Annotated in this window: 49 protein-coding genes (1 of these 49 running past the window's edge); 22 read left to right on the forward strand and 27 right to left on the reverse strand. The window is 61.8% G+C overall.

Annotation, left to right across the window (positions count from 1 at the left end; translation table 11 throughout):
* The first annotated feature begins 519 nt into the window (after positions 1-519).
* The 3 genes from E3N85_RS09825 to E3N85_RS09835 are packed head-to-tail and all read left to right on the forward strand — an operon-like array spanning position 520 to position 4,768.
* Positions 520-1,101, forward strand: coding sequence for a PadR family transcriptional regulator (locus E3N85_RS09825; RefSeq protein ID WP_134462736.1), 582 nt, complete (start codon positions 520-522; stop codon positions 1,099-1,101).
* Positions 1,098-1,868 carry an ABC transporter ATP-binding protein gene (locus E3N85_RS09830; protein WP_134462738.1) on the forward strand — a complete coding sequence of 257 codons (771 nt, stop codon included), beginning with the start codon at positions 1,098-1,100 and terminating at the stop codon, positions 1,866-1,868. Before E3N85_RS09825 ends, E3N85_RS09830 begins: the two co-directional genes overlap by 4 nt.
* Before the next feature lie 14 nt (positions 1,869-1,882).
* On the forward strand, positions 1,883-4,768 hold the full coding sequence (locus tag E3N85_RS09835) for an FtsX-like permease family protein (protein ID WP_134462740.1): 2,886 nt from the start codon (positions 1,883-1,885) through the stop codon (positions 4,766-4,768).
* A gap of 244 nt (positions 4,769-5,012) precedes the next feature.
* On the opposite strand, the gene E3N85_RS09840 is transcribed toward E3N85_RS09835, so the two are convergent.
* The 4 genes from E3N85_RS09840 to E3N85_RS16340 all read right to left on the reverse strand — a co-directional run bounded on the left by E3N85_RS09840 (position 5,013) and on the right by E3N85_RS16340 (position 8,257).
* Complete coding sequence (locus E3N85_RS09840) at positions 5,013-5,339, reverse strand: hypothetical protein (RefSeq protein WP_134462742.1); 327 nt, start codon at positions 5,337-5,339, stop codon at positions 5,013-5,015.
* 402 nt (positions 5,340-5,741) lie between these two features.
* Positions 5,742-6,458, reverse strand: a complete 717-nt coding sequence (locus E3N85_RS09845) for a hypothetical protein (RefSeq protein ID WP_134462744.1) — start codon at positions 6,456-6,458, stop codon at positions 5,742-5,744.
* Positions 6,459-6,785: 327 nt separating this feature from the next.
* Positions 6,786-8,063 (reverse strand): LCP family protein, encoded by a 1,278-nt coding sequence (locus E3N85_RS09850; RefSeq protein ID WP_241978418.1) that lies wholly within the window; start codon positions 8,061-8,063, stop codon positions 6,786-6,788.
* Between the two features lie 50 nt (positions 8,064-8,113).
* Positions 8,114-8,257, reverse strand: a complete 144-nt coding sequence (locus E3N85_RS16340) for a hypothetical protein (RefSeq protein ID WP_166783924.1) — start codon at positions 8,255-8,257, stop codon at positions 8,114-8,116.
* 690 nt (positions 8,258-8,947) lie between these two features.
* On the opposite strand from E3N85_RS16340, the gene E3N85_RS09855 reads away from it, so the two are divergent.
* Entirely contained in the window at positions 8,948-10,159 is a 1,212-nt protein-coding gene (locus tag E3N85_RS09855) for an LCP family protein (RefSeq protein ID WP_134462746.1), read from the forward strand.
* A 120-nt stretch (positions 10,160-10,279) separates the two neighbouring features.
* Here the strand turns inward: E3N85_RS09855 and E3N85_RS09860 are convergent, their stop codons facing one another.
* Positions 10,280-10,804 (reverse strand): hypothetical protein, encoded by a 525-nt coding sequence (locus tag E3N85_RS09860; RefSeq protein WP_134462748.1) that lies wholly within the window; start codon positions 10,802-10,804, stop codon positions 10,280-10,282.
* A gap of 682 nt (positions 10,805-11,486) precedes the next feature.
* Here E3N85_RS09860 and E3N85_RS09865 point away from each other — a divergent pair.
* Positions 11,487-12,230 carry an NYN domain-containing protein gene (locus E3N85_RS09865; RefSeq protein WP_134462750.1) on the forward strand — a complete coding sequence of 248 codons (744 nt, stop codon included), beginning with the start codon at positions 11,487-11,489 and terminating at the stop codon, positions 12,228-12,230.
* A 95-nt stretch (positions 12,231-12,325) separates the two neighbouring features.
* Here E3N85_RS09865 and E3N85_RS16805 read toward each other — a convergent pair whose 3' ends face one another.
* Complete coding sequence (locus E3N85_RS16805) at positions 12,326-13,465, reverse strand: IS3 family transposase (RefSeq protein ID WP_134462752.1); 1,140 nt, start codon at positions 13,463-13,465, stop codon at positions 12,326-12,328.
* Entirely contained in the window at positions 13,462-14,109 is a 648-nt protein-coding gene (locus tag E3N85_RS09875) for a tetratricopeptide repeat protein (protein ID WP_134462754.1), read from the reverse strand. The genes E3N85_RS16805 and E3N85_RS09875 overlap by 4 nt, the downstream gene beginning before the upstream one ends.
* Before the next feature lie 340 nt (positions 14,110-14,449).
* Here E3N85_RS09875 and E3N85_RS09880 point away from each other — a divergent pair, with 340 nt between their 5' ends.
* The 5 genes from E3N85_RS09880 (at position 14,450) to E3N85_RS09900 (ending at position 17,528) form a co-directional block, all read left to right on the forward strand.
* Complete coding sequence (locus E3N85_RS09880) at positions 14,450-14,707, forward strand: hypothetical protein (protein ID WP_134462756.1); 258 nt, start codon at positions 14,450-14,452, stop codon at positions 14,705-14,707.
* A 290-nt stretch (positions 14,708-14,997) separates the two neighbouring features.
* Positions 14,998-15,216: a hypothetical protein gene (locus E3N85_RS09885; RefSeq protein WP_134462758.1), complete on the forward strand. Its 219-nt coding sequence runs from the start codon at positions 14,998-15,000 to the stop codon at positions 15,214-15,216.
* Positions 15,217-15,769: 553 nt separating this feature from the next.
* Complete coding sequence (locus E3N85_RS09890) at positions 15,770-16,351, forward strand: hypothetical protein (RefSeq protein WP_134462760.1); 582 nt, start codon at positions 15,770-15,772, stop codon at positions 16,349-16,351.
* Positions 16,314-16,886 (forward strand): RNA polymerase sigma factor, encoded by a 573-nt coding sequence (locus tag E3N85_RS17165; RefSeq protein WP_134462762.1) that lies wholly within the window; start codon positions 16,314-16,316, stop codon positions 16,884-16,886. The genes E3N85_RS09890 and E3N85_RS17165 overlap by 38 nt, the downstream gene beginning before the upstream one ends.
* Positions 16,887-17,018: 132 nt before the next feature.
* Positions 17,019-17,528 (forward strand): tetratricopeptide repeat protein, encoded by a 510-nt coding sequence (locus E3N85_RS09900; RefSeq protein ID WP_134462764.1) that lies wholly within the window; start codon positions 17,019-17,021, stop codon positions 17,526-17,528.
* Positions 17,529-17,563: 35 nt separating this feature from the next.
* On the opposite strand, the gene E3N85_RS09905 is transcribed toward E3N85_RS09900, so the two are convergent.
* From E3N85_RS09905 to E3N85_RS16810, 4 genes are all read right to left on the reverse strand, one after another.
* A complete protein-coding gene (locus E3N85_RS09905; protein WP_134462766.1) occupies positions 17,564-18,082 on the reverse strand; it encodes a GNAT family N-acetyltransferase in 519 nt (172 codons plus the stop codon).
* 67 nt (positions 18,083-18,149) lie between these two features.
* Positions 18,150-18,470 carry a transcriptional regulator gene (locus E3N85_RS09910; RefSeq protein ID WP_134462768.1) on the reverse strand — a complete coding sequence of 107 codons (321 nt, stop codon included), beginning with the start codon at positions 18,468-18,470 and terminating at the stop codon, positions 18,150-18,152.
* Positions 18,467-19,045 (reverse strand): hypothetical protein, encoded by a 579-nt coding sequence (locus tag E3N85_RS09915; protein ID WP_134462770.1) that lies wholly within the window; start codon positions 19,043-19,045, stop codon positions 18,467-18,469. Before E3N85_RS09915 ends, E3N85_RS09910 begins: the two co-directional genes overlap by 4 nt.
* 484 nt (positions 19,046-19,529) lie before the next feature.
* Positions 19,530-19,733: a recombinase family protein gene (locus E3N85_RS16810; RefSeq protein WP_370289235.1), complete on the reverse strand. Its 204-nt coding sequence runs from the start codon at positions 19,731-19,733 to the stop codon at positions 19,530-19,532.
* Between E3N85_RS16810 and E3N85_RS16815 the strand changes: the two genes are divergently transcribed.
* The 4 genes from E3N85_RS16815 to E3N85_RS09940 all read left to right on the forward strand — a co-directional run bounded on the left by E3N85_RS16815 (position 19,689) and on the right by E3N85_RS09940 (position 23,142).
* Positions 19,689-20,048 carry a hypothetical protein gene (locus tag E3N85_RS16815; protein ID WP_241978451.1) on the forward strand — a complete coding sequence of 120 codons (360 nt, stop codon included), beginning with the start codon at positions 19,689-19,691 and terminating at the stop codon, positions 20,046-20,048. The two genes, E3N85_RS16810 and E3N85_RS16815, sit on opposite strands and share 45 nt — an antisense overlap.
* Before the next feature lie 768 nt (positions 20,049-20,816).
* On the forward strand, positions 20,817-21,185 hold the full coding sequence (locus E3N85_RS09930) for a hypothetical protein (RefSeq protein WP_134462772.1): 369 nt from the start codon (positions 20,817-20,819) through the stop codon (positions 21,183-21,185).
* 323 nt (positions 21,186-21,508) lie between these two features.
* Positions 21,509-22,123, forward strand: a complete 615-nt coding sequence (locus E3N85_RS09935; RefSeq protein WP_134462774.1) for a GIY-YIG nuclease family protein — start codon at positions 21,509-21,511, stop codon at positions 22,121-22,123.
* Positions 22,124-22,224: 101 nt separating this feature from the next.
* Entirely contained in the window at positions 22,225-23,142 is a 918-nt protein-coding gene (locus E3N85_RS09940) for a hypothetical protein (RefSeq protein ID WP_134462776.1), read from the forward strand.
* 42 nt (positions 23,143-23,184) lie between these two features.
* Here E3N85_RS09940 and E3N85_RS09945 read toward each other — a convergent pair whose 3' ends face one another.
* The 5 genes from E3N85_RS09945 to E3N85_RS09965 all read right to left on the reverse strand — a co-directional run bounded on the left by E3N85_RS09945 (position 23,185) and on the right by E3N85_RS09965 (position 27,047).
* Positions 23,185-24,414: a hypothetical protein gene (locus E3N85_RS09945; RefSeq protein ID WP_134462778.1), complete on the reverse strand. Its 1,230-nt coding sequence runs from the start codon at positions 24,412-24,414 to the stop codon at positions 23,185-23,187.
* Positions 24,415-24,416: 2 nt separating this feature from the next.
* The gene (locus E3N85_RS09950; protein ID WP_134462780.1) at positions 24,417-24,683 is read right to left on the reverse strand and encodes a hypothetical protein; all 267 of its coding nucleotides are present in this window, start codon (positions 24,681-24,683) and stop codon (positions 24,417-24,419) included.
* A 78-nt stretch (positions 24,684-24,761) separates the two neighbouring features.
* Positions 24,762-25,148: a sulfate permease gene (locus tag E3N85_RS09955; RefSeq protein WP_241978419.1), complete on the reverse strand. Its 387-nt coding sequence runs from the start codon at positions 25,146-25,148 to the stop codon at positions 24,762-24,764.
* Positions 25,149-25,343: 195 nt separating this feature from the next.
* A complete protein-coding gene (locus E3N85_RS09960) occupies positions 25,344-25,973 on the reverse strand; it encodes a bifunctional 2-polyprenyl-6-hydroxyphenol methylase/3-demethylubiquinol 3-O-methyltransferase UbiG (RefSeq protein WP_241978420.1) in 630 nt (209 codons plus the stop codon).
* A gap of 297 nt (positions 25,974-26,270) precedes the next feature.
* On the reverse strand, positions 26,271-27,047 hold the full coding sequence (locus E3N85_RS09965) for a hypothetical protein (RefSeq protein WP_134462782.1): 777 nt from the start codon (positions 27,045-27,047) through the stop codon (positions 26,271-26,273).
* A gap of 147 nt (positions 27,048-27,194) precedes the next feature.
* Between E3N85_RS09965 and E3N85_RS16350 the strand changes: the two genes are divergently transcribed.
* Positions 27,195-27,344 carry a hypothetical protein gene (locus E3N85_RS16350; RefSeq protein WP_166783925.1) on the forward strand — a complete coding sequence of 50 codons (150 nt, stop codon included), beginning with the start codon at positions 27,195-27,197 and terminating at the stop codon, positions 27,342-27,344.
* Positions 27,345-27,568: 224 nt separating this feature from the next.
* Here the strand turns inward: E3N85_RS16350 and E3N85_RS09970 are convergent, their stop codons facing one another.
* From E3N85_RS09970 to E3N85_RS09980, 3 genes are all read right to left on the reverse strand, one after another.
* Complete coding sequence (locus E3N85_RS09970; protein ID WP_134462784.1) at positions 27,569-28,207, reverse strand: GTPase domain-containing protein; 639 nt, start codon at positions 28,205-28,207, stop codon at positions 27,569-27,571.
* Positions 28,208-28,585: 378 nt separating this feature from the next.
* On the reverse strand, positions 28,586-32,077 hold the full coding sequence (gene mobF, locus E3N85_RS09975) for a MobF family relaxase (RefSeq protein WP_134463136.1): 3,492 nt from the start codon (positions 32,075-32,077) through the stop codon (positions 28,586-28,588).
* A gap of 421 nt (positions 32,078-32,498) precedes the next feature.
* Positions 32,499-35,183, reverse strand: a complete 2,685-nt coding sequence (locus E3N85_RS09980; protein ID WP_134462786.1) for a hypothetical protein — start codon at positions 35,181-35,183, stop codon at positions 32,499-32,501.
* Positions 35,184-35,671: 488 nt separating this feature from the next.
* On the opposite strand from E3N85_RS09980, the gene E3N85_RS09985 reads away from it, so the two are divergent.
* Positions 35,672-41,194, forward strand: coding sequence for a DUF3320 domain-containing protein (locus E3N85_RS09985; RefSeq protein ID WP_134462788.1), 5,523 nt, complete (start codon positions 35,672-35,674; stop codon positions 41,192-41,194).
* 369 nt (positions 41,195-41,563) lie between these two features.
* Here the strand turns inward: E3N85_RS09985 and E3N85_RS09990 are convergent, their stop codons facing one another.
* The 4 genes from E3N85_RS09990 to E3N85_RS10005 are packed head-to-tail and all read right to left on the reverse strand — an operon-like array spanning position 41,564 to position 49,654.
* Complete coding sequence (locus E3N85_RS09990; RefSeq protein ID WP_134462790.1) at positions 41,564-44,767, reverse strand: type I restriction endonuclease subunit R; 3,204 nt, start codon at positions 44,765-44,767, stop codon at positions 41,564-41,566.
* A gap of 58 nt (positions 44,768-44,825) precedes the next feature.
* Positions 44,826-46,001: a restriction endonuclease subunit S gene (locus E3N85_RS09995; RefSeq protein ID WP_255453885.1), complete on the reverse strand. Its 1,176-nt coding sequence runs from the start codon at positions 45,999-46,001 to the stop codon at positions 44,826-44,828.
* Complete coding sequence (locus tag E3N85_RS10000) at positions 46,002-47,579, reverse strand: class I SAM-dependent DNA methyltransferase (RefSeq protein ID WP_134463138.1); 1,578 nt, start codon at positions 47,577-47,579, stop codon at positions 46,002-46,004.
* 38 nt (positions 47,580-47,617) lie between these two features.
* Positions 47,618-49,654 carry a hypothetical protein gene (locus E3N85_RS10005; RefSeq protein WP_134462794.1) on the reverse strand — a complete coding sequence of 679 codons (2,037 nt, stop codon included), beginning with the start codon at positions 49,652-49,654 and terminating at the stop codon, positions 47,618-47,620.
* A gap of 238 nt (positions 49,655-49,892) precedes the next feature.
* Between E3N85_RS10005 and E3N85_RS10010 the strand changes: the two genes are divergently transcribed.
* The 3 genes from E3N85_RS10010 to E3N85_RS10020 all read left to right on the forward strand — a co-directional run bounded on the left by E3N85_RS10010 (position 49,893) and on the right by E3N85_RS10020 (position 52,253).
* Positions 49,893-50,378 (forward strand): hypothetical protein, encoded by a 486-nt coding sequence (locus E3N85_RS10010; protein ID WP_134462796.1) that lies wholly within the window; start codon positions 49,893-49,895, stop codon positions 50,376-50,378.
* A 50-nt stretch (positions 50,379-50,428) separates the two neighbouring features.
* Positions 50,429-51,505, forward strand: a complete 1,077-nt coding sequence (locus E3N85_RS10015) for a TM2 domain-containing protein (protein ID WP_134462798.1) — start codon at positions 50,429-50,431, stop codon at positions 51,503-51,505.
* A gap of 91 nt (positions 51,506-51,596) precedes the next feature.
* The gene (locus E3N85_RS10020) at positions 51,597-52,253 is read left to right on the forward strand and encodes a hypothetical protein (protein ID WP_134462800.1); all 657 of its coding nucleotides are present in this window, start codon (positions 51,597-51,599) and stop codon (positions 52,251-52,253) included.
* Positions 52,254-52,351: 98 nt separating this feature from the next.
* On the opposite strand, the gene E3N85_RS10025 is transcribed toward E3N85_RS10020, so the two are convergent.
* Genes E3N85_RS10025 through E3N85_RS10040 form a run of 4 tightly spaced genes read right to left on the reverse strand, consistent with a single transcriptional unit; the run spans position 52,352 to position 55,530 of the window.
* Positions 52,352-53,548 (reverse strand): S9 family peptidase, encoded by a 1,197-nt coding sequence (locus E3N85_RS10025; RefSeq protein ID WP_134462802.1) that lies wholly within the window; start codon positions 53,546-53,548, stop codon positions 52,352-52,354.
* Positions 53,549-53,550: 2 nt separating this feature from the next.
* Positions 53,551-54,558: a DUF6545 domain-containing protein gene (locus tag E3N85_RS10030; RefSeq protein WP_134462804.1), complete on the reverse strand. Its 1,008-nt coding sequence runs from the start codon at positions 54,556-54,558 to the stop codon at positions 53,551-53,553.
* Entirely contained in the window at positions 54,555-55,019 is a 465-nt protein-coding gene (locus tag E3N85_RS10035) for a hypothetical protein (RefSeq protein ID WP_134462806.1), read from the reverse strand. Before E3N85_RS10035 ends, E3N85_RS10030 begins: the two co-directional genes overlap by 4 nt.
* 7 nt (positions 55,020-55,026) lie before the next feature.
* Complete coding sequence (locus E3N85_RS10040) at positions 55,027-55,530, reverse strand: hypothetical protein (RefSeq protein ID WP_241978421.1); 504 nt, start codon at positions 55,528-55,530, stop codon at positions 55,027-55,029.
* 222 nt (positions 55,531-55,752) lie between these two features.
* Here E3N85_RS10040 and E3N85_RS10045 point away from each other — a divergent pair, with 222 nt between their 5' ends.
* The 3 genes in view from E3N85_RS10045 to E3N85_RS10055 are tightly spaced (at most 56 nt apart) and all read left to right on the forward strand, a layout consistent with a single transcriptional unit that may run on beyond the window.
* Positions 55,753-56,634, forward strand: a complete 882-nt coding sequence (locus E3N85_RS10045; protein ID WP_134462808.1) for a bifunctional DNA primase/polymerase — start codon at positions 55,753-55,755, stop codon at positions 56,632-56,634.
* A 51-nt stretch (positions 56,635-56,685) separates the two neighbouring features.
* Positions 56,686-57,078 (forward strand): hypothetical protein, encoded by a 393-nt coding sequence (locus E3N85_RS10050; protein WP_134462810.1) that lies wholly within the window; start codon positions 56,686-56,688, stop codon positions 57,076-57,078.
* A 56-nt stretch (positions 57,079-57,134) separates the two neighbouring features.
* A protein-coding gene (locus E3N85_RS10055) for a hypothetical protein (RefSeq protein WP_134462812.1) crosses the window boundary here: on the forward strand, positions 57,135-57,671 show its 5' portion. 264 nt of this gene lie beyond the right edge of the window; the window shows 537 of its 801 coding nt (coding positions 1-537); its start codon is at positions 57,135-57,137; the stop codon falls past the right edge of the window.

A 57,671-nucleotide genomic window follows, 5' to 3' on the forward strand; every position in this document is an offset into this window, starting at 1 on the left:
GGGCTGAACGACCTTCTCGAGGTCGGACCACCAGCTCGGGGCCCGGGACTACTCATAGGACTATCGTCGCGCACGGCAATCAAAGACGGGCTGGACATGGTGATGATTCCTGATTCTCGCCCTACGTCACACGGCGGACTTGCTGTTAGCTACTGGCCTCACCCAACCCTGGCACGTAGGGAGGCGGCAGTTTCCGATAAATGGCTTCGTTGGACCCAGACCTCGTAGTGTCGCCCAAGGGAGAACCTCATGGCAGCGTACTGTGTCGAGAAATCGTGCACCGTCACGCTCGTGGAATTGCCCGTCGGGCAAATGTTCCGCAGCTTGCACGACATTCGTTGAAATTCCTTAAAGCCGCAAGCGGAACCCTCTACGGGACGCTCGAACTTCGCGCCTATAAAGCTGGTGCCACCCGCTCGTCGAGTGCGGCTCGGTCCTTAGCCGATTCGCCGCTCGATCTGGGCCAATGGTTACTTGGTAACATGTATAGTTACCGAGTAACTATCTGATTGGGGTTTCATGTCGGTGAAGCATGCATTGTTGGCATTGTTGTCGCGGGGGCCTTCCACGACCTACCAGCTCAAGAAAGATTTCGACCACACCACCGGGCAGACGTGGCCGTTGAACATCGGCCAAGTATCGACAACGTTGCAGCGCCTCGCGCGCGACGAGTTCGTGCAGAGAGATGACGTGGGCGATTCAGGTGCGGACCCATGGCAACTCACTGCTACCGGTCGGCTTGAGTTGGAGGATTGGTGGAGCCGCCCGGTGGATCGTGAGCAGCGAGGTCGCGACGAGCTCATCATGAAGCTGGCGTTGGCCGTGGAGACACCCGGGGTGGATGTGACCGTGCTGGTCCAGCGTCAGCGCTCCGCGATGCAGCAAGTACTGCATGATGTGACGCGAGTTCGACGAGCGGTCGCGCAGGAGGATCTTGCCGCGCGACTCGTCCTCGATAGCCACATCTTCACCACCGAGGCGGAATTACGGTGGCTCGACGCAGTGGAGGGTGAGGTGGAGAAGGCCCGCATGCTTCCAGTGCCTTCTTCGTCGGCGACCTCAGCCACGGTAGTTCCCGTACCGGCGAAAAGTATTCGATGAAGCTCCGCCGAAGTAGGACAGCGCCGCAGGCGGTCGGTTCAGACGTGAGACGGCCGGTTCTGCAGTTGATTCGGGTGAACCGGACGCATGGCGCGGGCGCGACAGAAGTCGTGTCTCTCTGCGACGCCGATCTGACAGTCAAGGCAGGTGAGTTCGTCGCGATTATGGGCCCGTCAGGATCGGGCAAGTCCACCCTTCTCAACCTCGCCGGAGGCCTCGACGTGGCCACGGCCGGCGAGGTACTCGTCGAGGGCGCCGATCTTGGGGGGATGAGTGTGTCCGAGCGTGCAGTGTTACGGCGTCGTTCAATCGGCTACGTCTTCCAGGACTTTAATCTTCTTCCTGCCCTCACCGCGGTCGAGAATGTATCGTTCCCTCTTGAACTCGACGGGTGGTCGTTGCGGCGTGCGCACGCCGCCGCCCGCGCGGTGCTCGACGAAGTCGGAGTAGCCGATCTAGCCGATCGTCGCCCGGAAGACATGTCCGGTGGGCAAGCTCAACGGGTGGCGATCGCACGAGCGCTGGTCGGTGCTCGGCGGCTCTTGCTGGCAGATGAACCTACCGGAGCGTTGGATTCCGCGGCCGGGACCGGGATTCTGCACGTGTTGCGCGAACGCGCGGACCGCGGAGCATCGGTGGTGATGGTGACGCATGAAGCGCGGTTTGCCGCTTGGGCGGATCGGACGGTGTTCCTTCGTGACGGGCGCGTCGTCGATTCCACTCGCCCGTCGGATCCGGCGGACCTGCTGGTCGGTCTCGCCCAGTGAGCGGCCTTCGGTTTGTGAGTTCCGTCTGGGGCCGATCGCGTGCAGCCGTGCGTCTGGCCCGCCGCGATGCCGCCCGCCACCGTGCCCGCACCATACTGGCGACCCTTCTGGTGGCTTTGCCCATCGCCGCTTTGATCGCGGGCACGGCGTTGCTGAGTCCTGCGCCGCCAACTCGGGACCAGGCACTGGCTGGAATCCCGGATGGGGTGCAGGCGGTCATCACGGCGACTGCTATCAGCCAAGACAACGCACCGATCCCCCAACTGCCGGAAGGTGCGCCCGGCCCGTGGATCGATGACCTCGAGCAGATTCCGGCAGGCGAAGCCGAACTCACAGGTTCGCTGTCGTCCGGTGCACGCCTCCTGCAGTATTGGAACGCTCCGCGGCTTCTGGTAACGACGGGCATCCCGTTGTCCCCCGGCGAGGAGGCCAAAGCCGGCGTTGGTATCACCGCCGATACAGATCTCGCCGGTATTGCGACGACGGACATGCAGGAAGCCGACAGCGAGGCCCTCACGTTGCTGATGCCGGCCCTGACTGCTGGAACGGCACCGGCCACGAAAGCCGAAGCTGTCATTACGTCGTCGCTCGCCGATCGGCTGGGACTGGGGCTGGGCGACGAGATCGCCGTTGTCGCGCCGCCATCGACTGGGTGGTACAGCTCCGACGGACGTATCGGTGACGTCGTGGCAGACGCCCAACGCGGCTATCGCGTCTCCGGAATCGTGGACGACGAGGCCTCCCATGTTTGGGCCCACAACGGGTGGATCTCGCGCATGGCCACCGACGACAAGGCCGGAGTGGACGGGCACTGGCTGGTCGTCGGTGACGAGCCGGTAACGTGGGCGCAGGCCAGGTCCATGAACCAGCTGCAGGCCTTCGCGGTCTCGCGTCATGTGCTGACCGAATATCCCGCCGATAGCGAGCTCTATCCGGTTCAGGTCGATATGAACGCCGTGCTGCTCCAGATCGCCGGAATCGTGCTGACCGGGGCGCTAGGCACTGCACTCGTACTCATGCTGGTCACTCCAGCCTTTGCAGTGTCCACCGACCAATCGCGGCGCACACTAGGACTCGCCGCAGCCACCGGGGCAACCCCGGCGGACCTGCGCCGCATCGTCAACGCCCAGGGCACGGTCATTGGCGCCGCAGGCGGTCTCCTCGGTGCGGCAGTCGGCGTTGCAATCGCATTCCTTATTGATGGGTGGATCCCACCGGGACAAGACTTCGCCCGGTCCTTTCCCTGGTGGATCGTTCCGACCGGGATTGGGATCGCCACCCTCCTAGGACTCATCACGACTCTCATTCCGGCCGCCTCCGCGGCACGACTTCAACCCGTCGACGCGCTCAAGGACCGCCCGACGCCCCGTCGACGTACCAAGCCCGGCCGCGCAAAGTTCTTCGCCATCGCAGGGCCGGTCGCGATCCTCGCCGCGGCTGTCGCTGGCGTATTGAGCCTCGCCGGAGTCACCCCAACACCCGAATACACGACCCCGGGCACCGTTCCGGCGTCTGCAGCGATCTCGGCCGTTCTGCTCGTAACGACCGTGGTTCTCGCTATCGTCGGAATCCTGCTGCTCGTCCGCGCGATGCCGTCCCTGGGCGCACGCGTGGCCAAACGTGCCCCCGTCGCCTCACGCCTGGCACTGCACGACGCCAAAGAGCACCGGTCCCGTTTCGTGCCAGCCGCGACAGCAATACTCGTCACGGTTTGTGCCGCGTCCTATTTCATCGTCGTAACCGGCTCGATGACTGCAAACGATCGGGACCGCGTTGGCGAGGTGGTTCAGGGTGGAAGCCTGGTCCTAGGCACCGACATCCCGATCGGTAACGAGATCGACAGACTCGTGATCACCGACACGATCGACGCGCTTCGTGACGCACTCCCAATCAATGGGCACGAACCCATCTACTCAGCCTCAATCCAGCGAGATGCGTCGCTACGGTTCGGAGCCGTACAGCCGCTGAATCGCGTCTGCCCGGAAGGGCTCTACCCCGATACGGCGTCATCCACCGAAATCGGTGCCCCGTTGGTCTGCACCCCAGACATCTTGGCTTACAGCCCCAGCCTCTCGGTGCCGTGGTGGGGTGGCACCGATGCAGGGATCATGGACAGCGACGCGCTCCTGGCCACCGGCATGGACGGAGCAGCGGCCGCTGCCGCCGTGCTGGAAGACGGCGGCATCGTCGTCAACAATGCTGCGCGACTGTCCGCCGACGGCACCGTGCGCGTCGCTCTGTCCTCGGACCCCCTGCCCACTGAAGAAAACGCGGAACAGTTCGTCGAGCTGCCGGGCGCATTTCTACGCGGCTTCGCATTCGCCGCCACAGTCAGTCCCGATACAGCGACCGAAATTGGCGTCACGGACTGGGAGTACGTCGGAGAGATCGTCACCGCTGACCCGGAGCTCACACCCGCCCAACTCACTGAAGCACGCACGACGATCAAGCAGCACACCTCACTCGTGCGCATGACCGAAGCAAACAGCTATCGCGAATGGGGGCGAGATAGCGCGCTCATTCCTATCGCCCTACTCGCAGCCCTCGCCGTCGCCGCCAGCGCTATCTCCCTACTCCTCGCAAAGACCCAGTCCCGCCGCGACGTGACGACAATGCTTGCCGTAGGCGCGACAAAGCGCTTCCTGCGCCGATTCACCCTCAGCCAGGCTATTGTTCTACTCGCTGCCGGCGTCCCACTGGGCTTTGTCGCCGGCATCGCTCTCGGCACGTACCAAATCGCATGGAACCGCGCCACCGGGATCGGCGGCGCCTGGATCGAAACAGTGCCGCTCTGGGGGCTTCAAGCTGGTCTCGGACTCACCATCATCGGGGCAAGCGTCCTAGCCGTCCTCCTGATCGGACGGCCAACCAACACCCGAATCACCCGAACGATCGACTAACCCGTCACCACCAAACTGACCATCACATCAACGCACACCACACGATCCACCGCCGACTCCGCGGCGATAGTTCACATGAGAACACACCAACCACTTTCCCGTCCCGAAAGGGGAACCCTCAACGGGACGCCAGGAGCTCTGAACCCGTCTGTTCGCGCGCGAGCTGAGTCAACATGAAAGAAGGGTGACCGGGTTGCGAAAGCTCGGGGTCAGAAACCCCGACCGGGGAGCATTACGGCCTGGCTCAATCCGTCTTCTGCGGAATCCACTGCGCGAGGTGGTCACTGCTTACGTAGTACAGCAGTCCGTCCCTGAAAACGTAGCCACCGCGCGAAACGTTGATATCTACTTCGGGTTCCTGGAGATATCCGCTCATGGAGGCGTTGGCTTCGGATGCTCCGAGATTGATTAGGTCGGACTTCTTGGCTTCCCATTCTTCAGCTGTCATCTCAAGTGCGGCGAAAACGGCGACCTCGCCGCTGTTGGGCACACCCTGTTCGCAAACGAGGCCGTCGTTGTCGGCCATGAAATGCATGTTGTCGTTCCAGGTGCTGAATACGATCGGCTGCATTCCCCGGGCCGTAAAGTCCTCATACGCGGCGGGGAGAAGGAGCGTGTCGCAGTCGATTTCGACGGGAGCGTCAGTCGCTTGCGCCGTCGAGGTCCCTGATGCCGAATCGCCAGTGATTGGAGCCGAGGCTGCGCACCCAGTCAATGCGAAAATGGCTACAAGTACGGTCAAGTTTCTGGCACCGGACAGCCCGTCCCCAAGTTTCCCCATCTCTCCACCGTATCGTCATAGTGACATCGATGTGGCTGCACGAACTTCTGACCCTGGCAGTTGCCTCGCACGGAGGCCCGTTGAGTAGCCCTCTACGGGACGCCGTTCACTGGATAAGTGAACACACTCTGTTGCGCGTGATTCGCGGTCCCATGGACCGAACCGGCCGCTAATCCGGTCGTGTCGACTTAGCTAGTTCGTGGATCGCGTCCAGGGGCTCACGCTCTCCAGCTGGACATTGACGACGCTGGGACCAGCAAGGAGAGTGCCAACAGCGGTGAAGTCTTCCTGAGGGAGGATACTGTCGGTCGGGTCGATGCCGTTGAACTGTCGAACGTTGACCCGCCCCGAGTTTAAGGACGAGAAGATGGCCGGTTGCTCTGCGCCCGCGTACAGATAGGCGTCGTAGCCGCCGGTCTCGGGTAGTGCGGGAAGGGCCGAAATCGGTGACACGGTAATGGACCAGTCACCCGCGCCGGGCCCGACGGTGATCCAGCCCGCCGGGCCAACGGTGGAGTCCAAGCCATAGGCGACACTGGCGACATCGCCTTGATAGTCAGCCATGCCAGCCTCGTGATACGTACCGTCTTCACCATAAACCTGCGCGCCGGACTGCTCATTGGCATAGTGGCCGGGTGCCCACGTGATTGTGTAAAAGCCAGATTTAGCGTCGTCGGGAAAGACAATTTTATCAGCGCCGCTGCCTGTGACGGTGAAGGCCTCGAACGTCCCGAAGGTCTCGTCCGCCCACGCCTGAGCAGAATCCTGCGCAGTAGGGTCATCCGTCTGGGTGGGAGTCGATGAGGCTGACGATGATGAATTAGGTGCGACGGTTTGCTCCGCTTGACAGCCTGACAAGATAACAGCCGCTACGGTCGCTGCGGCCAAAACAAATGTCACACGTTTCATAGAATCCCCTTGGTATTTATCGTCTTCTCCGCCTTGAGATGACGTCGTTGGGCTGCGCCTTGGCGACCCACTGTTTCAGATTGAGTTTCGCACTGCCTAAGTTCGTTACACAATTCGACAGTTGTGGTCGTGTGTGCGAGGTCTAAGCGTGGGCTGTGGCCCTGATGCAGGCTCTTCAACTTGCGCCGTGACCTTAGACGCTGTCCGGACGAACAGAGAGTCCCGCAAAGGGAAAACCCTCTTGCGGGAATCTGATGAAAGCCACCACTGCATCTCGAGAAGCGACACCCGGTCGCGGTGCCTTAGCTCTGGCAACACAATTCGAATTTATCTAAGGGCGGTGGCGATCAGGCTGCGGATAGAGTCGTAGTCCGGGTTCTGCGGGTCGACGCCATTGTCCGGAACCAGCTCGACGGTACCCACCGGTAGGTTTCTGGTCTTGCCTGCCAAGTGGGTGAAGTAGCCGAGCATTCCCTGCGGTACGTCGGTCTTGACGACCTGCTGGCCGGCCTGGGCTACACCCTGAAATTTTGTGAGCACGTTCGCCGGGTTGAACTGTTGGAGGAGCGCGTCCTGCAGGATGCGCTGGCGGGCCATGCGGTCGTAGTCGCTCGTTCCGTGCCTGGAGCGGGCGTACCAGGTGGCGTGGTAGCCGTCCATATGCTGCTTGCCCGGCTCAAACCACTCGGCAACACCGTTCAGTGCCTCATCGCCTCCGAGCGGAACACGGTCGGTGACAGTGATGTCCACGCCGCCGAGGGAGTCGATCAGGTCGGAGAAGCCTTGCATGTCAATCAGCACGTAGTACTGAATAGTGAGGCCGGTGATTCCACTGGCGGCGTCGCGCATGCCTTCAATGCCTGGTGCGCTGTTGTCGGCCAAGGCGTTCAGGTACATATCCGGGCTCTTCAGGGCGACCTCGGTATAGATCGAGTTGAGCATGCAGACATCCACGGCGCAGCGATTCCCGTAGCCGTCCGGGTAGACCGCATTCAATGGCGAGTCTGCCGGGAACGGTACTTCTTCGAGGTCCCGCGGCAGGCCAATGATGTCCGCCTGTCCAGTTGCAGCATCAATGCTGACGACCGACATGCTGTCTGGCCGCATGCCTTTCCGATCGGCACCCGCGTCGCCGCCGAGGAGCAGGATGTTGTAGCGGCCGTCCACGGCCGGCTCCGACGGTCCAGCCGCGAAAACCGAGGACAGGAAATCACTGGCCGTGGTAGCCGCCGAGGCACCATACCCGGCAACGCCCACCACGGCCGCCAGTACAACACTCGCTAGACCCGCGATAAACGGGCGCGCCCGGGGTCGGGCCTTGACCAAACGCACTAGCCGGATCGTGTCGACAGTTAAGACAACCCACACCGCGGCATAGAACACCATCACGGCGGCGATGATCCACAAACCAATGGAGTTACTAGCAACGGTGAGCAGCATCTCCGGATTCATCGCATATGCGGCGCCGGTCACTACAACAAGGGCGAGGAAACATAGGGTGGCACGGAGGCCAAACCGGCCAAGGGCCCGACTACCGGCGAGCACTTGAGCGGAGCCGGGGATGAAGATATTGAGGACGACGAGCCACCAGGCCCGCCGGGTCATGAACGTTCGGGATCCCAAGTTCGGGTACCGGATCGGGCTCCTCGCGCTGATCATCGTTTCGCCCGCAGTGACGTGTACTGCAGTTCCATATGACGGGCGAGGAAGGCGACCTCACCTCGTTCGACGACAAGGCTCGTCCAATCCACGGCGAATTGCACGTTGTCATTCCAGATGCTGACTACTACGGGCCGCATTCCCACCGCTCCAAAGTCGTCATACGCGGCAGGGAAGAGGAGTATGTCAGGGTCGCTTTCTCCGTGAGACGCAGCTACTGGAGGGAAAGAAGTTCCCCAGGCCCAATCACCGGTGTCTGAAGCCGAGGCTGTGCACCCAGTCAGCACGAGATCGTGGCAAGTACGGCCAAGTTTCTGGCACGGAACAGTGCACCCCCAAATTTTCCCCATGCTTGCACCGTATCGCTACAGCGAAAGCAACATCGACTTCGGGGCAACCGCACCGAACTTCTAGCGCTGCCGGGAGCAACCAAATCACTGTTCGTGGACAGAACCTTCACAATCTGTCTCGGATCCTCCTCCGGTGACATTCAGGTTGGACCGGTTGATTCGGAACCACGCACAGCGTCCAAAGGGTATTAGGAAGCGAGTCTCAGCATCTGCGACCTCAAGAAAGACCCACTGACGGATTGAGTTCCAGGCCAGCCTGAGGAGGATTCCCCTGGCCAGCATCGCGCACAGCAACTCCAGTCTCGGTAACGAGGGCCCCGTCCGTGCGCCACAGCCATCGCCGTGGAAAGCGGTAACCTCGGGAGGGCCCAGCGCCACGTCGAGGGGCATGATCGGTCTAACGCAAAGAGATGGTTCGGTCACAGACCGGGCGCAAGGGGACGGGGCTTTGTGGTTGACGCGAGCAGACGATGCAAACGGATGATCGGGATCGCACGTCATGGGCGATTAAAACGCTCGAATCCGTACGCCACCGCCCTCAAACTGGTGGCGGCCGTGCTGACCGTTGCCGTGGTCAGCACCTCAGCCGTGGCTGCTGTTGCGGTGTGGAGCTTCAGCAAGACGGTCGACGACAACGCCATCGACATCACCGGTGGCGACACGGCAGCGCCCGTGCCACAGCTCGAAAGCTACGAAAACGGCTTCAACATTCTCATGGTGGGCGTCGACAACGATGCAACTCAGAGCGCGGCGTACGGCGACCGCGACGGCACCCTCAACGATGTGAACATTCTCGTGCACGTGTCCGCAGACCACAGCAACGCTGTCGTCGTGAGCATCCCACGCGACCTCATCGTGGCGCACCCCGAGTGCACCGACGTCACGACCGGAGCCGAGTTTTCGGCGATGGCCGCCCGCCCCGTCAATGAGGCCATGTCGCGTGGCGGGCTACCGTGTGTAGTCAAGACCGTGTCCAAGTTGACGGGACTCACCATCCCGTATGCCGGACTCATCTCGTTCAACGGGGTCGTGCGGATGAGCGACGCCGTCGGTGGAGTGCCGATCTGTTTGGATGCACCCATCAACGACGACTTTGCAGGCCTGTATCTGCCCGCGGGCACGAGCGTCGTCGCCGGAGACACCGCACTGGCGTTCCTGCGGAGCCGGAAAGGCGTCGGCGACCAAAGCGACCTGGCACGGATTTCCTCCCAACAGATCTACATGGCCTCACTCATGCGCACGGTGCAGGGCAACGGAACACTCACGAGCATTCCGACCCTGATCAACCTCGCCAACGCGGCGGCCACCAATATTAAACTGTCGACGTCCCTCGCCAATATTGACACCATGGTATCGATGGCCCTAGCCCTCCAAGACATCGACCTGGATCGGTTGCTGTTCGTGCAGTATCCCGGCACGACCGGAGACTCCCGCTTCCCCGGCAAGGTCGTTCCCACGGAAGCGGTGGCTGCCGACATGTTCACCAAACTCGCCACCGATGAACCCTTCACCCTCCCCAGGACAACGCCAACACCGGCACCAACACCGGATGCACCGGTGCCGGTCGAAACGTCAACGCCGGCTCCGAGCGAAAGCGTCGTCCCCACCCCACAGCCGACCGTTCAAGCGTTGAACGGACTCACCGGCCAAACAGCGCAGGATGACTCGTGCGCCCAAGCCGCCACCGGGTAACAGAGATCACACCGCGCAATAAAACGGACGAAATAGACGTAGGTGTTTCCAACCCGCCACGAACAATACCTTGTCCTTCACCTGTGGCGTCCCGCAAGCCGAACCTCCTGAGGTGCGTCGTCAGACTCTGCAGTACGCCTGCTGGAACCCGAATACCTCTATGTCGCGGAGAAGCTTCAGCTGAGCCTGAGTCTGCGCATCCGGTGCGCCCCACACGGCGTCGTACGCGTTGACGACACGCTCCGACCACTGCTTCACGCTGTTGGTCGGGGACTCCCCCGCCATCGCGCTCATCAGCTTCTTCGCCTCGGTCTGATCTTCTTCATCCGCGGAGTAGGTGGGTGCGGAGAAGTCCACAGCGATATTGCACACCTTCTGGAACGCCTCGTCCTGTTGCTGGTTCGCATACACCGCATTCACCTCGGCCGTGCGGGCGTCAGCGACCACCGCAATCTTCAGACCTTCGTCCACGGTACTGCTCACCTTCGCTTTCGCGGCAGCGACGTCGAGGTCTTTGAACTCGTCGACATGCGCGCCGAAAAACTTCACGATCGTCTGCCCGGCGGTCTTAGTCGTTTGCCCGGAAATAGGGCAGCCCGTAAGGAGCAGGGATACGGCGGTCGCGACCGCGAACGCGCCAAGCATCTTCGGAGATTTAAAAGCAGACATCGGGAGTACCGCCTCACGCGCCGCCGTTGGCGCGACATTCAGGATACTCGCGTCAGGTGCTGCTGTCACCCCGTTACCTTGTTCGTAACCTCGGATGGTGTGAATATCTGAGGGAGTTGGCCTGTCGGGTCCGGCATGATTGTTGCCCCCAGTCGTTAATAATCCGGGGGGTGTTGTCACCGGACTCGATTGGCGTCGGGTGATCGCTAATAGGGGCTCGACTAGGCGCAAAGCCGAGGTCGTTCGTAACGTGGATGCCGAGACTTGACGCCGTAGACCAGGCCACGAATTCATCCTCGCCGGCGTCGTCGAGCAAGCCACCGAAGTACCCCGATACAAAGCCGCGCTACAGAGTCGCGGCCTGCTTATGTGCCGATTGGAAGCCGACGCCTCCACTCTGATGAGAAGACTCAGCTTGCGCCACGCCGACAGCCCGACCGAGCTTGATTGGCACTTGCGGCGCGCGGGAGAGCTCGCAGCCGTCCTCCAGTCCGCGGCCATCGATCACTTCGTCATGGACACTTCCGGAGGCGCACCAATGGTGACGGCAACGAAGGTCAAGGAGAAGGCGGGTTGGTGAGGGTACGTTCGAACTGTTCCCAAGGGAACCCCGAGCGGGCGGGGCCAATTATTGGGCGCGGACTGCCATGCTTGTCACATGGTGCAGCCGAACGATCTCCTCGCCGTCCTTGTCGACGCTGACAACGTGCCGCCTGCAAAGATCGGTGCCGTTCTCGCCGAGGTTGCACGTTTCGGCACTGCGTCGGTCAAGCGGGTTTACGGCGATTGGACCAAGGCGAACTTGAGCAGTTGGAAGCCTGTCGCGAGCGAGCACGTGATTCAGCCGATGCAGCAATTTGCCAACACGGTCGGCAAGAATGCGACCGATAGTGCACTGATCATCGACGCCATGGACCTGCTATATATGCGTCGATTCCGCGGGTTCTGCATCGTGTCATCCGACAGCGACTTCACCCGTCTCGCGTCCCGTATCCGCGAAGAAGGCGTCATCGTCTATGGGTTCGGAGAGCGGAAGACGCCCGAAGCGTTCCGCAACGCGTGCGATCGATTCACATACCTCGATGTGCTCGAAGTGCTCGATGAGGCCGCAGTGGAGAGCGCCGCTGCGGCGCTCACGCGCATTCTGCCCCCGAAACTGCGCGGCGACACGAAGCTTATCTCCGGGCTACGGATAAGCGTCACCACCGCATCGGGAGAGGACGGATGGGCGAACCTTGCCACGGTGGGCCAACTAATGCGGAAGCAACAGCCCGACTTCGACTCACGAAACTGGGGCTACACAAAACTTTCCGACCTAGTTCGAGCGACGGAACTCTTCCTCATCGAGACTTGGCCCGCCGGCGGACTGCAAGTGCAAAACAAAAAGAAGAACGGTGACTGAACCGGTAGCGACCGGGGCGAGAGCACGAGCGCTGCAGTCGGTACTCATTCAGGCCGATCCCATGAGCTCCCAACGCTGCCCGAACGGGGAACCCTCTACGAGACGAGGGGCGTCACCCTTGGGGAGGAGTCCGATTCTGTACTGGGCAGTTCGCCCGCATACCCGCGCAAGGACCTTTGGTAACTCTCCAGGGTTGGCACGAGAGCGAGTAACGCGGTCCGGAGGGCGTCTCCGTAGCGCCCCTCGTCGTACAACGCCAGCGCCAGAAATGCCTGGCGCGCAGGTTCATCAACGGCTGACATCGGCGCCGCTTCAAGCATCGATACCGCTTCTGCAGTGGCCTTGCCCCCGGTTAGTGGACACGGGTTAAGCGGCGAGTTGAACTTCCGCGGTCTTTGAGGAGTATTGCAGTTCGAAGTCGACTGGGCTGACTTGCCCGATTGAGGAGTGTCGGCGCCGGCGTTGTAGCGGTCCTCGATCCAGGTTCCGACTTCGCGGGTGGCTCGGTCGCGGGTGGGCCACACTCGGCGGTAGTAGAACTCCGTTTTCAGCGTCGCGAAGAAGCTCTCGGCCATCGCGTTGTCCCAGCAAATACCGGTCAATCCCATCGAGCGAGTGATGCCATTCTTGATCGCGAACGCGGTGATCTGGGCCGAGGCATATTGAGTGCCGCGGTCGCTGTGGAAGATGACGTGCGCCGGCCTCTCTCCGCGCAGTGTCATGGCCATCATCAGGGCGTCTTCGATCCTCATATGAGCGGCGATGGCCCAGCCGATCACCCGGCGGCTGTGGGCGTCGATCACGGTCGCCAAGTAGACCCATCCCTCCCAAGTCCGCAGATAGGTGATGTCACCGACCCAGACCTGGTTCAGCGCCCCGGTATCCCATTCCCGTTTGACCGCATCGACAGGGTAAGCGTCGGCGTGGTCAATGATCGTGGTGGTCTTCCACTTCTTCGGGCAGATGCCCACCAATCCGAGGCGTTGCATGGTTTTAGCGACGGTCTTGCGTGAGATGGTTTCCCCGTCAGCACGGAGGTCCGCGAGGATCCTCGGCGAACCGTAAACCTCGTCGGAGACACCGTGGAACCACGCCACTTTCTGCTCGATGCCCTCTCTCCGAATCATGCGGCCCGACGGCTTCCGGTCGACCCAGACGTAGTATCCCGATCGGGACACCTCGAGCAGGCGGACCATGCGGGTGATGGTGAAATTGGTCTTCTCCGCCAGAATCAATTCGAACGCTTTACGCTCGTATCCGACGCTTCCTGGGCGAAGAAGATGGACGCTTTTTTTAGAAACGCCCGATCAAGTTTCAGGTCCGCGTTCTCTTTCCGCAACCGGAGCAACTCAGCCCGTTCCGACTCCGTGACAGCGGTCTCGCCGGTATCGTTCCGGGCCTTGAAAGCGCTGACCCACCGGCCCAGCGAGGCCTCGTTGATGCCGAGCTCGCGCGCCACAGTCGCGACCGCCCTGCCGGTGTTAATCACGAGCTTCACGGCCTCGTCTTTGTACTCAGGAGTGAACTCCCTGCGTGTCTTTCCCATGTGAACATTCTCTCTTGTGAGGTGTCCACTCAACGGGGGCAAGGCCACAGATTCCCCCACGTTGCGCAGCGTGCTCGCCAATTGAATGAAGACTCGCGTCGCCCGTTCCCCTTCGAGCCCTGCCTCGAGCGCAGCTCGATACAACGGGATCGCTTCAAGCTCCAACCCCAGAGAATCGTATGCGCCACCCATCTCGAACATGGCAGCAGCATCACCGGCCGGGCGATCCGCTACGAGTGATCGCATCCTTGATATTGCGTTCTCCGGATCTGACTCGTCGAAATCATGCTCGTAGAAGTCGTCGATCCTCTGGTCCCAAGCCGCATCAATCATAGGTTCAGCCTCCCATAGGATCGATTGAATTCCTCTAACTGCTGCCGCTCGTACCGTCCGCCGTGCCCATATGCGGAACGCCTTACCGGAACGCGCCGTGTGCCAGCGCACGATGAGGGCGTCGACGTTTCTGATTGCGGTCAGCAGTGGGGTTGTGTTCCTGATTGCACCTGCCCCTAACGGGGCCTATGCGTGAACGGCAGACGGGCATATCGTTTTGTCTCGGCCCGGTATACCGTGAGGCGCCGTCGCGTGTCGGCCACTGGCTCGCACGGTGCCTGCGTTGGGCCGTGGGGGTAGTTTCGTGTCCGCGTTGAACACCATCGAAGCAGGTCACTCCATGATCAAGAAATCCGAACGAACTTATGTCGGCATCGTGCGTCGCCTGACTGGCGTCCTCGTCGTCTTCAGCGCGGTATTGCTCGGTCTAACTGCTTCCCTCGTCTATGTGCAACAAAACCCTAACGTTGACGCAGCTCTCTTCTACTCTGTCTTTGGAGGGCTGGGGATCTGCGCGGTGATATTGATGGCGTTCCAATTCATACTGATACACCAGTTGAGGGCCTTGAAGACTCGTCCGGAGCCACCTGGTAAATAGCTCAACTGCCTCAAGACGCAGAGAGTTGTACTTGTCCCCGTCCCCCTGCTCCGCGTCAAAAGCAAACTCGCCGTCAGCTACAGGCCCCACCAATAGGGGAACCCTCTGCGGGACGTGCGCGACTTAAGGCACCGCTCGGCACGACCAACGTCCTGCACTGCGCCCCGTTGATTAAGACGCAGTAACTTGGTGGAGGTTGTCACACGCACAGAGCTCCGAGGTGACTACTCTGGAGCGGTGGCACGTCGGTATTGAGGATTCCACGGACCCACTTCGAAGAGGAGTTTCCTATGGAAGATGTGTCTGGTAGAGACGCTGAGACGTCGGGCATGCGGCCCGCGAAGTTGAGCTTCCTTATCACGCTGGCCATGCTGGGACTTGCTGCCATCCTTGTGGGACTGGTCATCGGCTTGAACGAAGCCCCCTGGGGATTTGTGATTGCTGGCGTGGGGTTGGTCCTCGGAATAGCAAGCACAATCGCTCTGGTGATGTTTCATCATGCTCACTAGCAGGCTCTTATTTCGGGCGAATGTTGCGGCGGGCAACGACAGGGTTGCCGGCCAAGCCATTGGCACCGCCTAGCATTGCGACGGTCCGTCGCAAGTCGAACGACAACAACCGTCTGCCGGAAATATTCATAATTAGTGGTCTGGTCACCTTTGTGACCTTTGGGGCGCTCCTTGTTCTCGGGATTCCTTAAGGAGGCTCTGCGGTGCCACCACTCATGATGGGGATCGGACTGATCAATTCCATCGGCAGCGTGGTCGTCCCGGTCGTGCGCCGACGACATACGCGACATGACCTATCCGGCGATGTGCCGCCACCAAATAGCCTGGGCATCACAGATCGATCGCTCGTGCTCCGTTCCGTATGCCGAACGCCGAGTGGGACCGGCGACACGACTTTCCGCATCGCCCGCAGCAGGGTGTGCGATGGGTGATGAGCTGCGGTAGCTTGCAGACTTCTGTGAAGATCGGGCGTTCGGGTTGGTGTTCAGCAGTGCAACGATTCGCCGCATGCCGGGAATGTAATAGGTAATGACTCGCCCGGAAAGGAAAGACGATGAACGATACCGAACTCGATGACCTGTTCTCGGCCTCGATTGCACCGCTACCAGCCTCCCTTACACGGGAGGCGATTTCACTTGCAGTGGAGACGAAGCCGCCCCGTTCTCATCGCGGACGGATGCCGCGCCGTCGCTGGATGATTCCAGTGATCGTTGTCGGTTCGCTGACCGCTGGCATGACCCTCTCTACGTACCAGTTGTCCGTCTGGCCATGGGTGGCGATGCCCGAAGGGAACACCCGAACGATCCCTATCCCCGTTGACTTTACGACGGAAAGCGGCCATTTCGAGAGCTGCCGTGCCTACGTTGAATTGCGCAACTGGAGCGACTCGAACCTCGCCGCGCTGAACGACGCAGTCAGAACAACCGACTGGACCGGATTCGGTCAGCAACTCTACGACGAGAGCGCCACCGTCGACGACGGTCCCGACGGCGAAAGACGCGTGGGCCAAGCGTTGACGCCGGCACTCTTCGAGTTCACGAAAGCAGTTATCCCCGGCGTCGTGGTGTTCAACGAACCGGGAAAGGGCGTCGGCATCGATGCGGTCGGTATGTCGTGCCGGTTGGATAACCCGTGAGCGCTCGTACGGAGGACAAACGCTCCCGGATAAGCCGTGCCGTCCCCGAGCACGCGCCGGCGCTTCTGGCGTATTTCGCACGTCGAATCGACCCCCCCCTTACGATGCCGCGGATCTGCTCGCTGAGACCTTACTGATTCTATGGAAACGCGCGAATAGGCTCCCCGCCGACGATGACGAGATTCGCCCTTGGATGTTCGGTATCGCCCGTCACGTCCTTCTTCATCATCAGCGCAGCACCGCCAGGCGTAAGGCACTTGCCGACCGACTCCGAAGCCAAATGTCGTTAGTGGAGAGACCAGGCTTCTCCGACTCCTCGACGTTCGACGATCTCCATGATGCGATACGAAAGCTTGACCAGACGGATCGAGACATCATCGGCCTGCACCACTGGGACGGATTATCACTTGTAGAGGTCAGTCGAGTGCTTCGAATGAACGAGGGGACCGTGCGAAGCCGCTATCACCGGGCTCGTGAACGGCTTCGACACGAACTAGCCGCGACGACAACGATTGTGACGCTCGCCAATCCCTGATTCATGAGCAGCCTCTCAATAGCGACGCTCAGCGGGACCAAATCGCGTGAAGCCAACCATGTCGACGTCTGCGCTGAGATGCCCGTAAGCCGAACCCCCAGTGGACAACCGTCGTGAGGGCACAATGGACGGATGACACTTGATGAGGAGCTCGACCGGATCTTCACTGTTCGCGATCGAAATAACATGCAGCCCACAATCGATGCGCTGCTGCCAATTTTGGCGGAACACCCGGCTGACGCTCGCGTGCTGTACGAAGTGGGTGGCGCTTACGACACTGCCGGCGAGGAGCAGACCGCGCGATCGTTCTACGAGCAAGCCCTTCGGGCTGGTCTCTCGGGTGATCTGCTGCGCCGATGCTACGTCCAGTACGGATCTACGCTGCGGAATCTCGGCGAGTTCGCTAGGTCGGTGGAAGTCTTCGAGCGTGCCCGACAAGACTTCCCGGATTCGCCATCGCTAAGGGTGTTCCAAGCGATCTCCCTTCATGCTTCCAGCCGCTTCGATGAGGCTGTCGCTGCGTTGCTCGAAGTGGTTGCTGAGGGTGTCGAGTCGCCAGATATTGAACGGTATAAGCCATCCATCCGGGGTAACGCCGCCTACATCCGGTCCCTCACGACCTCCACGCTGCCAGCGAAGTAGCACAACGCCCGTTAGCGGAACGTTCAACGGGCGCTCTAGGGTTGCTGGGATTCCCAGCGAGTTTCGCCATCCTTCTTCGACGAGGTCGGGTGGAGGGCTTGATTTTGCGCCACCTTCATGGAGGCCTGATGGTCGGGATGAATGTGCGCTGTGAGGAAGCGGACTCCGTGTGATCGCAACCAGGCGACCATCGCTTGAGCGGCCTCAGACGCGATTCCTTGCCCTTGCCAGTTTGGTGAAATGACCCAAGCGATGTCAGCCACGAGATTCGACCCGTCGTCTTCGACGGTTGCTTGTACGAACCCCACCGGTTTTGCTAAGTCTCGCTCAATGACAACCCAGTTCAGCCACCACTGCGAACCATCTTCAGAGTGCCCGACGCTTTGTGTGGCATAGCGTTTTTCCAGCAGCTTCAGTGAGGGTATTTCTCCGCCGGTGTAGTCATAGAGCGAAGTATCGGCCAGAACCTCGATCATCGCAGCCGCGTGCTCCACCGACAGCGGTTCCAACAAAAGTCGTGCAGTAATAATGGGTTCAGTTGTGGGCCAGTCCATTCTTTGACAATGGCAGGGTCCTAGGGTCTTCGTAAGCCGAACGCTAAGCGGGCTGGCTGGTAGCGGGTCAGCTGGTGGCGTCTGCGCGATCAATGATGGCCCGGAGGGAGTCGATCTCGAGTTGCAGGGCCGTGGACCCCTGCGGTGTGATGCGAACCCAGGTGCGGCTGCGTCGTCCGTCATAGCCTCGACGGGTAGACACGTAACCGGCCGTGGCGAGGACTTCGAGGTGCCGGCCGAGATTGCCGTCGGTCAAGTCGAGGTTGTCCTTGAGGAACGCGAAGTCTGCTTCGCCGGCTTCACGTAGCACCGTCATGATGGCCAGCCGCGATCGTTGATGGATGGTCTCGTTGAGGTCGAAGGGATTGACGCCATCCGATGGGTTCATTCCGAACGCCGCCGTATCGCTTCGTCTTCGCGTCGGAACTGGGCAATCCCTGCCAGCAGCAGGACCACTCCAATGGCAGCCAGAATCACACCGTCCGCTGTCATATCCGTGAACCAATACCATCCCGTTAGAGCGCGCTCGAGGACATAGATCTGGTTCTGAATGAACGAATAGCTCAGCAGTGGTGAGGCAATGGCTAGGACCAGCCCGCTAACCCACTGTCGCCGATCCTCTGCCCGCCATCCAGCCGCTAGCAGCAGGACACCGAGGAGAAAAGCCGGGCCGAGCAAGATCGATACGAGCGGGCTCAGCGAGACGACGACGACGATCACTGCGATCAGTCCATAGCGTTCGCGTCCCATTCCCAAGCCAGCTCGCGTCGCGGTCACCTTCATGACGCCCCAGAATGCGAGGGCGGCTAGCGGTGCGACCACGAAACCTACGACGCGTCCGACATCACCGAACAGCGGACTGACTGCAGCGACGACTGTGGCGATGCCAATGACCACCAACGGCAACGACGACACCCGACGGGTCGCGCGGACCTTCGTTTCCAATAATTCGATATTCGTCACTGAGAGCCTCCATTGATCGTTTACTCTGCGTTGTAGAGCAAGTTACTCTGCAGTACAGAGCAAGTCAATATCGTCTGTGTAATGGCACTTTTTCCAATGCCAACGACGGCAGCCGCGTGGCCCCCAAAATGGCTGCAAAATCCTGAGACACGGCCACCCTGACGTGCGCCCGCAAGGGGGACGCCCACCGGGAAACCAGTGTGGGAGAGCCGAATCTTGCGGTTCTGAGCGGTACCAGGAGGCCACAGTCCCGCAAGACCCGCCCGAGAAAATGCCCTTTGAAGGGGGGACAACCGGGGCACAAAATCATCGCTCCGGAGACGACTCTCAACGCGTCGTCACCCGAGGACTTCATCACGCAAATTTCGACTGGTTCACCCGCGAATGTACTTGAGCTTCACGCGCCGCGTTCGGAAAATCTTCGATATAGCGGGGCACGCGACAAGCTCAGATCTCGCGCTACCTACGTCTCCCCCGCCCAGGTTCAACGCGCGAAGCGCGGCCCCGCGGGTGCGTAGCGCTCCCGCGAGATCGTCGACCGGCTCAAGCTGCCAAGCGTCGTGACAACGAGAGTGTCACCCGTCTCCAATGCGTCCAGTGCAGCATCGAATTCCGGCCGCCGCGCCCGAACGCCACTGACTCCGTGACCGACATAGACGTCGTCGCGGCGACCGACATCGAGCACCACATCCTCGACATCCTCGAGCCAGGCCTGCGCAAGCGCCGGGAAAGACGAATTCGCATTCAGCGAGTCGCCGATGCCGCCGGCAGGCAAGCGCGCGGCAGATCGACCTTGAGCGCTGCCTGCGTCGCATTGCGCCTGGAACCGACCGCGGTGCCTGCCGTGCTCGGCCGTCGCGAGTCGGAAACCAAAGCCGAGCCCGAGGAGGTATTCAGTACCCATAACCCGCGGGCGATCGAAGTCGCTCTAAGTCACTCGAACCGGGTCGAGCACCTTTTTCATAAGTGCCTACAAAAGGCAAGTTTTTGGAATAAACGCTGAATAAACGTCAACGGCATCAGGTCTCGCGTCTGCCATGCGGACAGGAAATCCCTGGTCAAACGGAATTCCAATATGGTAGCTACGACTCGAACCCAGGGCTGATATGAAATTCGACGAATTTGTCGCGTTCGGCGGCAAACAAAAAGCCAGATCAGGAGTTGTTTTATAGAGCCTCCCGGGATTCGAACCCGGGACCGATGTACAAATCATCAAGTCTCGATGATTTTCGCTAGACAAAATCCCTGATCAATTCGATATTTAAGTAGGGCGGCCGGGACTTGAACCCGGGACCGACGGATTACACCAAGTGCTCGTGAGTCGCTCGCTCGGTGATAATGAAACATCGATTGATCTCGACGGACTTCGGTCGGACCAGGTTTTCATCGTTGCAGATGCGCTGAAAGGTAAGGGTAAGCCTAGACCGAGTTCGTGCTATCTCGATGGAATAAACGGATAATAAAGATCCGCGCATCAAGTCTTGCTCGACGCAACTAGACCCAACCGAAACATGATGCTTCTCGTACACGCTCGGCGACGCACCGTCTCATGACTAGAATTTTCTCGTTGGGGAACAGTGTTCGACGACGACAACACAGCCGGGCCCGTCACCGAGCGCATCGTCCGCCACTGCCGCCTCCTTTCTGCCACGGTAAGTACCGGCTGCGGATGTGTAAAGGCCGCACGCTCAGCACAGACGCCACGGATCGACTCAACATGGCCAGTTGCGCTGCGGTAGCGGCGTGCGGAGCCTTGTGAATTCGTTCGACTTTGCAGATTTCGACACTCATCTTCCTCGCCAGGCGCCGGAGCAGGCAGGAGGACGAGCTGCTTCGTGAGCAAGTTGCCAAATCCGAAGCCACCATTGACGCCACTCAGGAGGACTTCGACGCACTCGCTGACGCCCTGCCGCGCACGACTGAACTACTTGAATACATCGGCACCCATGGGGCCCATGCACTCGATAAGTGGCAGCAGGGTATCGGCGCCGCCCTCGTCCATTGGGCTGACCTGACAGACAACCAGAAACAGACACACCAGGACTTTGTGGCCGTTGCCTCGTGCCAGCTGTCAGTAGACGGCATCGACGCCAGCAGATTCATGACGACCGAGGGTGAGGCCCCAGAGAGCTCTTCATAGAAGCAGTGGATAAAACGATCCTCGACGCCGATCGAACGGTCCGCGACTTGGTCTGAGAGGTAGGAAGGCGATCGGTTGCGGCATCAGCCGTCCCTGCTCCGCAGCGTGTGCGCGGTCAGGTGCGACACAGAGGATCTCTATTGGTCGGAGGCCTCGACTGGTTCGCAGTTGCCGGCCCCGCATCCCTTAGGGCGTCATTTGACCGTCCCACCCCATAGCTGGCGCCTTAATGTGTTTGGTATCAGCCGGACCGATCGTCCTCGAAGTGCCCGCAGGAGATTATGGGTGAGACATCCCAAGAGCAGAAAGACCAAGCTGATCGTATGGCTCCAGACACAATATTCGACGCGGCAATCGCCAGCTTGTCTCGCAACAAGCTCCGTATAGCCGACGCTCCAACCCTTGTCCCGCCGAAACCCGGCCTCTATGCGATCTACGGCGATGGCACTGTTTGGACGACACTCGGTGTTACATCCACCGTGGACGGCGGGCCCCTCTACGTGGGCAAGTCCGAAGACGATCTTCTCGCGCGCGAGGTGTTCGCCCATTTCAACGCAAGTGCCGCCCGGAAACCCGCCACCGGATCGTCGACCGTGCGTCGCTCTTTTGCTGCCCTCCTGCGCACCGAACTGCACCTGCAATCGCAGGCGCGGAACCCCCTGAAACCCGCCGACTTCGCCAGCTACGGACTCGTCGGAAATGGAGACCTAGACCTCACGGTCTGGATGGCCGAGAATCTCGAACTCGCCGTCTGGGAAAAGCCCAAGATTCCAGAGTTTGCGCTCAAGGACATTGAGACGCAGGTCATTCATGATTGGGACCCGCCCATCAACATTCACGAGGCGCCGACGAGCCGACGCCAGTTGAAAGCTCTTCGGGAACTACTCGCACGGGAGGCCCGCGTGCGGGCCAACGTTAGCGGGACGTTCAGTGTCTGAGTTTGAGCCGGCAATGCAGGATATTGCACGGTGGCCCAGTCACGGTCTCGGTCCGCGGGTCGGTCCCACTGCACCATCCGTGGCGCCGATACTCTTTCAGCATGACCACCACCACCGAAGCAATCGAGCTGGAAACTTTGCGCGGGCCTCACCACTGTGAGGAACGGATGTACGACCTAGCGCTTAGTTTGGGCCGAGCGACTGGTCGCCAGTACCCATGGATTTGGGATTCACCACAGGAGATCGCCGAAAACGTCTATTCCAGGACGACCCCGTCGATTCTTCAAATCGGTGGCCCCGTACCGACGCGCACCACGTACCGCGTCGTCACTTGGACCGCGTTCCTTCTACTCGTGGCTTCGATCCTCGGCCTGTGGATGTGGCTGTCCGGCATTCCGATGGCTGCTCGACCTGCTCACGTCGGCTGGCTGTACCTGCCGCTCGCTCTGGTAATCGTGTGGGGTCTCACCTATTTCCTAGGCCGAGGGATCTTGGATTCCATCGTGCACAATCGAGTTGCCCGACTCGATTGGCTGTCGGAGGTTGCGTGCCGAACCGCTTTAGGTGGCATCCAGGAACGACAAGCTACGGCTTACGAGTACATACCTGGGGGATCCGGTGAAGCGTTCGACCCAAAGGGACCAGCACCACTCCCGCAGCCGTACGGCGCCTCCGATGAGGGAGCGGCAGAACTTGCCGCCTCATGGATGCGATTCCTCGGGGCCGGTGACGCTCGGAGCACGGACCCGACCACCGGCACGAACGCTCAATCGACGAACTATGTGTCGCGTGTAGACACCGGCGCTGACCTGACAGAGATCCCTAGGGTCCGTGAGCTGGCCGGCGGTGCTGCCGTCGCGAAGCGCCGGGCACTTTTCTTTTCTGCCGTCGGTTTCACCGACGAAGCACGGCAGTTCGCCGACCAGGCCGACATAGCTTTGTTTGTTTTCGACGCGACGGCCGGGACTCTAACCGGTGCTAATTTCCTCGGCGAGGCGGTGTTCCGAACCGGTCTTTGAGGCCCATAAAGCTTGTAGCGGTGGCGGTGGAACGCCGGTGAGCTATCCGAGTGGCCGTCGTTGGATTCGATCATTCACCGGGCCCAGGCCGGGTTCAGATGACATGGCAAGGCGTAGCATCGCTACCCGTGCAGCATTCTGAGCATCCTCGACGGTCAGCCCGTTTGTCGACGTGCGCTCAATGACCTCCTGCATGGCAAACTGCACAACCGTTGACTCGACGGGCACACGCGGTTTCCCCCGATGAGCCCTCGCCTGGTTCTCCATCTCCGTATCGACGACATACCGCGCACGATTGCGGTGGACCTGTGTCACGACGGTCTTCACGAGTCGCTCGAACTGCTCCTGCCGCTCCTCGCGCACAACCTCGGCTTTCGTACTCCGCACTGCCGCGGCGACGTCGCGGCTCGTCAGTAGGTCGACCCTGCGCATCCGCTCTGCGACTATCTCGACGGCACGGGCGTAGACGATGGTTTCCACCGGCACGGTCGGGAGTCCCATGCGAGCCCTGGCTTCCACGTAGGCCTCGGCGAACTCGCGCATCCGGGCGCCGTTCTTGAGTATGTGCTCGGTCAGTGACTCGGCGAACACCGTGAACTGCCGCAGGTGCTCGGGCCGCGACGGATTATTGAAATAGGCGTCAGCCTCGCGCTCATTGGCCCGGCGCTCAGCCGCGGTCGCAACGTGAACGCGCTTCGGCGGGAGGCCCGCCCGACTCAGGCTGCGCTTCAGCCGTCTCGCGGCAGCGTTGGCCTCCAGCTCGGACTGATAAATCTCCGGATCGCTGCGCCGGTTGCGCTGCAACTCAGCCCGACGCTCCTTGTTGCGCCCGGCCCACTGCCGGGTGACCTGCTTCGTGCGCTCGGGGTCCGCATCCCGCCTCGCCGCGGCCCGAGCGTTCACCCCGTCGCGGTGAGCCTCGTAGTAGCGGTTGTAGTACTCGCGCACTTTCTCGCGGTTCTCCGCCACCCACCGCTGCTGATACTCACGCCGACGCTCCAGATGCTCCACCCGCCACCGCTTCGCCCGTTCCCTCCCCCGCGCCCGCACCTGCGCCTCACGATGCCGACGAGCCGCGGCCCGACGCATCGAATCCCGATTCAGCTCCCGGGCCCGGTCGAGATGTTCCGACCGCCAGAGACGATTCAGCTCGCGGATCCGGTCGCGGTTCGCCGCCACATACTGACGCCGCTTCTCCGTCCCTTCATCAATAGACGGATGCTCCGCCAGCGCCTTCCGCGCAGCGGCGCCTTCCTCAGATGGACCGTTCATGACTATTCAGCAGGCGGCGGAGCCAGCTCAATGACCAGGGCAAGGAGTTCCGAGCGATGCGCCGTCGGATTCGTGATCACACGCCCGACCGCGACGCGGAGCCGCGCGGCATTCTCATCCGCGATCCCGGCGACGGGTTCCAGGCAGTACGCGATGTCGTTCTGCAGGTTGGGGACGTCATCGTCGACGGCGACCTCCGGATAGTAGAACAGCGCAGCCAGCGCGGTGCGGCTGAGCAGGTCGTCGAACTGCTCCTGCGGGATCGTCATTGTCGAACCTCCTGTGGGCGGACCTGTGTGTGAGCCAATCATGCCGCTATCAACAGGTACGCCAGCCCAGACGTGCCGTTAGCCGTGCCTCAAAACGAGTATGGGCTCGTCGAAGTGCTCGACGTCGTCGGCAAGCAGCGTCTTGGTCATGCGACGGCGTGCCACGGCTTCGCGAACGCGTACCGCCATCAGCTTCAGCAGGCTGATCGGGCCGATTAGAAGAAGCTTCAGGGTGTTCCAGAGACACAAGATCACGAGCAGGTTCAGCCAACCAGGCCCGCCAGCATCGATCTGCGCTCGGCAATAGATAGCTGCGAGCGCATACGGAACGGCGAGCAGCATTGCCGGTACACCCCATTTCAGCCCGCGCCGCGTGTTGATGGCGTCGATCACGATGGCGGTCGGCATGAACCGCCGCAGGAAGAAGTAGCTGCGGGCAGTGGCGGCCAGAATGAGTTCGAACATGGCACGGCCTTTCAGATGTTCGGCAACAAGAACCTGAAGGACTGAAAGTCATGCCACCGCAACGAGCGACGGCGCGTAATAGAGGTTGCCTACCAACACCGTAGAACCGGATTCCCACAGCCGAAAGTGCCACGCACATTTCAGAGTGGATGCTCCCCCGCGCGTCCCAGACCAGCTCAAAAGAAGACGCCCCACTTATTTCAAAATGAACATTCCATCGGGAGACTCCGGCCGGGGCGATTCGCCGGGTGCGGCGTACACGCTGACGGACCAGGCGGAATCTCGTGAATAGTGGCCAAGATGCCAATCCGAGAATCTACGCATAAGCTCGAGGCCAGTCGCGCCACCGGCGTCATCTTGGTCCTGCGGACCGCCACGACTCTGGCTCGACGTTCCCACCACGAATGTACCGCCGGGTTTCAGTAGAGCGCTCACCTGCACGAAAGCCCGACGCAGTGCGTCGCCTGAGAGAAACGCTGCAACGTTTCCCGCTATCAGGACCATGTCGTAGGTGTCTAGAATTCCCAGCCCAGCGAGTCGTACTGGCGAGAGTTCCTCCACGCCGAGTTCTCGGTACCAGTCTGAGTCGAAGTTATCGAACGCCACGTTCAATACCTCGGGCGTGGGATCGATCCCGAAGGCGGCGTGGCCTCGAGCACGCAGTCCGTTCACGGCCGATCCGTGCCCACAGCCGATGTCGAGGATCGTTGAACCGCGGGGAGCGAGCATATCTACGAACCGGGCATCAACCTCCAGATCCGTCCCATCGATGATGTGCTGTCGCATTTTGGCGGCATACGTCGCGAACTGAAGGTTGAGCTTCACCCTTCGAGCTTTCCATACTCGCGGTATGCCCTGACCCGTCACGGCGAGTAAGAATCATCGGGCGGAGCGACCACACGCCAGGGCTCACGCCTGCTCAGCGACAGGCTTCGCCGCCCTCGGGGCACCGGAACGAGGAGTGAGGCTCAGTCCGCTGGTCCGCCCGAAGCAGTGACGTGATTCCGGAGCGGTCCCGTTGCACCGCGACCGTGCCGGCGTGCTGGCGCCACACAGCGGATGCCGACCCGGGCGGTACTGCGGCGGAGCCGGAGGCGAGCGCCCGGCGTCAGCGAAGATTATCTAGAAGGCGATCTCAATCGTGATCTCGATGCTACTGATTGACTCGGCGGTCTTCGAGAAAGATGCCCCAATGTCGACTGCTTTCACGGGGCCAGCATTAGCGATCTTCAGAGCACTCCGAAGGTTGGCGGCTGACTCGCGCGTGCCACTTAGCGTCACTTTGTAGTGGCTGATCGGATTCGCTCCCGTGCGCATTTCGACCAAATCTCTCAGTTGCTGGTCGTTCGACAAATTCCGCCGACGCAGGTACACCAGCGCATCCTCTGGAGCCGGTTCCGCGCCAGGAAACTTCATATGACCCTCAAGTCGCTCCTCGAGCTTCTTGCTGACCTCTTTGCTAATCTCTGCCTCCGCACCGCCCGCTGGAATCTTCGCCTTGACGCCCGCGCCAGATTTAGCAACAGTGTGGGCAACCTTTGCGTCGACGACGTGGATCTCACGAGCTCCTAGCAGTCGGGCGACGTTCGCGAGCGCGTGGTACTTCGCGCTGGCGAACGATTCAATCGCGTACTCAGCGAACTCATAGCTCGCGGTCTCGTAGGGGTTTCGGATCAGGAGCGCCCCGGAGATTAGCTGCCCGGCCGCGAGCAATACCTCGCGAATCGATGCGCTCTGCTGCTCGTTCACTTCAGCTCTACCCGAATACGGGATGACCATCGCGTCGAGGTCTTCCAGAAGTGTCACAGAATCCGGATTCTGCGAAATCGCCCGATATAGGCGATCATCGGCGACGAGAACCGACCTAGGCAGGGCACTCATTCCTTCAATATTTGCCATGAACTTCTACTCCTAACGAGACCAAGAATGCGCAGAGCCGATGATGTCGTCGGCAGAGGCGCAGCTCCGAGCTACCCAAGCAATTGTCACGACCATCAGCGCGATTGAAACCGCAGACACGACCCGACGCTTTGTGCGGATACTCCTATGCTGGCGCTCGCCAAGGACGAATCCCGCTTCAATGATCCCGACGTCACACTGTCGACCGATCGCAGAGACTGTCTCGCCGGCAAGCCGTGCTGCAGTCCCGCCACCATCGCCCAAGTCAGCAGCATCTACGACGATGACTATTGGTGAGGATCTAAATTGGCCACCATCGGCAACTTTGAGCTCGAGGCGTATGAGCCCTCTCCCGTACCTCACTTCGACCTCGCCCACTTGATGGGGCATGGTTGTGAAGTTCAAGGCGATGGCCCTCTCACGAAGGGCTGTGAAGATGGGCTCATCGGGCGCAACAGCCAGCCCATTTGCTGCCGCGTCGATGCCCTGACGATCGGTCGCTTGCGCGTAAGCGATGATCATCAGAGTCGCGCCCCCAGACTCTTCACCAGTGCGCTGGCGTCCATGTTGGTTATGAGGCCGCCGACGACCAGGCCCGCGTTGTTGAGCTTGACCGAACCAATCTTGATTGGGCTCGCCGAACCCACAATCTGCCTAAACTTTCCAGAGTTTTTCCGGAACCCTGGATCTTTGTCTGCCCAGGTTCCGATCAAAATTATCTTTGGGCACGTCGAATTTTCGGCGTCCATCCAGTCCTTAAACATGTCAAGGTGCCCTTTCACCATATCGATTTCCAAGGAATTACCCTGTGCGATCAGGTCTGAGCGGAATAGGTACCAGACGTAGTCTGCTCCGGAAAAGGCTTCTTTCCAGACGGTAAATCCGAGGCCGTCGTTTCCCGGAAGATCTTTCGGAACAGCGAACTCAACCATTTCACCGCCGACTCCCATCGTAAAACTACCGCCACGAATAGGATCAACAGTCTTCCAAGTCTGGTCCGGAACTTTACCTTCGCGCAGGAAATAAAGAAGGCTCGTCTTTCCAACCTTCTGACTGCCCAAAATAGCGACGCGCTGCCCTGCAACCCTCTTGCCGAACCTGGTTAGGACTGCAGCTATCCCTCCTGCCGCCGCGACTAGAGCAACGATGGCAATTACCACGGGGATAAGCGGAAGCGGCACGCGAACTTCCCTTTCCATCAGTAGCCCTCGCGGATACTAAGGCCGATGGCCTTGAGCGCGGGGTTGGCGAGGCCTACATAGACCGCACGTTTTTCCCAAGCTTAGTGGTGCCGCGCGATGACGATATCCGGCGCCGGCTGGCGAAGTTCCAGCTCCTACTTGATCAGAATTGGTGGCTCATATCGATAGCAAATAGTGCCATGTCAGCATCAGAGCCCGCAGCACTCACGACGATTTGACTGATCGAATCGAACTCCGCCTTGACGTCTGAATCACGACCGGAGATTATGCGCCCATGACCCTCAACACTGCGTGTTTGGCTGAAGATCAATGCATACGGATTCACTATCCGATGAGCTACCTCGTCCATCCGGGGGCGAGACGTGACGGGGATGCCACGGGAGTCGAACTCGCAGCGAAGCGATGCGCTGCCTCAAGAGCGGTGCGAGCGCGCGCGGCGTCGAGCTTCTGAGCCGTCGACTCCGGTACCGCGCCGAGCGGGCGAGCACCAACGATGCCGTAGCGGTCTCGGTAGGCCGCGACGGCGCATCCGTTTTGATGCCACAGGACGGCGGCTGAACCGCGCGGCGCAGCACCGAGGGCTCGAGTCCATGGCTCCCCCGCGAGTATCGCTTGGTCGAGCACGGTGGCCGCCCGCGTCTCGATCAGCCCGGCGCGCTCGGCCAACGCCTGGTGCATGGCAGCATCCATCGGCCCGAGCGCACGCGGGATCAGCCCGGCGACAACCCGCGGAGAACGGCGCGTTCGACCCGCGCCGGTATCCCGCGACACCACTGCCGCCACCCGGGCTCGCAGCACAGCCGCGATGTCCTGGGCATCCTCGAACCCCCGGGCCGCGACCACGCGCGGCAGCAAGGTAGCCACGTCGACGAAGTGGGCCTCGGCTCGCCGCAGCTCCGCGGTCAACGGGCCAAAGGCATCCGACTGGACCACCTCTAAAGCCTGACCATGCGCGAGACCGCTCGCGCGCACCAGCGCCACCCACCGGTCGTGCTGCGCGGCCGCCGCCAGGGTCTCGTACTCCGCCGCGAGTTGCGCCACCGAACCCCAGGCATCCTGCTCGGCCGCCAGAGCCTGGTGCGCCGACAGCTCGGCGCCGACGTGCTGCAAAATGCCACAGAAGGTGCTGCGCGCCGTCACGTCCGCGGTGTCTCCCGGTCGCGACCCCACGTGGGCAACATCGGGCCGGTCGACGGCAACATAAGCGTTGTTTGCCTCGCGACCCCGCGTCATCGCGACGTACAGGTTCTCGCGCGGCATGCTCGGCGCGACCACGACGTGCGCGGTGTCGGTGGTGATTCCCTGCGCCCGATGCGAGGTGACCGCGTAGCCCAGCTCGACATGCTGCGCGACGTACGACGCGGGAAGTAGCACCGTGCTCCCCCACCGCCGCCCCTGCCGCTGCACGTCGACCGAACCGTTGCGCTGCACGCCGATCACGTTCCACCGGTCGCCGTTCCGCACCCAGCCTCGCGACGCATACAGCCGCCGGTCGTTGCGCCGCGTGATGACCGTGTCACCGACGCCGGCGCGGGTCCCGTCGTGCAGGGCGACTTCGTGCAGCGCGTCGACCCGACCCTCCAGAATTAGTTCGGTCCGAGCGCGCACGTTCAGTGTGGCGACGGCCTCGTTCGAGTCGCTGATCAGCACGGTCGACTTGCCCGAGCGGATGTCCGCCCGCCACGCCTCGTAGGCGGCATCCGCCATCGCCTCGGTACTGCCATCACGCAGGCGGTCGTGCGCGGCGTATAGGTCGATCACATGGGCGTTACCCTGGCGCAGTCCAAGGGAGGCTATCTTCTCCCACTCGTGCACGAAGCGGTGCACGTCGATGAGTTCGGGCGCATCCGCTCGATCGTGCACGAGCAGTGAGAACGCGCCGCCCGCGTCGACCGACTGCAGCTGGGCGTAGTCGCCGACCAGCAGCACCTTCGCGCCCGCATCTGAAGCCAGTGCGGTGACCCGATCCAGCGGCATCGTGCCCGCCAACGAGGCCTCGTCGATGATCACAAGCTGACCGGCCCGAAACGACAACCCCTGGTCGATATGGGACTGCCACCACTTCGCCAGGTTCTCCGTCGCAATGCCGAGATCCGTCGCCAGCACCGTTGCGGCGGCGGCCGAGGGAGCAAGCCCAACGACCGAACCGGTTCCATGCTTTACCTCCCACGCTCGCCGGAGCGCATTCATCGCCGTCGTCTTGCCCGCGCCGGCCGGCCCCACCAGAACGTCGATCACGCGGCCCGAACTGGCGACAGACGAGAGCACCGTGAGCTGGTCCTCGGCAAGCCGCCCACCACCCGGCAACCGCGGAAACGCGGCCGAACCGAGCGCGACGCGTGGAGCGGTCAGATCAGCAGCACGCTTGAGCAGCCGAGACTCAGCCTCGAGTAACTCAGTCGAGGTAAACACGTTGGAGTGCCTCGGCCGAAACACCGACGTCCCGTCCTCCCTCTGAAACGACACGGGACTCACGGCGAGCTCTGGCGGCGTGAGGCGCAGGGACGCGCGCTCGGCAGCATCCACTATGAGGCCGACGACGGCTTCCCGATCGGATGCCGACGCGAACCGGTACGGCATCGTTTGGCGCGCGGCCTCGGCGGTGAGATTCCAGTGTCGCCAGGTGGCGCGCTTCTCGCTGACGGCCGTCATCACGCCCCGCCCGAGCGCATCCACAGCCTCGCGCGGCAGATCCTCGGCACGCAGCAATGAAGGAGACGAGCTGGCGACCGTCAATACGTCGTGCCCGAGTACGCGTGCAGCGCGCTCGCGCCATGCCGCCGTGAGATCGGCCAGCGAGTGCGCCTGCTTCGCCGGCCGAGTGGCGAGCGTGGCCTGTGCGCGCAGCTTCATGATCGTCACCGGCCTCGGACGCCGCCCATGACTGGTCACATACTCCTCGATCAGCCGGTCCGTCTCCACATCGATGTGCCGAGACCGCGTCGAGAACTCCGCCACGAGCACCTCAGGCACGCCAATCAATGCCCACGCGGGGTGGCGATCTCGCCCCCGCTCCCGCCTCTGCCATTGCACGCCGAGTGACCGCGTGAGCTCGTCGGCAAACAGGGATTCGTGCAGTTCAGAGAGCGCCACCACGGCCTCGTGCATGGGCCGGCCGTCGAGCGAGCGCCACTTGCCGTCGAGCACGGTCTGCACCTTGTTGCTGATCACGACGTGCGTGTGCAGGTGCGGGTCGCCGGCCCGGCTGTCGAAATGATCGAACGCCGTCGCGATCAGCCCGGTCACATCCACCTGCGCCACGGCACCGCCCTGCGCCGTCGTGCCGGTGCGCGTCGCCGCAACTTCACGCTCCATGTACGCCAGCACCTCGGCCACCGCCGCATGGTGAGCCTGCACGACGCGCATCTGCATGGCCGCGCTGCCAACACCCCAGAGGATGCTCGCCGACTTCGGAATCGAAAACGTAAAGTCGTAGCCGGCGACGGCGCGACGCCGCCTCTCGTCCGGCTGTTCCAAAGCGGATGCCGCGGCCCGCTCGGTTACGCCGCGCCCGTCATCAAATAGCTCGCCTGGGGCTCGATCGCCGGCGGTGCGATACACGGGGTATGCGCGCCCGAGCGCCTCACCGGTGACAGGGTCGCGGCCCAATCCGATGAGCAGTTGCAGCTGGGCCTCCGTGACGACGTCGCCTTGAACGATGCGTCCCTCGCCGAGGCCGCGGAGGCCACCGCCCATCCATCGACCCGGAGGCGTGCCCTCCTCGGTGTAGTACCGAGTCAGCGGGGTCGACAGCAGCCGTTTGCCGTCACCAGCGGCGACCGAGCGCAGCAGGTATTTGTACCCGTCGCCGGCACTCATCACCCGCATCGACACCGTCACCGCGGTCACCTCCGCCTTCGTGACGAAGGTGTGCGCCCTCGACACTGCCATTGGTCTCGAAGATGTCTGCCACGACCGCAGCAAGTGATGCAGCGCCCAACTCCATCCTCGGGCTCATCGGTCAGTTCATGACCGGGCGGAAGCGAACCTGCTGCTTCGCGTGGGTATCGGCAGTGCACTAGCCCGCAGACTACTCCCACCGAGCTCCAAGCGAATTCCGCACTATTTCACCAAGGCATCGTCGCGATGAGCGGCCGGAATCGGTCATCTGGGGAAGCAAACATGTGGGCATAGTCGAATTTGGGTAACGGGGATGACTTCGGAATCGCAGTCCATGCAGCGGTATGCGCGGTTTCGATCGAGGCGCTCCGCGCGCCGGCTCAACCAGCGGGGATGGTCGCCGGTGAATCTACCGAGCCTTGTACAGTCCAGCGATTCCGGTGAGGAAGAGCCCGAGCAGTACCCAGGAAAGGGCCTTCAGCGCCGTGAAAGCAGCGACGAGCCAGAAATCGTTACTCACCCGCCAGGCCGCAGACTGGCCCGTCAGCCCCGATTCCAAGGAGGGGACAACGATATCCACTGCGTAGAGCCCCGCGTAGAACGGAGGGTAAGCGTCGAGTATCGGAGTCGTCGACCCGGTGTGAATATCCTCCGTCGCGGCGCTGATCTCTACTGTGTCCGTGGGATCGACCACCACCTCTGTAATGGCGGCTGATCGATCGGTCGGGGTAAACGAGTCGGGAAAGGTGCCCCCGATGCTGAAAGCGATCACGTACAGCACGAGCAACCACGCCATGGCCAGCGCCGGCCAGTACCCGTGACCGATGGTCACGCGCGTCAGGTTCCGCCAGACGGCCGCGGACATCCCCTTCCGCTGCTTCTTGAGACGCTCCGTGGCGTGAAACCTCAGGTGCCGTCCGGCTGACTCGTGTCCCGCTCGTTCAAACACATCGGCAAGCGTGAGCCAGGGCTGAACCCTAAACTCGCTGCTCGACGCATGATGTTTGGACTCGTCCAGCCAGTCCCTGGCTACGCGCCAGTTGCCGTCAAGAACCCCCTCGACGGTGCCGATCGTGAGTTCCCGGGTGCCCGCGATCGACGGTATTCTCGCTGCTCGAGGCACCCTCCGCCAGTCGCGAGACACGCCGCGCAGGTCCCGCAGCCACCGTCTCCAGATCGAAGCGGAATCCGCTTGGGGCGGCGCCACTTCCAGATGCGTGATGACTGCCCGGCTGAGATTGAGACGGCCGCCAATGGACTCCCTTTCCCCAAGCCGCAATCGGCGCACGCTGGCAGATTCCAGATCCACCGTCACCGGATCGATCTCGGCCGACGGGGCAATCGTCAACCCGGCCAGGTCGCAGGTAGACCTGACTGACGCCTGAACGGCGCTCAGGCGGCCATTGACGGTCAGGTTCACGACCTCGAATGATCCGTCGACGGATATCCCGTCCACGACAATGTCCCCCACCAAAGCCAGAGAAGACTGCGCCCGATCTTCCGGAGCCATGGCCACCGGCACCCGCTCGATGCGCAGCGTTCCGCCGAGGGTCGCTCCGACTAGCGAGACACTGCCAGTGATCTCACGCACGGTGAGGGAGACATCACCGACAACGTTCGACTGGTTGAGAGACAGCGCCCGGGCGGTCCCAACCTTGGCACGGGTCAACGCCTCGGGTGCGGCGTCAAGTTGGAATCCGCTTTGCTTGGTCGTTGCCAGCCCCTGGCCGTGGTGACCGGACCAGTTCATCGCAAAGAGGATGCGTGCTGCCCGCTCCCGCATCGCGGCGAGCAGGTGCTCGTGCCACGTCGTGAGCACGCTTCTGACGGTGAGCCCGTCTGCGCACACCGCGCCGATCACGCTGGCCTCAATGCTGACACGTCCCACGACATAAGCATTACCGAGCAGCAGGTTGCCGCTGATTCGTACCCGGTCAAGGACCACGGCGCCCGAAATCGTCGCGAAGTCCAGCTCCGCGTCGCCGGTGCACGTGCACGACGTGAGGTCGAGGGCCCGACCCTTGGGCGCGACGACGGACACACCCGTCATACACAGTGACCTGAATTCCGCTCCGGCCAGAGTGACACCGCCCTGTACGACAAGTCCCGCCATCTCGAGGCCGCCGTCCGTTACCGAACCGAACAGCTTGAGGAGGGTCTCCGATGGTGCGGCAACTTTCAGCGAGATCGGGCCGCGACGCTCAATGGTCGATCTCATCAGTTCAATGGCACCGGACACACGCGCGTAGCGAGCGGCCACGATGCCGCGCACTGTCGCATTGCGCATGAATAACCCGACGCTGATACGCGCACCATCAAGACTGATGGCTTCGTGCGATTGGGCGCAGTAGAGGTCTGCGCAACAACTGATCATGGTTGCGTCATCGAGATTCAGATTGCCGCCGATGGTGGCGCCGGTCGCGCTAAGACCGCCTTCCAGCGCCGCCCGCTCCAGATTGCAGTTGCCGACGATCTGGGCTTGATTGAAGCTCAGACGGGGGTTCGGTGTCTCATCAGACTCCTCAGTGGCGGGGGCGTCACTCCCTGGTCGCGACACCAAAATGATGTCACTGGCCATCAGGTTCCTCAACGTGGCGAAGTCCAGATCCACCAGACCGTGAAAGTCGCTGCACCGCAGGTCGAGGCGCCGCGTGATCTCGGAGTATTCCAGAAACACCGAGCCGCAGACGATGGAACGATAGAGAGCGAACACCGGAACGTGAAGTCCTGATCCATCAATGTCGCCCTCGAAGTAGCAGCCCTGGAACATGATCGGAAAATCCGTGGCGATGCCGTCAAGATTGAGATTGCCCGTCACCCGTGCGCCGCGGATGCTCAGGCCGGTAGGGTCGGCCTGCAGCCCCGCGGCCAAGATTGCAGCGCGAATGTCTCGTGCACGCACCACGGGCAGGCGCAGAAACTGCTCAGCGCTCAGGTTGTCGTCAACGTCAGCCCAGTTCTTGCCGCTGGGATTGAAGTAGCCGTCCGGGGCCGCGATCGTTGCCCGAATCGACTCGACGACGTCATGATCGGGGAGGTGCTCCGGGCTCGGGCCACGGGGTACGTCCGCTATCGTCGATAAGTCAATTGCCATGATGGCTCCCCCACAAGTTTCCGTTCGGCTCTAACGGTACGTTATAGCCGGGCCGCACCGGGCACGACGGCGACCAAGTCACATGGCACTGGGCACCCTGTTCGGTCGGCACGCTGCAACGGGCACTGCAAGACGGGAACTCACCTGGTTGGAAGAGCGTATCGTGCCAAAAGCAACCTAGAAGCGACCATTCAGGCTTAGTCGCACGGCATCCATGCACAGCCAACGGCCTTTAGTCACTGATCTTTGGCGCTGAGTTGGTCCTGTACCCGACACTTGTCACCGGGCAGAAATCCGTAACCTCCGGCACGGTGCGAGCGTGCGAAGGTGCCTCCACCTCGATCTGCAAGAGGCGTGGGATCATACTCTGACGTTGGAGTCAGGGCTGGTGGTCGGTGCGCTGACAAGCCGGATCAATCGGATAGAGCGTCTTACGAATTTGTCCATGGCGAGTCCTGATGACCGTGCCATTGCATGGGTAGCAATGCGTGCCCTCAGCCATCGCGGTATCGTCATTTAAGTACAAGAAACGCGTGGGGGACTTTGTGGACGACGGACAAGACAAGTTGAAAGTTGCGCTGCGACAATGGCGCGAGTCGTTAGTGAATATGAGCGGGCGAAACCGCTTGCTCAACTACCGACCTACGCGATCGTCGACTCTTGAATTCGCGGGCCAAACGTCCCAGCAGGTATTTGACCTAATTTCAGCAGATGACGGAGCGTTCACGGTGGGTACTAAGCCTCCGGTGAGACCCGTTCCGATCTCAGACCATGAGGATGAGACGCAGCTCGACGAACAGGTGCTCGACACCATAGAGAACTTCGACTACAGCAAGTTTCCGCACCGCCTGTTCGCCGATAAGACTCAGCGCGACGTCGACCGCGCTCTGAAGAATCTTGCCACGGCAGCAAAACGCGAATTCTTGGATAAGGGCCTAAGCATTCTCTATGTTGCTTTCGGCGCATTAGCTTGGATTGATGACTCGGGTGACTCCCGCCGCAGCCCTCTCTTATTCGTTCCGGTTGAACTTCGAAGTGACGGTCCAAAACAACCGCACAGGTTGTTTCCCTCGTCGGAAGACAGAGCGGGAAACCCTGCCCTCGAACTAAAACTTCGGGAATTTGGCATCGAACTCCCGTCCACGGCCGCTATTGACGAAACCATCGACACGTCTGGGCTTGCCGCTGCTCTAGATCTCTACCGCGCTCTTGAACTTCCCGAAGGGTGGAGAATCGAGGAACTCGCATCACTCTCCAACTTCATGTTCGCTAAAGAGGCGATGTTCCGAGACCTGGAATTGAACGAGGAACGCATTCTTGAAAGCCCCGTTCTAAAGGCCATTGCATCGGCTCAATCTGACTCGGTCGAACAATTTGCCTTTGACATGCTTACCGACGAACAGGTCGACGCTTTGGCACCCCCGGAGACAGCACATCTCGTCTTGGACGCTGACTCTAGCCAGCGCGCCGCCATATCGGCGGCGCGGGACGGCAGAAGTTTTGTGCTCGATGGGCCGCCTGGCACCGGAAAAAGCCAAACGATTGCAAATATCATCGCGGCTCTCATCCATGACGGCAAGCGCGTACTCTTCGTTTCGGAGAAGGTCGTTGCCCTCGACGTCGTACGAAATCGGCTAAATGACCGCGGTCTCGGCTCGTTTATTTTGCCGCTGCATAGCCATCGAGCGGTACGAAGCGAAGTAGCAGCGATGATGTCGACAGCTCTCACTCAAAAGCCAGCACCTGCCGGGCGCGCAAAACCACTGACGCGGATCCGCTCAGAAGAACTTCGCGAGTCGCTCAACCAGTACGCCAGAGCCATGAATGAGATCCGTCTGCCCCTTGAGACGACCGTCCACGAGGCCCTCGGCGAGCTGGAAGTAATCGGGGTCACCGGCGAGTCTCCTGCCCCAACATTTCTGGCCAACCTGCTGGATCCGAGCCGACTATCTGAGATTAAGAGGGAAGCCGCAAAAGCGGCTCAGTTCTGGCGCATTATTCGCTCCGGTAAAGACAACTTGTGGTGGGGCATCAAGGAAACAGACTCGCTTCGATATGACGTTGAGGCGGCCCGACTTTCTCTTAATAAGCTGGTACGAGAACTCAACGAGAGGTTTCCCCGCAGGGCCGTGTTCGGATTTGGCCGCAACGCACAGTGGAAGCAGACGCTCGAGCTTGCCGGCGTATGGCATGGACACCATGATCAACTCGGCTTGGATTGGCTCTCAAAGCCAAATCTTCAAGAAATCGCCGTCTCAGTCGAGGATTATGCACGTGCAGTGAGTGCGAAACAGGAGGCGAGCACTACAGCGGAAACGCTCTGTGGAACGGCCTGGAAAGGCATCCCTGTCAGCAGAAATACTAAGAATGGTATCAGCGCCGATCTCCGCACTCTCATGCCCCAGCTTGACGAAGCGTCGAGGAGTCAACTACTTGAGGGCCAAGAGGCCTTTGCTGCCGCCGCAGACACTCTGTCGGGAATCATCTCAGCGACGGAGTCGCTTTCTGTGCTCGTCGGACTGCGCGCCCCGAAACTCGTAGTCGGACTAAACGCATTTCTAGCGGCCATCGATGCTCTCTTATCTGCAGACACTCCTGTCGCCTCGTGGCTGGCCTCCCCCGAGGCACTCGCTGGCGTGACGACACAAGCATTTTCACTCCGATCGGCAAACATTCTTGAATCGGTATCAAAGCTGGCGGCCCTCGAACACTTCACGAGCGATGTAGAACGCCTCGACGTGAAGTCTCTTTCGAACAGACTTCACGTGAACTCCACCCTCACGCGGCGATTCAGCCGCGAGGCTCGGGCTGATCGACACATGCTGACGGACGTTTCGCGCGGAGCGATCAAAGAATCAAAGCAACAACTTCACCTAGCCCGCGCCTGGCAGGACCGCCGAGAACTAGTTTCCTCATTGGAAGAGCACTTGGGTGGAAATCTTGGACGCTACAACACCTCGGATGCAGGTTGGGCTGCAGCCAAAGCCGCGCTGGCCGCCGGCAAGGTCATTCTCGACTCCTCCGAAATATATGACGCGGCGTCACTCCGCCAAAGTTTGCGCGACGAATCGATTCGAGCCCAGTGCAACGTGCAGGCCGCGATTCTCAGAGAGAAACTGGCGATGTGGCGCACCCTGACTGGAGACCACAACTCTTCTCTCACCCCGGAGACGACCCAAGGAAACATAGCTGACGTTCGAATCTTGCTGTTCAAGGCTGCGGCGGAAATAGTTTCTGTAAACAAAGACCTCCGAGAGGTCTTTGCCGCAATCGGGGATGATTCACAACTCGGACAAGCTTGGGCTGCTGTCGCGGTGCTCACCGCAGCACACACCGAAGAAGCCAGCTTTGAGACTGCATTAGATGGATTTCGAGCGGTCATCGGACCGTTAGACGGTGCCACGCCGATGCGCAATATTGCCGCACTGCGAGACAACCTCGAATGGGCACAAAAAGTTCGCCAAGCCACAGCGACGAATTCGACGCAAGCGACTTCACTGGAGCAGGTATCCGCTCTGGCTGAATCAACGGTGTCAGATGAACTCAACCTTGCTGGCTTGGAATGGGAGAGTCGACTCGCGACCCTCCAACAGCACTTCACGACGGACCGAGCAGAACGGCTGCCTGCGGAATTCGACGATCCCGATACTGGCCCGTTACGCCTTCTGGAGTTCGCGAGGGAGACAGACGGTCCCGACCTCTGGATGGCCGGTGACGCAGCGCGGAGCCGGCTGGTTGAACTTGGCCTGGAAGGCGTTCTGCAAGCACTTATCGACACGGATGTGCCGCCCGATGAAATCAGCGCTCGAGTTACGAGTGCTGTACTGAGCCATTGGATCAACTACCACCTCAAAAACGATGAGCGCCTTGCTACTCGAATGGCCGAGGACCGCGACGATCTTGTCACCGAATACAGGCGCATCGACCGGGATCTCATTGTGGACGCCAGCAATGCGATCGTCAGTGCTGCATCATCGCGCTGGCCTACGACCGCGTACGGTCAGTCGGCGCTAATTCGCCGAGAGGGCGAGAAGAAGCGCCGTCATATACCTGTTCGAGATCTGGTCGACCAAGCGCGCGACGTTATCCAGGCCATTCACCCGTGCTTCATGATGAGCCCGCTGGCCGTGTCGCAGTATCTACCCAGCGACATCGAGTTCGACGTAGTTATTTTCGACGAGGCCAGCCAGGTGCCTCCCGGCGACGCAATCAATTGCATCTATCGTGGCAAGGCCCTGATCGCCGCGGGTGATCGACGACAGCTGCCGCCAACATCGTTCTTCGCTGCGGGAGCGGTCGTCGATGAGGATGCGGAAGAAGAGGATCTCGCCAATGATTTTGAGTCAATTCTTGACCTTATGAAATCGAGTGGAGGCTTCAACAGCCTCACGCTTCGGTGGCACTACCGCAGCCGTCACGAGAACCTTATTGCGTACAGTAACCATTCCTTCTACGACGGACGACTGGTCACCTTCCCAGGCGCGATCGATGAGGACGAAAACCTCGGCGTTAAGTTCCATTTCGTGGATGGCGTGTACAGACGATCAACCGGGCAAGACAACCCGAAGGAAGCACTTGCCGTTGCCGCGAGAGTTCTCCACCATTTTGACGCTCGACCCAAGGCGAGCTTAGGAGTTGTTGCATTCTCTGCGGCACAGCGCGACAGCATTGAAAATGCCATCACAGTTGCTCGCGCAAATCGTCCCGATCTCGATCAATATTTCAAGGATGACCGCCTCGATGGGCTCTTCGTCAAGAGCCTTGAAGAGGTCCAAGGAGACGAACGCGACGTCATCATCCTGTCAATTGGCTATGGTCCCGACGAATCGGGAAAGGTCTATCGAAACTTCGGACCAATCAACCGCAAGGGCGGCGAGCGACGTCTCAACGTGGCTATCACCCGCGCTCGGCAACTCGTCGAGGTCGTTTCATCAATGACAGCATCCCAGATTGGAGAGACGGCCAGTGAGGGAAGCCGACACTTGCGTCGATACCTAGACTTCGCAGAAAGAGGGACAAAAGCCTTAACTCTCGAACTGGGCCCCGAGGATCTTGGAACGGATTCCCCTTTTGAAGATTCGGTGATCGCCGCTATTAGCAGTTGGGGATACGACGTTCAGCCTCAAGTCGGCGTTGCCGGATTCCGCATTGATATTGGAGTCAAACACCCCAACGCACCGGGAGTATTCATGCTTGGGATCGAGTGCGACGGTGCCATGTATCACTCCTCCCGCACAGCACGAGATAGAGACAGACTCCGACACGAAGTATTGGAAGGACTGGGGTGGCAGCTTCATCATATTTGGGGCACAGCTTGGTATCGGCACCGTGAACGCGAACTTACCAAGCTGAAAGACCTTTTGGAGGAGAGGAGCAATGCCCCCGTAACTGGACGCCTCACTTCTCGTGAGCTTCTGAAGAAGCCACCTGTCGTTGTGGAACGCTTCGAAGCATCAATTCACGTTAAGTCAGACAACCCCGCGTGGGTGATGCCATACATACCAACAAAGCATGGCAACTTTCCAAGGGGACTTGACCTAACTCAAGCAAGCAGCCACGGCATAGTTCCATTCGTTCAAAGAGTTGTTACAGCCGAGAGCCCCGTGCACTTCGAGGTCTTGTGCGCACGGCTTCGCGAGTATTCCGGTATAGGCCGCGTAGGCCACCGAATTCGTGCCTACTTGGAACAAGCGGTGCACCTGGCCGGAGTGGAACGAGACGGCGACTTTCTCCTTTCGAGAGGCGAAAACGTCAGCGCCATACGGCAGGCATCCGCATACCAATCAAGGCCCGCAGAGCATGTACATACCAGCGAAATGGAATTCGCTGTTCGCAATATCATCAATGATGCTCGTGGAGCCACGAAGGCGGAGGTAATCGAAGGCGTGTCCCGGGCGTTCGGTTGGAATCGAACCTCGACAGCCATCGCCGCAATCATCACGACATCGATCGATCACCTCATCGCTCGCGGCGATCTCAAAGAAACAGGTTCGGGGATCAGCATCGCCTAATTCCGTCGGTCTAGGAGTGGGCGCTGTCGCACCCGTCCAAGAGAACTAAGCAATTCGAGGGGACACAGCGCAACACATGGATAACAACAACATTGAGGAATTCACCTGACCGATCACGAACCTGCTTCGCGGCGTCTACAATCACGCTGAATACGGCAAAGTCGTGCAATGCAGCCGACACATCCTGCGCGCGTCGCCCACCTTCTGCCTTTATTTCCATCGGAAAGCCCGCTGTCGTCAAGCTTGGCACGACTACCTTCAAGAACGACCCGAATTCGCCGGGTTCGCCGACCCTCCGAACCCCCTAGGACTGGGATATCGTAACAGCCCCGATCGGAGTTGTCCTCCACTGTGCCCGAAACGCGCGTGTTATTCCCTGGCCGCTGCAAACCGCAGCGCCATCGACTCCATTTGTTCCATCACCAGTTTGATCGCGCCGGGCTGCTGGTCGGGCGGGTAGCCGTTCAGCACGAGCAGCCGCTTGATCGACGAGCGCAGCTTGGCTCGCACGTCGTCGCGCACGGTCCAGTCGGTGCGCACGTCACGGCGCATCACCTGCACCAGGCCGCGCGCGATGTCGGCCAGTTTGCCCTTGCCTTGCAGATCCACGGCGGACTCGTTCTGCGCCACCGCGTCGTAGAAGGCCAGCTCATCACTGGTCAGCGCCGGCGTGAAGTGCGAGCCACGTTGCGACTCGGCGGCGACCTCGCGCGACATCTCGACGAGCGCGGCAATGACCTCGGCGGAGGTCAGCTGCTGGTTGGTGTACTTGTTCATCAGCTCGGTGATGCGCTGCGAGAACGCGCGCTGCCGCACCATGTTGTTGCGCGTGGATGCCACGGCCTCCTCGGTCAGCAGCTTGCGCAACGCTTCAATGGCCAAATGCGGGTTGCGCGCCTGCTGCGTCTTGGCCACGAACTCCGGCGTCAGGTCACTCAGCGACGGCTTCGGCATGCCGGCCGCTTCGTAGATGTCGAGCACCTCACCCGATGACGTCGCGGACATGATCAGCTCCCCCAAGAGTCGCTGGATCTCCTCGGGGATGGGCTCGTTGCGGGACTGCCGAGCGAGGGCATCCGCTTTGGCCATCCAGACCCGGATCTCCTCGTAGATCTGCACCTCGGGGCGCAGCACAGCCAGGTTCTGCGACCCCGAGCACAAGGCCCAGGCCCGTGAAAGCTGCCCCGAATACCTGCGGTACTTCACCCCGAGGGTCTCTTCACCCTCGGCGATCTGGTTGCCGGGCGTGCCCGGTGCACGCAGATAGTTCACGGCACCGGTCACCGCGTTCAGGTACGCCTTCGGTCCGGCCTTATGCAGCACGGCCTTCCAGTCGTACCCGGCCATAATCCCGCGCAGGGTCTCGACGAGCGTCTCGGTGAGGGCTACCACCTCGGCGATGTTGCGGCCGAGCGGCTTGCCGGTCTGGTCATCCGCTGTGTATTCGGCGAGCGCCTTGGCCAGGTTCTCGGCGAGCGGGGCATAGGCCACGAGCAGCCCGTCTTTCTTGCCGCGAAAGGTGCGGTTCACTCGCGCGAGCGTCTGCATCAGCAGCGCGCCCTTGAGCGGTCGGTCGAGGTAGAGGGTGTGCAGGGGCGGCGAGTCGAAGCCGGTAAGCATCATGTCTTTCACGATCACGAGCTCGAGCGGGTCGTCGACGTTCTTCAGCCGCGCCTTGATGACATCGTTCTGCGAGGTGCGTCGCACGTGGTTTGAAACCGGCGGCTGGTCCGTGGCATCCCCGGAATACACAACCTTGATGACGCCTTGGTCGAGCGCAGCAGAATGCCAGTCCGGCCGCAGCGCAACGATCGCCTCGTACAGCAGCGCGCAGATCTCGCGGGTTCCGCCGACGATCATGGCCTTGCCGGGCGCGTCGATGAACTTGAACATGCGGCTGCGCCGGTTCTCCCAGTGCGCCACGATATCCGCGGCGAGCGCGGTAATGCGTTCGGGAGCACCATATACCGCGTTGACCACGGCCACGCTCTGCTCGATGCGGGCCCGCTCGGTTTCGTCGAGTCCCTGGGTGGCGTCGTCGGCCGCCGCGTCGAGGGTCTCCTCCGTCACATTGGCTGCCAGCGACACCTTGATCAGCCGTGGCTCGAAATACACCGGCACGGTCGCGCCGTCGTCGACCGCGCGACTGAGGTCGTACACGTCGATGTAGTCGCCGAACACGTCCTGCGTGTTGCGGTCGTCGAACGAAATGGGAGTGCCGGTGAACGCGATGAGGGTCGCGTGTGGCAGGGCGTCGCGCAGGTGGCGGGCATACCCGTCCAGGTCGTCGTAGTGACTCCGGTGCGCCTCATCGACGATGACGATGATGTTGCGTCGGTCCGACAGCAGCGGATGCTCCATCCCGGCATCCTTTTCCGCCTTGCTGATTCCAAATTTCTGGAGCGTGGTGAAGAAAATACCGCCGGTGTTGCGCTCGCTCAGCTTCTGCCGCAGGTCGGAGCGTTTGAGGATCTGTTCCGGCTTGCCCGGCAGCAGCAGGCTGCGATCGAACGAGGAGAACAGCTGCCCGTCGAGCTCCTTGCGGTCGGTGATCACCACCACGGTCGGGTTCTTCAACTTGGGGTGCAGCGTCACCAGGTTGGTGTACAACTCCATCTCCATCGACTTGCCCGACCCCTGCGTGTGCCAGACCACCCCCGCCTTGCCGTTGCTCGCGACGGCCTGTACGGTGCTGGCGACAGCCTTGTTCACCGCGAAGAACTGGTGCGGTTTGGCGATGCGCTTGGTGAGGCCGTCGTCGCCCTCATCGAACGCGGTGAAATAGGTGAGCAACTGCAGAAAATGTTCCTGGTCGTACAAGCCGGCCAGAGCGGTGTCGAGCCCTGTGACCGCGTCGCCCATCAGCGTGGTGCTGTCTGGCGGCACCGGAACGCCAATGTCGTCAACGTTCCACGGCGAAAAATGGTTGAGCGGAGTGAACGGCGTTCCATACGCCGCCGACTGCCCGTCGGAGGCGAGCGTGAACACGCAGAACCGAAACGCCATCGGAAATTCGCGCAGGTAGGTCTGCAGCTGGGCGTGCGCGGCGGCCACGGTAGCCCGCTCGCTGCCCGCCTTCTTCAGCTCGATGATGCTCACCGGCATGCCGTTGCAGTACAGCACGAGGTCGAACCGCCGCAGGTAGTCCCCCTGGCGTAGCGTCACCTGGTTAACAGCCAACCAGTCATTTTGCGCCGGGTCAGAACTGATCAAGCGGATGCTGGGACTCACCTCGGTCCCGCTGGCATCGAGGTAGCTGAACGGAAACCCGTGCACGAAGTACTCGTGCATGCGCTGGTTCTCGGTGATCGCGTCCATCGACTTCGGCGCCGTCAGTTCGGCGAGCGCCTGCCGCAGATACTCGACCGGAACGGTCGGGTTTAGGTTGCGCAGCGCCTCGAGCAGACGCGGGCGAATGAGCAGCTCACTCCACGACTCGCGCTCCCCCGTGCCCGGCGCGATCTTCTCCCCGTGCAGCGGAAGCCAGCCGAGCGGCTCTCCCAGCTGATCAAGCGCGAAGTCCTCCCACGCCGCTTCGGACAATCCCTGCGGTGTCAATGTCGTGATCGTCATTGCCTATCCCCTCAATACCTTGACGCTGGTGAAAGCTATTTGAGCAGTGCCTCGGGCATCAGAGCACGCCCGCGAGCGACTTTTCGGTGTCTTTGACGCGCAGCTCGCCCGACATGAGCTTTGGGAGCAGGGCGTCGCGGGTTGCGGCGAGCATTTGGTTCTCGCTTACCGCTAGATCCACAGTTTTCAGGAGCGGGCTGATTCGTGCCTCCATCGCGTCAAATTCTACGCGGGGAACGTCCGGCACGAGCAGGTGCCCAAACGTCTTCATCGTGATTGTGTCGAAGACGGAGCCGTGAGCAAATGCCTTTGCCCGCTCTGTCGCGTTCAGAATCGCAAAATACAAAACACCTGCCGGCAATCGGCCAGGCTCAAAGCCGTAACAAGATTGATTGAAGGATGAGGCAACTCCAAGTCTCGCCACGGCGCCAACTGTTCCGCGCGCGGTTAATATGACGCTCCCAGCAGGAAGAGGTCGCGCCTTCGTTGTAGTGATCGCAGAGTCCGAGATCGTTTCGAGCGTCCGGACAATTACGCCGTGATCGGCGCCAGTCACGTCCCGAGCCGATGCCCAATAATTCGTTCCAGTCCAGAACTGACTCTTGGATCGAGCAGGTGTTCCCCCCAGTATTGGATGAAGGACATCGCTCATGGCGCGTTCTGGTTTCCCGCAAACCGCTCGCCCATAAATAATGTTGGCGAGGGCCGTTGCATTCGCTGCAGTTCTGCTATTGGCAACGATCTTGTCGTCGAACGCGCCCAGCACCTCCGCGATTGCTTGCTGTTCTGAGAGGGACGGCAGTTCAACGGGGAAGTTGCGCACATCGGCCACGCGAAGGTGTGGGGTCGTCGAACCATGGGCCAGCGAAAGCAGCCTTGCCTGAGTTTCTTCTGACGCCAAATAATGCCGCAAGAATGTTCCATCGGTTTTGGTCGGGTCGGGCCGGAGAAGCGTGGTGCGCTGACCCGCAGCGACGTTCCCGCCGCCGGGGACAACAACGATGGGGCCGACTGGTGCTTCTCGAGCCAATAGGAGGTCGCCCCCTTCAGGAAGAAGACGCTCAGTCCAGATTGAAAAAGTTTCGGCGTTGACCCGCCGTGCCTCTTCATAGTTGATGACGTTTCCTCGCATGGCGGGTGTGCCGACCACAAAGTACTCCCCGTCTGAGTCGATGGGAGCGGTCCTGTTCTTACAATCAACAACACGGATACAGACGTCCTCGAGCGTTGTCAACTAAATCACCCGACCAAGCTGCTCGCGGACGACGCCCGCTAGGCGCTCTGACTCATCGAATTGAGCAAAGAGCTCGTCGCTCAGCCGGGCGATCTTCTCGTCGATCGGCTCGGCGTCCTCTTCGGCCTCGGCGGCGCCGACGTAACGACCGGGAGTCAGCGCGTAGTCCGCGGCTTTGATTTCAGCGAGAGACGCGGAGTAGGCGAAGCCGGGCTCGTCTGTGTAGGTGAGGCTGGCATCCGCTGCAGAGGGCGTGCCGCGCCAGGCGTGATAGGTGCCGGTGATCTTGGCGATATCCTCGTCGCTGAGCGCGCGCTCGGCACGGTCGACCATGGTGCCAAGGTTGCGGGCGTCAATGAAGAGCACCTGGCCGGTGCGGTCGATGCTGCCCCTCTCCCCCACGGTCTTGTCTTTGGCGAAGAACCAGGTGCAGACCGGAATTCCGGTGCTGCGGAACAGCTGTGTGGGCAGGGCAATCATGCAGGTGACGAGGTCGGCCTCGACGAGCTGGGCGCGAATCTCGCCCTCGCCGCCGGAATTGGACGACATCGACCCGTTGGCCATGACGACGCCGGCGCTACCGCCGGGGCTGAGCTTGGAGATGATGTGCTGGATCCAGGCGTAGTTGGCATTGCCGGCGGGCGGCACACCGTAACGCCAACGGGGATCCTGCTCGTTGCGCGCCCAGTCCTTGATGTTGAAGGGTGGGTTGGCGAGGATATAGTCGGCCTGCATGTCGGGGTGCTGGTCGCGGGCGAAGGTGTCGCCCCAGCGGGTGGCGAGGTTGCCGTTCAGACCGTGGATGGCGAGGTTCATCTTGGCCATGCGCCAGGTACGCTCGTTGAGTTCCTGCCCGAAGACCGACAGCTCCGAGCCCTCTTTGTGATGGTTTTCGAGAAACTTCTCGGCCTGCACGAACATGCCGCCCGAACCGCAGCACGGGTCGTAGACGCGGCCGCGGGTGGGTTCGAGCATCTCGACCAGCACACGCACAACGCCGGCGGGAGTATAGAACTCGCCGCCGCGCTTGCCCTCGGCCTTGGCGAACTTCTCCAGGAAGTATTCGTAAACCTCGCCGAGCAGGTCGCGGGCCTTGGTCGACCCTTCGCCGGTGAACCGGGCGGAGTTGAACAGGTCGAGCAGTTCGCCGAGCCGGCGCTGGTCCACACCATCGCGGTTGTAGATGCGCGGCAGCGTAGCCGCGAGGGTGGGGTTGGCCACCATGATGAGGTCCATGGCCTCGTCGATGAGCTGCCCCACCTGTTTGTACGGCTCGCCGGCCGCACCCGCGATGCCCTTGGCGTTTTCGGCGATGAACGTCCAGCGGGCAGCGGCCGGCACCCAGAACACGCGGCGGCCGGTGTATTCGTCGACGTCGTCGATGAGCTGGCCGATCTGGTCCTCGTCGAGGCCGTCGGCGGCGAGTTCGGTGCGAATCTGCTCGCGCCGCTCGTCGAAGGAATCACTGACGTACTTGAGAAACACCAGGCCGAGAATGACGTCTTTGTACTGTGAGGCATCCATGGAGCCGCGCAGCTTGTCGGCGGCCTTCCAGAGGGTGTCTTTCAGTTCTTTCATGGTCGACGGCAGGGCGGCGATCTTGGTCTTCGGTGCCACTAGGTGGTTCCTTTCGATGGTGCGTTAGAAACAAGGGTGATAGTGCCGGCGGTGACGCCGGCCATGAGCAAATCGGTGAGCTGATCGAGCTGCCCCAGCCGTTCGCACGCAAGCTTCTGTTCCCACCGTAGCGAGGTGAGAGCGTCGGCAAGCGCCGCGCGTTGTTTCAGGGCGACCTGACGCACCGGCCAGGCCCGCCATCGGCGATGGCCGGGGGGCAACGCCACAATATCGGCGGCGAGTACCGCATCGAGCAGACCATTCGGGTCGGCCTGCTCGATACGCAAAATTCGGGCCGGGAAGAGCACGACCGAGGTGCCCTCCGTATCGACCATTGCGGCCGGCCGGGGTGAGGTGCAGAACACCACGTCGCCGGGCTCGGTCACGCGGCCAGAGGGGTATAAGGCCGCGAACCTCAGCCGGTCGATTCGTCTGTGGCCGAGCTGCGAGGGGTTCGCGACTTCGGCCGGGCCTATCAAGCGGATGCCCGCGGCATCTGCTGCCCTCTCACTCATCTCGTCAGTCACATCGTCGGCGGCGATGCGATTGCCCGGAATGTAGCGCAGGTGCCCGGCCGCCAACAGCTCGTGCACGGTCGAGCTCGAGGCTATTTCGCTCGCGGGTTCGACTACCAGGTCGGCCTCGAGCTTGGCCGCGAGCCGCTCGATGGACACGGCGAGCGCAGCCGCCGGCTGATCGCATGCCGGGATTACGGTGCTCACCCCGGCCACGAGTGAGCGGCGACTGGCGAGCAGGCTGCGGGTGAGCACAAGTCGGGCAAAGCGAAAGGCGTGGGCGCGCACCATGCGCTGGCTGCCGAGCGAGGCGGCGAGGTCGCTCACGAGTGCGTCGATGGCAGCCTCATTGAGAGGCGTGGCAACGAGGTCGGCCACCATGGCGTAGCGGTCGGCGAGGGCGACCGCGGTATGGGCGCCGCCGAGCACCCAGAGCGCCTGCAACTGCTGCGGTTTGCCAGTCAGCAGCCCGGTGGGCAGGCGCACGATGGCGCGCACTCGACCGGAGCGCAACAGAGATGAGCGCAGTTTCTCGGCATCGCGGCTGAGGCCGATGTCGGTGAGCACCGATGCAGGTGCCAGAACCACGGCCAGCTGTTCGTCGGTCATCTGCAGCACGCTCTGCTCGATATCGGAGAGAACCTGCTCAGCCGTCATCGTGGGCCGGAAGGCCGAGGGATACTGCGCCACGTGCACGGCGGCGCCGGTGACGCTGAAGGCGCCGGACGGCAGAACTTGCAGCTCGGTGCGCACGATTCCGTGCACCATCAGGCGGCGGCGCTGCAGCCGGGCTGCGGGGCCGTCGACGTTCGCCGTCATCACCGGAACCTCGCCCTGGTGAATAGCAATGAGCAGGTCGCTCGCGCTGCCCGTCGGGTCGACGAGCACCGAATCGGCGGGCTGGGTGAGGCGCAGCGCGGTGACGGTCTCGGTCATGACGTTCAGGGCCGCGCGGCTGAGCGTGAGGTCGCCCTCGCCGGCGAGGTTGCGCTTGGAGCGGTCGGTGAGCATCCGTTCGAAGGCGGGCGCCGGGCCGAACGCGGCTTCGACCAGGGAATCGACGTAAGCCACCAGGACGGGCAGGGTGTCGCCGAGGGCTTCGATCTCGCGGAGCAGCAGGTCGTCGTCGGGGTCATACTCGTCGGCCAGGTCGACCAGCTCGGCTGCGGTAAGTGCACTGAGAGCGTGATCGCTCGCGGCGTGAAGGACGAGCAGAGCGGTGACGCCGCGAAAGGTCTGCTCGTCGAACTCGTCTGAACCGTGCGAGGCGTCGGGCACGGCGTAGGCGGCCGCATCCGCTGGGGCGTCGCGGTTGTTGCCGCGGCCGGTTCGTTCGAGCCAACTACCCACCTGGTCGGCGTCGAAGAGGTCGACACCGCGCTGGCGACTGACCGGGGCCGGAAAGGGAGTATCGGTGCCGGCCGAGCGGCTTCGCCAGACCGAGACAACGGGACGTTGCACGTGGGCAAGGCCGGCGATGTCGGACATGGTCATCAGCAGACTGGTGTCGGTGGTCGTCATGCTGCGCTCCCCTCGTTGATGACCTCAGGCTACGGCCAACCCGGATTGTTGTGCAACATTGACTGCTGATAACCCCTCTTATCAATGTCAAAGTCGTTGCACTTGTAGCAAACCAATAGTTTGGTGTCGTGCCCGCCGCAGTCGGTCGGTACCGGCGGGTGAGGAACGGTCGTTGTCATTGGGGGGAATGACCGCCCCTCACCCGCTCACACTGCAGACCAGCTAGAGGAGCCACATCATGGAACCAGAATCCGCCGACATCACGGCCGAACAATTCGCACCGCCGCCGCCGCAGGGGCCCTCGTTCAAAAAACGCGACCTGACGATCGGTCTCGTCAGCCTGGCCATTGGCCTCATCGTCGGTGTCGGCGGCACGCTAACCGCTGCGTCGTTGGGTGTAGGGACCGGCTCTTTCTTGGCGTCAACCGCCATCGGTGATTCCACACAGACCTGCGACGTCGTCGACAACGTGTGGATCACCGTGGGTGACGAGGGCCAAAGCATCTCGATGCGGAGCGAAGGCGAAGAGTCTTCCGGTGCTGACTACATCGACGTGCTCTGCGTTCTCGACCAACTCGAGGTACCCGACAGCGTTAACACCCGCATCGGCAGCACGCGCGCACTCGACGGCCGGCAAACGGCGACCTGGGACTATTTCGACGCCTCCTGGGGCTATCACCCGGATAGCGGTCTCGACATCGTCGTCGAACTTTCCCAGCAGTAGCCCTGCATTTCCAGTTCACGCACCCATCACAACAAACAGAGGATAACAAAATGCCCACGACCAACCACAACACGCCCCCGGCCGGAGTGCCGACATCCCAGCAGGAGCAGTTTCTGCAGCCAGCACCCGCCGCCGTACCGGCCACCGACGCGCGACTGATCGGCCCCGCGGTCTCACCGAAGTCCTTTGTGGCCACCTGGCTCTTAGCCTGGCTGCTCGGCATCTTCGGCGTGGACCGCTTCTACCTCGGCAAGGTCGGCTCAGGCGTCGTGAAACTGCTGACGTTCGGCGGCCTGGGAATCTGGTGGCTGGCTGATCTGATCCTCGTTCTCGCCCAGGGCCGCGACAAGCAGGGACTCCGGCTTGCCGGGTATGACCAGTACAAGAAGATCGCCTGGATCGTCACGGGCGCGGTTAGCGTGCTGTCAATGATCGTCTCCGGAGTCAACGCGAGCAACGCGCCGAGTGCTATTCCGGCGGCCGTGGCTCCGGTCGCCGATTCGGCGGCCGAACCGGCCGCAGACGACCCCGCCGTTGAAGAGGCGGTCGTTGAAGCGGCGCCGGTCGACACCGTGCAGACTTGGGCCGACGACGCCTTCGGCACCTTCGCGGTCATCACCCAGACCGGCGCCGGCGACAACCTCATCACGCTGCCGGCCGGCGCCACTGCCGGAATCGTCACCGCGACCCACGACGGTACGAGAAACTTCTCAATTTCCGTACTCGACGCGAGCAACGCATCCACAGGGCAACTGCTCGTCAACACAATCGGCGCCTACAGCGGCACAACCCAGTACGGCTTCAACTCATTCGGTGAAGACACGACCCTGCAAATCACGGCCGACGGAAACTGGAGCCTGACCATCGCACCCATCTCTGCGGCTGCCGCGCTCGTCGCATCCGGTGTCGGCGACGGCGTGTATCTCTTCGACGGCTCCGCCGGCAAGCTCACGGCGACACACGACGGCTCGAGGAACTTCTCGATCGTTGAGGAGACCGACGAGGCCTTCAGCATGGGGCTGCTCGTGAACGAAATCGGCGCCTACTCGGGAACGGTGCCGCTCAGCTCAGGCCCTTCGGCAATCGTCGTGAGCGCCGACGGCAACTGGACGCTGCTCGCCGAATAGCCTGCCCGAAAAGGGGGTAGGTGGGGCCGGGCTAGGGCAGTCCGGCCCCCCCTACCGCGCAGACGCGCAAATCAACAGAGGGGGAACCGTCATGAACGACAGCACCGAACCGAGTCCAACGCCGCCTCGCCTTCGCTTACACGGCGCGGCCCTTGCCACCCGCTTGTCCATTCTTTTCAAGCGGATGCCCGACTTGCGAACCAAGCGCACCCCACTACTCGTCCTAGTCGCCACCAGCGCCGTCGCAGCAATCGCCATCGCGACCTTGGGGGTCATGCTCTCGAGCCAGGTAGAAGCAACGATTGACGTTCAGGCGGAGTTCACAACGACGAGTGACAACTACGATTCGCTCCGAAGCGACTGGAGCAAACAAAACGATACGATCAGCGGACTGCGGTCGAAGGTGGGTGCGGCGGAGCTTCGGAAGGAAGAGCTCACTGCGGCAGAGGCCGCGCTGACCGCGCGGTCATCGGGCTTGGATACACGCGAGGGAGTGGTCAAGAGCGCCGAAGACGTCATCGCCGCCAACACCTTCGCTGGCGACGGAACATTTCGGGTTGGCACCGATATTCAGCCGGGTACATATTCATCGGACGGCGGATCTAAATGCTATTGGGCGCGTCTGAACGCCACCGGCGACGACATCATTGACAACAACCTCAGCTCCGGTCCGGCCGTGATATCGGTACAAGCCTCGGACGGCCTCATCAAGACAACCCGCTGCGCTCCGTTCACGAAGTCCGGCTAGGGCACCGTCTCCCATGTCGACGCTCTTTGAAAAGTAGTCCGTGGGTGCTGAGAGTTTAAAGCGGTCAATGCAATTACGGCGGCAAGGAAGACCTCATGTCACTTTAACGGGTGACGTAGATGACTGCGACGCAGGTTCAAATCCCCCTGATCGTTTGGTAGGGCTGTCATCCACGCGGTGAGGACTGCTCTCCAGCGGGCGCGATCCGAGTTCCAGCTCATCGTGTGGTCTGCATCAAATGCTTCGAAGTCGACGAGGCCGCGTCGATGCGCACTAAGACGAGTCGAGACGCCAGGCGGCGATGACGCGTCGAGGGTGCCGTGAAGGATGAGCGTCGGTACCGTCACCTCGTCAGCACGCTCGATCCAGTCGAAACTCCGCAGATTGATTGGATTGGCGAGACCGATTAGTCGAGCGAGCGGCTGGCAGTTGAGCCATGGCACGGCGAGCGCGCCCGTCCACGCGGGCAGGCCAGACCGTGCGCAGTTCGCTTTGATCGTCGCGACCCAGTCGAGGATGGGCGACTCCAGCACGAGCCGGAGGACGATACCGCGAAGGTTGGGATCGGCGGCGAGCTGCAGGGCAATGGCACCACCCATTGACCATCCGAACAAGATGACGCTACGTGCGCCGTTCTCACGGGCGTAGTTCACTGCCGCGCGAACGTCATCGCCCTCGGCGGCGCCGAGTTCAGATCTCCCGGTCCCGACCCGGGGACCTTCGCCGTCATTCCGATACGTCACGACGAGCGAGGTCAACCCGAATTCCGAGGCGACCTGCACGCCACGCAGAGTTCCGGCACGGGTGCTTCCGAGTCCGTGGATGTGGATGGCCCAAGTCGTCGACGGGGGGCCTTCAGACGCGACGAGCCAGGCGGGCGCGGGGCCGACATCCGTTTGTATTTCAACATCTGTTGCTTGGAGGCCGGCATCCGCTGGGCTCTGGAAGTAGATGCCGCTCCAGGATGCTCGCTGGCCGGCAGCCACGCCTGGCCCCGACTCCCCCGCGACCTCGCGGCCGACGAGACTCGGCCCGCGGTTCTCGACTCCAGGCGCTAGCCGAACCCAGCCACCGTTTTCGAGGATGAGGCAGTAGTCGCCGGGCGCGGCCGTGGCTGGCGTGAGATCAAGGATGACAACTAGTCGCTCCCCTGTATTGTCGACGCCGCGAATGGTGAGCTCGTACCGGCGACCGCTTACCGAGGCGGTGAGGCGCCGCGCAATCGCCAGGCCAACGCCCGCGAGCGCCACACCACTGCCGACGACCACGCCCGCGAACGCCCAGACGGCTTTCATCGTCAGTGCTGGCTTTGTCGAGCAGGCGGAGCGACAGGTGCCGCGTCGCTCGATCTTGTTCCCAGCAGGTACCGTTCGGCGCGCTCGATGAGTTGCCGGTCGTCGGCGCTCACGTCAAACTCCACCCTCGTATCGATCATTGCGTCGCGGATTTCGACGACTTGCCGATGGAGCAGCGTCTCGGGATCGGCGGTGTTGAACGAGGCATTTTCGATCTGGCTGATTCCCGGACGTGCCGTCGTCGCGGCGGCCCAAATGGGCTCAAGGTCATGCACGAGCGTGCGAGTATTTTGGTCGCGTGATCGCGCCTGCAGAGTGCGGGCGGCGGGTTGACCGGCGAACCCGAGGCAGAGGAACAGGAAAGTCAGCAGGTGTAGGGGTTCATAGGCGATGGCGACGCCGGCCATTAGGTTGAGGTTGCGCACCATATGAGCGAGATCCATCGTGATGACGATGATGCTCAGGGCGACCCCGGAGATGCTGCCGAGGAGCAGCGAGGCTGGCGGCATCCGCTGAGCGCCCTCGCTGCCTCGAAATTGTCGCGCCGCGAGGGCAGCCATCGCGGCTAGAACGATCGCGTAGTAGGTGAACTGGATCATCGAATAAGCGGCGGCCGCTGGCTGCTCGCCGAGCTCGATCATGAAACTCGTAGTGGTGATGCCACGGTCAATGAGCAGGAACGTCCCAACCGCGCCGGTGAGCGCGGCCGCCAGAGTGAACCGTCCGAGGGCAACCTGCGCGGCTCGCGGTTGGTGCTCGGAAGCTCTCATCACTGCGCGACCGAGGAGGAAGACGCCAATCATGAGCGTTGCATCCGCCACGAGGGTCACCAGGTTGGTGCCGCCGGCGTATCTATCGAGTATCCGATAAGCCTGATCGATGTTCAGAGTCATCGCGATTGCGATAGTCAGCGCGGCGTAGGTGATGTTGCGCTCTGCACGACCCCGCCGCAGGATGAGCAGGACCGCGACGAGCAGCCACATGAACGCGGCGACGAGCACGACTATCATCCGAAGACCTCCAGATACCGCGACCGGTGCATCGTGGATCCCCTGATTGCTGCAGCGAGGTGGTCGGCCAGAGTCTCGGCCTGAACTTCCTTGACCGTGTTGAGATCCTGGCGCCGGAGCAATCGGCGACGAGTCTCGGGTGGAATGTCCGGCAGCAGGATGTCAGGAACGTCGGAGTCCTCGTCGGCCTCGTGGCCGAGGATCATATGGGCCAATTCGTGCAACACGAACTGTTGCTCGTGCAGCGCCGAATCGCTCTGGGCGTGCAGGATGACATCATCGCCGCCCGCCTCAAACCAAACGGCGCACAAGCCGTCGCGACCCGTGACGCCCACTAGCTCGACTATGCGCAGGCGATGCCCCCGGCTTCGCTGCACGGCGCCGACGAGTTCGTCAAAGGTGAAAGTCTCGCCCAGGGCGAGTTGATCGAGCGCCGTCGACACGCTCACTCCGCTGTTCACTGGGTCGTCACTCCCCTCCGGACTTGGTTGCGTGCGCTTCCGGCGAGACCTCGGCGTCGAGGAACCTGCTGATCGCCTGGAGCGCGTTGGGGGAAATATCGCCGAGGGTACGCGCCGCATAAGATTTCACGCGCGCCGCCCTCATCGACCGCACGAGATCCAGCTGGGCGCTGACCTTGGCCGGTACCTCGGCACCTTCCGAGCCAGCGAGAAACTCAGGGTCAACGTCGAAGAACGCGGCGAGGCCTTCGAAAAGTGTTGCATCTTGCACGTACCGGTGACCGTTCACGATGTACGTCCATCGCGATCTCGAGAGATTTGTGCCACGCGCTTCGAGGAACGCGGCGATTTGGGTGAAGGTCGGTTCGCTACCCGTCTCGGCCTCGGCGACATCGAGCAGCAGGCGGAGGCGCTTCGCGAGATCCTCCGCGGCTGTCGTGCTCTCCTCGTCGGTCATGCGCCCCTTCACTTCCCGGTGCTGATGGATGCTCAGGTCATTGAGAATGCCCAATCTACTCTTTGAGCATGATCAACACAAGGGTTGCGCATGCTCAAATGTGGTGCTAAAACTGACCGTGAATTGAGATTGAGCATGCTCAACACGGAACGGCCTCGCCGAACGCATCAGCGAAGCAAGGCGCACCTCCGTGTCATCGAGCCACGCGTGCGTGGCAGTCCTTCGGGAAGGTGATTGATGTGAATTGGCACGTATGGCTCCACGTCCGGAGTTCTTATGAGCGTCGCTGAGGTGTTGGTGGCCTCGAGCCGGCTGTCGGTGCGGGATGCCGCGCTTGCCTTCGCGCGGGCGGGGATTCCGGTGTTTCCGTGTGTGCCGGAGGGTAAACATCCGCTCACGCCTGCGGGGTTTCATGACGCGAGCTCCGACCTCGAGCAGGTGCGGGCGTGGTGGACGCGGTGGCCGAGTGCGAACATCGGGATGCCGACGGGCAGCGCGTCGGGAATCGACGTCGTGGACATCGACGTGACCAAAGCGGATGCCGGCTTCGCCGCGTTCGAGCAGGCCACAGCCGCTGGGTTGGTAGACGGCGAGTTCGCCCGGGTGCGCACCCCGTCGGGCGGCATGCACGTGTACTTTGTCGCGATCGCAGATCGGCCGCAGCGCTGCTGGCAGGCGGCGAGCGCGCACATCGACTTTCGCGGGGACGGCGGCTATGTCATCGTGCCACCCTCCACACTAGCGACGGACACCGGTCGAGCCAGCTATCGGCTGTATTCGCTGTCGTCGGCCGGCTCGAAGCCGGTCGACGCCGTCGCCCTGCGCGGCTTCATCGACCCGAGGCCGCCGAGAGTGGGCACACGGGCAACAGTAGCCAGGGCGCCGGAGGCGAGTCGGCTCGCGCAATGGGTGAGCAACCTGCAGGCAGGCGAGCGCAACAGTGGGCTGTTCTGGGCGGCCTGCCGACTGGTCGAGGCAGGCTTCGCGCCTGCAGACGTCGAGGCTGCGCTGGGGCCGTCCGCGCAAACGGCTGGCCTCGATGAACGCGAGATTCTCATTACGATCAGCTCGGCGAGCCGCCGGGCCACGGCGGGCGCGCAAGCGTTCGATCAACCTGCCCCGGCAACTAGACGCGGCGAAGCACACTGCCTGTCATGAATAGCTCGCTGACATTCTTGCCGTTCAAATCACCAACCCAAAGGAGATGAAGTGATGGATGTAGACGACTTCGATAAGTCACACGGCGCGACCAGTGTCGATGCCGGTGGCGAGCGGCATCCGCTGCACGCCGTATTGGAGGAGAAATCGCGCCTCTCAGCGCGCACGCGAAGCGGCCCCTCGGGCATGACGCCAGCGGCCAGAGCCAGCTCGCGGCCCGCCGTCACCTGGATTCGTGCGGCCGACCTGCTCAACTTGGGCGCCGGGCGCATCGCCGGTCGCGGCATCGACCTGCAAGCCAACGCCGTGCGGCAGGTTCGACGGGCACCGGTCACGGCCGCGCGGGCGATTCGCGCGCGGGGCGCCCTCTTGGCTCCCCTCTCCGAGTTCGGGGCGGTGCGGAAGCGTCCACAGTTCGGCCGCGACGGTTTCGGGCGGGCGTGACCATGAGCATCCTGTTGAACACGGAAAGACACACCAACTCGACGGGAGGTGCCGCCATGAGAACTTTTCGCGAATCCGAAGGCCTGCGCAGACTGCTCGCGCGCCTGCAAGCGGATGGCGGCGCCCGCTGGCGCAGCGACCCCGAGGCCTCCGAGCTCATGCGGTTCACTGCCCAGCGCTACGCCGGGCTGGCGCGCAAACATAATCTGGACCCGTGGGAGGCCGCCGCGGCCGCCTACGACGCGATGCGGGCGCCCTCGACACTGCGCGCCGACGACCCGTGGGCCATCGTCACACGTGCCGTGCAGGTGACCTGCATCGCCGAGGAACGCGCCCGCGGCCTGCTGTGCTCGGTGCACCAGGCGCGCCGGTCCCGGGTGTCGGTGTTTCATGACGCTGAACGCTTCAGCGATCGCGAGCACGCCCTACCGGAATATCATCCCGCGTTCAGCGTCAACCCGGCCGACACATTTGACGAGTCAGAACCGCTGGTTGAGGTGTCTCTAGCGGTTGAGAATGCGATCTCGCTGTTCACGCTGCTCGGCTGGCCGACCGACCGCGCCCGCGATGGGATCGAGTACGTGTGCAGTCGG

It is taken from the genome of Cryobacterium sp. Hz9, assembly GCF_004402825.1.
Taxonomy (GTDB): Bacteria; Actinomycetota; Actinomycetes; order Actinomycetales; family Microbacteriaceae; genus Cryobacterium; species Cryobacterium gelidum.

Coding starts and splice junctions, on each gene's coding strand:
- E3N85_RS10000 (WP_134463138.1), bottom strand. CDS start 47,579: ATGAAAGAACTGAAAGACACCCTCTGGAAGGCCGCCGACAAGCTGCGC.
- E3N85_RS09865 (WP_134462750.1), top strand. CDS start 11,487: ATGGTGCAGCCGAACGATCTCCTCGCCGTCCTTGTCGACGCTGACAAC.
- E3N85_RS09905 (WP_134462766.1), bottom strand. CDS start 18,082: ATGGACTGGCCCACAACTGAACCCATTATTACTGCACGACTTTTGTTG.
- E3N85_RS10015 (WP_134462798.1), top strand. CDS start 50,429: ATGCCCACGACCAACCACAACACGCCCCCGGCCGGAGTGCCGACATCC.
- E3N85_RS09825 (WP_134462736.1), top strand. CDS start 520: ATGTCGGTGAAGCATGCATTGTTGGCATTGTTGTCGCGGGGGCCTTCC.
- E3N85_RS09840 (WP_134462742.1), bottom strand. CDS start 5,339: ATGCAGCCGATCGTATTCAGCACCTGGAACGACAACATGCATTTCATG.
- E3N85_RS10030 (WP_134462804.1), bottom strand. CDS start 54,558: ATGATAGTCGTGCTCGTCGCCGCGTTCATGTGGCTGCTCGTCGCGGTC.
- E3N85_RS09935 (WP_134462774.1), top strand. CDS start 21,509: ATGGCTCCAGACACAATATTCGACGCGGCAATCGCCAGCTTGTCTCGC.
- E3N85_RS09845 (WP_134462744.1), bottom strand. CDS start 6,458: ATGAAACGTGTGACATTTGTTTTGGCCGCAGCGACCGTAGCGGCTGTT.
- E3N85_RS09950 (WP_134462780.1), bottom strand. CDS start 24,683: ATGACGATCCCGCAGGAGCAGTTCGACGACCTGCTCAGCCGCACCGCG.
- E3N85_RS09910 (WP_134462768.1), bottom strand. CDS start 18,470: ATGAACCCATCGGATGGCGTCAATCCCTTCGACCTCAACGAGACCATC.
- mobF (WP_134463136.1), bottom strand. CDS start 32,077: ATGCGGGTGATGAGTGCCGGCGACGGGTACAAATACCTGCTGCGCTCG.
- E3N85_RS10010 (WP_134462796.1), top strand. CDS start 49,893: ATGGAACCAGAATCCGCCGACATCACGGCCGAACAATTCGCACCGCCG.
- E3N85_RS17165 (WP_134462762.1), top strand. CDS start 16,314: ATGCGGTCGGTATGTCGTGCCGGTTGGATAACCCGTGAGCGCTCGTAC.
- E3N85_RS10005 (WP_134462794.1), bottom strand. CDS start 49,654: ATGACGACCACCGACACCAGTCTGCTGATGACCATGTCCGACATCGCC.
- E3N85_RS10045 (WP_134462808.1), top strand. CDS start 55,753: ATGAGCGTCGCTGAGGTGTTGGTGGCCTCGAGCCGGCTGTCGGTGCGG.
- E3N85_RS09880 (WP_134462756.1), top strand. CDS start 14,450: ATGATCAAGAAATCCGAACGAACTTATGTCGGCATCGTGCGTCGCCTG.
- E3N85_RS16350 (WP_166783925.1), top strand. CDS start 27,195: ATGCTGGCGCTCGCCAAGGACGAATCCCGCTTCAATGATCCCGACGTC.
- E3N85_RS16340 (WP_166783924.1), bottom strand. CDS start 8,257: ATGCGGCCCGTAGTAGTCAGCATCTGGAATGACAACGTGCAATTCGCC.
- E3N85_RS09850 (WP_241978418.1), bottom strand. CDS start 8,063: ATGACCCGGCGGGCCTGGTGGCTCGTCGTCCTCAATATCTTCATCCCC.
- E3N85_RS09965 (WP_134462782.1), bottom strand. CDS start 27,047: ATGGCAAATATTGAAGGAATGAGTGCCCTGCCTAGGTCGGTTCTCGTC.
- E3N85_RS09940 (WP_134462776.1), top strand. CDS start 22,225: ATGACCACCACCACCGAAGCAATCGAGCTGGAAACTTTGCGCGGGCCT.
- E3N85_RS10025 (WP_134462802.1), bottom strand. CDS start 53,548: ATGAAAGCCGTCTGGGCGTTCGCGGGCGTGGTCGTCGGCAGTGGTGTG.
- E3N85_RS09945 (WP_134462778.1), bottom strand. CDS start 24,414: ATGAACGGTCCATCTGAGGAAGGCGCCGCTGCGCGGAAGGCGCTGGCG.
- E3N85_RS09855 (WP_134462746.1), top strand. CDS start 8,948: ATGATCGGGATCGCACGTCATGGGCGATTAAAACGCTCGAATCCGTAC.
- E3N85_RS09885 (WP_134462758.1), top strand. CDS start 14,998: ATGGAAGATGTGTCTGGTAGAGACGCTGAGACGTCGGGCATGCGGCCC.
- E3N85_RS10020 (WP_134462800.1), top strand. CDS start 51,597: ATGAACGACAGCACCGAACCGAGTCCAACGCCGCCTCGCCTTCGCTTA.
- E3N85_RS09980 (WP_134462786.1), bottom strand. CDS start 35,183: ATGGCAATTGACTTATCGACGATAGCGGACGTACCCCGTGGCCCGAGC.
- E3N85_RS09955 (WP_241978419.1), bottom strand. CDS start 25,148: ATGTTCGAACTCATTCTGGCCGCCACTGCCCGCAGCTACTTCTTCCTG.
- E3N85_RS09830 (WP_134462738.1), top strand. CDS start 1,098: ATGAAGCTCCGCCGAAGTAGGACAGCGCCGCAGGCGGTCGGTTCAGAC.
- E3N85_RS09990 (WP_134462790.1), bottom strand. CDS start 44,767: ATGACGATCACGACATTGACACCGCAGGGATTGTCCGAAGCGGCGTGG.
- E3N85_RS09875 (WP_134462754.1), bottom strand. CDS start 14,109: ATGATTGATGCGGCTTGGGACCAGAGGATCGACGACTTCTACGAGCAT.
- E3N85_RS09900 (WP_134462764.1), top strand. CDS start 17,019: ATGACACTTGATGAGGAGCTCGACCGGATCTTCACTGTTCGCGATCGA.
- E3N85_RS09890 (WP_134462760.1), top strand. CDS start 15,770: ATGAACGATACCGAACTCGATGACCTGTTCTCGGCCTCGATTGCACCG.
- E3N85_RS09860 (WP_134462748.1), bottom strand. CDS start 10,804: ATGCTTGGCGCGTTCGCGGTCGCGACCGCCGTATCCCTGCTCCTTACG.